The sequence below is a fragment of the Levilinea saccharolytica genome (assembly GCF_001306035.1).
In the GTDB taxonomy this organism is placed as follows: domain Bacteria; phylum Chloroflexota; class Anaerolineae; order Anaerolineales; family Anaerolineaceae; genus Levilinea; species Levilinea saccharolytica.
On the sequence record NZ_LGCM01000046.1, the window covers coordinates 56,736 to 113,442 of the forward strand.

53 protein-coding genes and 1 tRNA gene (2 of these 54 only partly in view) are annotated in these 56,707 nt (G+C 61.8%); 23 read left to right on the top strand and 31 right to left on the bottom strand.

The annotated features are described in order from the left end of the window. Together ADN01_RS13790 and ADN01_RS13795 are read right to left on the bottom strand one after the other, a co-directional pair. Nucleotides 1–94 carry the beginning of a TetR/AcrR family transcriptional regulator gene (locus ADN01_RS13790; RefSeq protein WP_062417424.1) on the bottom strand. It extends 524 nt beyond the left edge of the window, so only the first 94 of its 618 coding nucleotides appear in the window; it begins with the start codon at nt 92–94; its stop codon lies beyond the left edge, outside the window. Nucleotides 95–556: 462 nt separating this feature from the next. After that, complete coding sequence (locus ADN01_RS13795; RefSeq protein WP_062417423.1) at nt 557–1,594, bottom strand: NAD-dependent epimerase/dehydratase family protein; 1,038 nt, start codon at nt 1,592–1,594, stop codon at nt 557–559. 151 nt (nt 1,595–1,745) lie between these two features. Here ADN01_RS13795 and ADN01_RS13800 point away from each other — a divergent pair, with 151 nt between their 5' ends. Further along, nucleotides 1,746–1,958: a helix-turn-helix transcriptional regulator gene (locus tag ADN01_RS13800; protein WP_062417422.1), complete on the top strand. Its 213-nt coding sequence runs from the start codon at nt 1,746–1,748 to the stop codon at nt 1,956–1,958. Further along, entirely contained in the window at nt 1,951–2,415 is a 465-nt protein-coding gene (locus ADN01_RS13805; protein WP_062417421.1) for a hypothetical protein, read from the top strand. Before ADN01_RS13800 ends, ADN01_RS13805 begins: the two co-directional genes overlap by 8 nt. 64 nt (nt 2,416–2,479) lie before the next feature. On the opposite strand, the gene ADN01_RS19690 is transcribed toward ADN01_RS13805, so the two are convergent. The 4 genes from ADN01_RS19690 to ADN01_RS13820 all read right to left on the bottom strand — a co-directional run bounded on the left by ADN01_RS19690 (nt 2,480) and on the right by ADN01_RS13820 (nt 4,995). Beyond that, entirely contained in the window at nt 2,480–2,632 is a 153-nt protein-coding gene (locus tag ADN01_RS19690) for a hypothetical protein (RefSeq protein WP_160318432.1), read from the bottom strand. 87 nt (nt 2,633–2,719) lie between these two features. Beyond that, nucleotides 2,720–3,031, bottom strand: coding sequence for an FmdB family zinc ribbon protein (locus ADN01_RS13810; protein WP_062417420.1), 312 nt, complete (start codon nt 3,029–3,031; stop codon nt 2,720–2,722). A 90-nt stretch (nt 3,032–3,121) separates the two neighbouring features. Next, complete coding sequence (locus tag ADN01_RS13815; protein WP_062417419.1) at nt 3,122–3,784, bottom strand: response regulator; 663 nt, start codon at nt 3,782–3,784, stop codon at nt 3,122–3,124. Continuing rightward, nucleotides 3,781–4,995 (bottom strand): sensor histidine kinase, encoded by a 1,215-nt coding sequence (locus tag ADN01_RS13820; RefSeq protein ID WP_062417418.1) that lies wholly within the window; start codon nt 4,993–4,995, stop codon nt 3,781–3,783. Before ADN01_RS13820 ends, ADN01_RS13815 begins: the two co-directional genes overlap by 4 nt. A 216-nt stretch (nt 4,996–5,211) precedes the next feature. Between ADN01_RS13820 and ADN01_RS13825 the strand changes: the two genes are divergently transcribed. From ADN01_RS13825 to ADN01_RS13840, 4 genes are read left to right on the top strand one after another with little or no spacing between them, the layout of a single operon-like run. Further along, entirely contained in the window at nt 5,212–6,159 is a 948-nt protein-coding gene (locus tag ADN01_RS13825; protein ID WP_062417417.1) for an ABC transporter ATP-binding protein, read from the top strand. Between the two features lie 15 nt (nt 6,160–6,174). Then, the gene (locus ADN01_RS13830; protein ID WP_062417416.1) at nt 6,175–7,428 is read left to right on the top strand and encodes an ABC transporter permease; all 1,254 of its coding nucleotides are present in this window, start codon (nt 6,175–6,177) and stop codon (nt 7,426–7,428) included. A gap of 12 nt (nt 7,429–7,440) precedes the next feature. Continuing rightward, entirely contained in the window at nt 7,441–8,631 is a 1,191-nt protein-coding gene (locus ADN01_RS13835; RefSeq protein ID WP_062417415.1) for an ABC transporter permease, read from the top strand. Nucleotides 8,632–8,678: 47 nt separating this feature from the next. Further along, complete coding sequence (locus ADN01_RS13840; protein ID WP_062417414.1) at nt 8,679–9,479, top strand: PhzF family phenazine biosynthesis protein; 801 nt, start codon at nt 8,679–8,681, stop codon at nt 9,477–9,479. On the opposite strand, the gene ADN01_RS13845 is transcribed toward ADN01_RS13840, so the two are convergent. The 8 genes from ADN01_RS13845 to ADN01_RS13880 all read right to left on the bottom strand — a co-directional run bounded on the left by ADN01_RS13845 (nt 9,393) and on the right by ADN01_RS13880 (nt 16,775). Next, on the bottom strand, nt 9,393–10,316 hold the full coding sequence (locus ADN01_RS13845) for an SDR family oxidoreductase (protein ID WP_075071209.1): 924 nt from the start codon (nt 10,314–10,316) through the stop codon (nt 9,393–9,395). The two genes, ADN01_RS13840 and ADN01_RS13845, sit on opposite strands and share 87 nt — an antisense overlap. A gap of 148 nt (nt 10,317–10,464) precedes the next feature. Further along, nucleotides 10,465–11,532, bottom strand: coding sequence for a hypothetical protein (locus ADN01_RS13850; RefSeq protein ID WP_147238992.1), 1,068 nt, complete (start codon nt 11,530–11,532; stop codon nt 10,465–10,467). A gap of 129 nt (nt 11,533–11,661) precedes the next feature. Further along, complete coding sequence (locus ADN01_RS13855; protein ID WP_062417412.1) at nt 11,662–12,387, bottom strand: CPBP family glutamic-type intramembrane protease; 726 nt, start codon at nt 12,385–12,387, stop codon at nt 11,662–11,664. Nucleotides 12,388–12,390: 3 nt separating this feature from the next. After that, nucleotides 12,391–12,822: a bactofilin family protein gene (locus ADN01_RS13860; RefSeq protein ID WP_062417411.1), complete on the bottom strand. Its 432-nt coding sequence runs from the start codon at nt 12,820–12,822 to the stop codon at nt 12,391–12,393. 28 nt (nt 12,823–12,850) lie between these two features. Then, nucleotides 12,851–13,534, bottom strand: coding sequence for an acetyltransferase (locus tag ADN01_RS13865; protein ID WP_062417410.1), 684 nt, complete (start codon nt 13,532–13,534; stop codon nt 12,851–12,853). After that, entirely contained in the window at nt 13,534–14,136 is a 603-nt protein-coding gene (locus ADN01_RS13870) for a DNA-3-methyladenine glycosylase (protein WP_062417431.1), read from the bottom strand. The genes ADN01_RS13865 and ADN01_RS13870 overlap by 1 nt, the downstream gene beginning before the upstream one ends. Nucleotides 14,137–14,191: 55 nt before the next feature. After that, nucleotides 14,192–15,844, bottom strand: coding sequence for an HD domain-containing phosphohydrolase (locus ADN01_RS13875; protein WP_147238991.1), 1,653 nt, complete (start codon nt 15,842–15,844; stop codon nt 14,192–14,194). Between the two features lies 1 nt (nt 15,845). Then, nucleotides 15,846–16,775 (bottom strand): NAD-dependent epimerase/dehydratase family protein, encoded by a 930-nt coding sequence (locus ADN01_RS13880; protein WP_062417408.1) that lies wholly within the window; start codon nt 16,773–16,775, stop codon nt 15,846–15,848. 279 nt (nt 16,776–17,054) lie between these two features. On the opposite strand from ADN01_RS13880, the gene ADN01_RS13885 reads away from it, so the two are divergent. The 3 genes from ADN01_RS13885 (at nt 17,055) to ADN01_RS13895 (ending at nt 19,183) form a co-directional block, all read left to right on the top strand. Further along, a complete protein-coding gene (locus tag ADN01_RS13885; RefSeq protein WP_062417407.1) occupies nt 17,055–17,552 on the top strand; it encodes a rubrerythrin family protein in 498 nt (165 codons plus the stop codon). A 124-nt stretch (nt 17,553–17,676) separates the two neighbouring features. Further along, on the top strand, nt 17,677–18,276 hold the full coding sequence (locus tag ADN01_RS20120) for a hypothetical protein (protein WP_236691019.1): 600 nt from the start codon (nt 17,677–17,679) through the stop codon (nt 18,274–18,276). Continuing rightward, nucleotides 18,224–19,183: a mechanosensitive ion channel family protein gene (locus ADN01_RS13895; RefSeq protein ID WP_236691023.1), complete on the top strand. Its 960-nt coding sequence runs from the start codon at nt 18,224–18,226 to the stop codon at nt 19,181–19,183. The genes ADN01_RS20120 and ADN01_RS13895 overlap by 53 nt, the downstream gene beginning before the upstream one ends. Before the next feature lie 70 nt (nt 19,184–19,253). Here the strand turns inward: ADN01_RS13895 and ADN01_RS13900 are convergent, their stop codons facing one another. The 10 genes from ADN01_RS13900 to ADN01_RS13945 all read right to left on the bottom strand — a co-directional run bounded on the left by ADN01_RS13900 (nt 19,254) and on the right by ADN01_RS13945 (nt 26,462). After that, nucleotides 19,254–19,472, bottom strand: coding sequence for a DUF3343 domain-containing protein (locus tag ADN01_RS13900; protein ID WP_062417257.1), 219 nt, complete (start codon nt 19,470–19,472; stop codon nt 19,254–19,256). After that, nucleotides 19,469–20,617 (bottom strand): aminotransferase class V-fold PLP-dependent enzyme, encoded by a 1,149-nt coding sequence (locus ADN01_RS13905; protein WP_062417258.1) that lies wholly within the window; start codon nt 20,615–20,617, stop codon nt 19,469–19,471. The genes ADN01_RS13900 and ADN01_RS13905 overlap by 4 nt, the downstream gene beginning before the upstream one ends. Beyond that, nucleotides 20,614–20,835: a sulfurtransferase TusA family protein gene (locus ADN01_RS13910; protein ID WP_062417259.1), complete on the bottom strand. Its 222-nt coding sequence runs from the start codon at nt 20,833–20,835 to the stop codon at nt 20,614–20,616. The genes ADN01_RS13905 and ADN01_RS13910 overlap by 4 nt, the downstream gene beginning before the upstream one ends. An 11-nt stretch (nt 20,836–20,846) precedes the next feature. Next, the gene (yedE, locus tag ADN01_RS13915) at nt 20,847–21,953 is read right to left on the bottom strand and encodes a YedE family putative selenium transporter (RefSeq protein WP_062417260.1); all 1,107 of its coding nucleotides are present in this window, start codon (nt 21,951–21,953) and stop codon (nt 20,847–20,849) included. Nucleotides 21,954–22,445: 492 nt separating this feature from the next. Then, nucleotides 22,446–22,521: transfer RNA gene (locus tag ADN01_RS13920), tRNA-Asn, on the bottom strand. 36 nt (nt 22,522–22,557) lie between these two features. Further along, complete coding sequence (locus tag ADN01_RS13925; protein ID WP_062417261.1) at nt 22,558–23,640, bottom strand: ABC transporter ATP-binding protein; 1,083 nt, start codon at nt 23,638–23,640, stop codon at nt 22,558–22,560. Nucleotides 23,641–23,643: 3 nt separating this feature from the next. Continuing rightward, nucleotides 23,644–24,342: an ABC transporter permease gene (locus ADN01_RS13930; RefSeq protein ID WP_062417262.1), complete on the bottom strand. Its 699-nt coding sequence runs from the start codon at nt 24,340–24,342 to the stop codon at nt 23,644–23,646. A 12-nt stretch (nt 24,343–24,354) separates the two neighbouring features. Then, on the bottom strand, nt 24,355–24,897 hold the full coding sequence (locus ADN01_RS13935) for a nucleoside-triphosphatase (protein WP_082142641.1): 543 nt from the start codon (nt 24,895–24,897) through the stop codon (nt 24,355–24,357). Nucleotides 24,898–24,975: 78 nt separating this feature from the next. Further along, nucleotides 24,976–25,236, bottom strand: a complete 261-nt coding sequence (locus tag ADN01_RS13940) for a hypothetical protein (RefSeq protein ID WP_062417264.1) — start codon at nt 25,234–25,236, stop codon at nt 24,976–24,978. Nucleotides 25,237–25,289: 53 nt separating this feature from the next. Further along, nucleotides 25,290–26,462 (bottom strand): AI-2E family transporter, encoded by a 1,173-nt coding sequence (locus tag ADN01_RS13945; RefSeq protein ID WP_062417265.1) that lies wholly within the window; start codon nt 26,460–26,462, stop codon nt 25,290–25,292. 143 nt (nt 26,463–26,605) lie between these two features. Between ADN01_RS13945 and ADN01_RS13950 the strand changes: the two genes are divergently transcribed. Then, nucleotides 26,606–28,564 (top strand): aldehyde ferredoxin oxidoreductase family protein, encoded by a 1,959-nt coding sequence (locus tag ADN01_RS13950; RefSeq protein ID WP_062417266.1) that lies wholly within the window; start codon nt 26,606–26,608, stop codon nt 28,562–28,564. A gap of 9 nt (nt 28,565–28,573) precedes the next feature. Further along, on the top strand, nt 28,574–28,972 hold the full coding sequence (locus ADN01_RS13955; RefSeq protein WP_062417267.1) for a 4Fe-4S binding protein: 399 nt from the start codon (nt 28,574–28,576) through the stop codon (nt 28,970–28,972). Here the strand turns inward: ADN01_RS13955 and ADN01_RS13960 are convergent. Both ADN01_RS13960 and ADN01_RS13965 read right to left on the bottom strand, forming a co-directional pair. Continuing rightward, nucleotides 28,969–29,337 (bottom strand): nitrous oxide-stimulated promoter family protein, encoded by a 369-nt coding sequence (locus ADN01_RS13960; protein ID WP_062417268.1) that lies wholly within the window; start codon nt 29,335–29,337, stop codon nt 28,969–28,971. The genes ADN01_RS13955 and ADN01_RS13960 overlap by 4 nt on opposite strands. Before the next feature lie 89 nt (nt 29,338–29,426). Beyond that, nucleotides 29,427–30,653: a hypothetical protein gene (locus tag ADN01_RS13965; RefSeq protein ID WP_062417269.1), complete on the bottom strand. Its 1,227-nt coding sequence runs from the start codon at nt 30,651–30,653 to the stop codon at nt 29,427–29,429. Nucleotides 30,654–30,756: 103 nt separating this feature from the next. On the opposite strand from ADN01_RS13965, the gene ADN01_RS13970 reads away from it, so the two are divergent. Continuing rightward, nucleotides 30,757–31,692, top strand: coding sequence for a GNAT family N-acetyltransferase (locus ADN01_RS13970; RefSeq protein ID WP_062417270.1), 936 nt, complete (start codon nt 30,757–30,759; stop codon nt 31,690–31,692). Between the two features lie 11 nt (nt 31,693–31,703). Here ADN01_RS13970 and ADN01_RS13975 read toward each other — a convergent pair whose 3' ends face one another. Further along, a complete protein-coding gene (locus tag ADN01_RS13975; RefSeq protein WP_062417271.1) occupies nt 31,704–36,107 on the bottom strand; it encodes a histidine kinase N-terminal 7TM domain-containing protein in 4,404 nt (1,467 codons plus the stop codon). Between the two features lie 197 nt (nt 36,108–36,304). On the opposite strand from ADN01_RS13975, the gene ADN01_RS13980 reads away from it, so the two are divergent. From ADN01_RS13980 to ADN01_RS14010, 7 genes are all read left to right on the top strand, one after another. Beyond that, nucleotides 36,305–37,273: a MerR family transcriptional regulator gene (locus ADN01_RS13980; protein ID WP_062417272.1), complete on the top strand. Its 969-nt coding sequence runs from the start codon at nt 36,305–36,307 to the stop codon at nt 37,271–37,273. Nucleotides 37,274–37,374: 101 nt separating this feature from the next. After that, nucleotides 37,375–38,316 carry a MerR family transcriptional regulator gene (locus ADN01_RS13985; protein ID WP_062417273.1) on the top strand — a complete coding sequence of 314 codons (942 nt, stop codon included), beginning with the start codon at nt 37,375–37,377 and terminating at the stop codon, nt 38,314–38,316. Nucleotides 38,317–38,321: 5 nt separating this feature from the next. After that, complete coding sequence (locus tag ADN01_RS13990) at nt 38,322–38,771, top strand: SRPBCC family protein (RefSeq protein WP_062417274.1); 450 nt, start codon at nt 38,322–38,324, stop codon at nt 38,769–38,771. A 62-nt stretch (nt 38,772–38,833) separates the two neighbouring features. Next, the gene (locus ADN01_RS13995; protein ID WP_062417275.1) at nt 38,834–39,694 is read left to right on the top strand and encodes a DMT family transporter; all 861 of its coding nucleotides are present in this window, start codon (nt 38,834–38,836) and stop codon (nt 39,692–39,694) included. Nucleotides 39,695–39,815: 121 nt separating this feature from the next. Continuing rightward, the gene (locus tag ADN01_RS14000; protein ID WP_062417276.1) at nt 39,816–41,300 is read left to right on the top strand and encodes a phytoene desaturase; all 1,485 of its coding nucleotides are present in this window, start codon (nt 39,816–39,818) and stop codon (nt 41,298–41,300) included. A 38-nt stretch (nt 41,301–41,338) separates the two neighbouring features. Next, nucleotides 41,339–42,241, top strand: a complete 903-nt coding sequence (locus tag ADN01_RS14005) for a phytoene/squalene synthase family protein (protein WP_062417277.1) — start codon at nt 41,339–41,341, stop codon at nt 42,239–42,241. A gap of 294 nt (nt 42,242–42,535) precedes the next feature. Then, on the top strand, nt 42,536–43,252 hold the full coding sequence (locus ADN01_RS14010) for a PilZ domain-containing protein (RefSeq protein ID WP_062417278.1): 717 nt from the start codon (nt 42,536–42,538) through the stop codon (nt 43,250–43,252). Between the two features lie 664 nt (nt 43,253–43,916). Here the strand turns inward: ADN01_RS14010 and ADN01_RS14015 are convergent. The 4 genes from ADN01_RS14015 to ADN01_RS14030 form a co-directional block, all read right to left on the bottom strand. Continuing rightward, entirely contained in the window at nt 43,917–46,673 is a 2,757-nt protein-coding gene (locus ADN01_RS14015) for a S8 family serine peptidase (protein ID WP_062417279.1), read from the bottom strand. 30 nt (nt 46,674–46,703) lie between these two features. Continuing rightward, complete coding sequence (locus ADN01_RS14020; protein ID WP_062417280.1) at nt 46,704–47,168, bottom strand: hypothetical protein; 465 nt, start codon at nt 47,166–47,168, stop codon at nt 46,704–46,706. After that, on the bottom strand, nt 47,146–48,672 hold the full coding sequence (locus tag ADN01_RS14025) for a hypothetical protein (RefSeq protein WP_062417281.1): 1,527 nt from the start codon (nt 48,670–48,672) through the stop codon (nt 47,146–47,148). Before ADN01_RS14025 ends, ADN01_RS14020 begins: the two co-directional genes overlap by 23 nt. Nucleotides 48,673–48,837: 165 nt before the next feature. Next, nucleotides 48,838–50,121, bottom strand: coding sequence for a Kelch repeat-containing protein (locus tag ADN01_RS14030; protein ID WP_062417282.1), 1,284 nt, complete (start codon nt 50,119–50,121; stop codon nt 48,838–48,840). Between the two features lie 213 nt (nt 50,122–50,334). On the opposite strand from ADN01_RS14030, the gene ADN01_RS19695 reads away from it, so the two are divergent. The 4 genes from ADN01_RS19695 to ADN01_RS14060 form a co-directional block, all read left to right on the top strand. After that, the gene (locus ADN01_RS19695) at nt 50,335–51,753 is read left to right on the top strand and encodes a C1 family peptidase (RefSeq protein ID WP_062417283.1); all 1,419 of its coding nucleotides are present in this window, start codon (nt 50,335–50,337) and stop codon (nt 51,751–51,753) included. A 264-nt stretch (nt 51,754–52,017) separates the two neighbouring features. Continuing rightward, the gene (locus ADN01_RS14045; RefSeq protein WP_062417284.1) at nt 52,018–53,202 is read left to right on the top strand and encodes an ROK family transcriptional regulator; all 1,185 of its coding nucleotides are present in this window, start codon (nt 52,018–52,020) and stop codon (nt 53,200–53,202) included. Nucleotides 53,203–53,381: 179 nt separating this feature from the next. Then, nucleotides 53,382–55,562 (top strand): substrate-binding domain-containing protein, encoded by a 2,181-nt coding sequence (locus ADN01_RS20125; protein WP_236691020.1) that lies wholly within the window; start codon nt 53,382–53,384, stop codon nt 55,560–55,562. 150 nt (nt 55,563–55,712) lie between these two features. After that, nucleotides 55,713–56,707: the 5' portion of a sugar ABC transporter ATP-binding protein gene (locus ADN01_RS14060; RefSeq protein ID WP_062417285.1), read on the top strand. Its footprint extends 532 nt past the window's final position; only the first 995 of its 1,527 coding nucleotides appear in the window; its start codon is at nt 55,713–55,715; its stop codon lies off the right edge, out of view.

The following is a 56,707-nucleotide window of genomic DNA, read 5'->3' on the forward strand; positions in this document are numbered from 1 at the left end:
CGGTGAGGGCGTTGGCCACCCCGCGCTCGGCGAAGAGTTTCAGCGCGGCGGCCAACAATGCGGTTTTTCGTTCGGGGTTGAGTGAGCGAGTCAAGGGGTCTCCTTCTATAATGACTGACTACTCACTCATTGTAATGAGGTTGGGGATATTTGTCAAGGCCCCCATGTGCCAGCGTTAGGGCACGCCTACGCCTGCCCCATCGGGGTGAGGGGGTAGACCGGCGTGCCCCTACGGGTTTTTGGCGGTGTGGGGGATGCCGGCGGTCGGGCACGCCTACGGTTGGCCCATCGGACCCAGGGGGTAGACCGGCGTGCCCCTACGGGTTTTTGGCGGTGTGGGGGGTGCTGGCGGTTGGGCACGCCTACGCCTGTCCCATCAGGGCCGGGGGGTAGACCGGCGGTTGGGCACGCCTACGGTTGCCCCATCAGGGCCGGGGGGTAGACCGGCGTGCCCCTACGGGTTTTTGGCGGTATGGGGGGTGCTGGCGGTCGGGCACGCCTACGCCCGCCCCATCGGGTTCAGGGGGTAGACCGGCGTGCCCCGACGGGTTTTGGCCTAGAAGAACAGCTTGACCACCTTCAGCGCCTTCTGCTTCCAGGGCACGCGGTGGGTCACGCCTTCCCCTTCGGTGAAGGTGTCCTTGTTCTGCAAATACCAGCGGTAATTGCGCAGCATGGCCTGGCTGTTGGAATACAGCGGGCGGTAGCCCAACACCTGCTGGGCCTTTTCAATCGAAACAAACGAGTCCTTTGAAGCCGTCTCGTAAATCCACGGGTACAGCGGCGAAAGCTTGAGCTTTTCCAAAATCCGCAGCGCCGGGATCACCATCCAGGTGGGGAAAGGCACAATACGCTTGCCAAAGCCGGCCTCGTCCAAAACCGCCTGATAATCCTGGCGCATGGTGGTATATTCCGCCGCACCTACATTAAACGTGGTGTTGACCGCCGCGGCGTCCAGCGTGATGCACGCCAGAATCACCTGACACAAATCGTCCACATCCAGCAGCTGGTAGCGGTTGTTGCCCGAGCCGATCATGGGGAAATGCTTGCCCTGGCTGGCCCATTCGTAGAAAATGGCAAACACGCCCAGCCGCTCCGGCCCCACAAACGACTTCGGCCGCAAAATGGGCACGCACATGCCCTTCTCGCGGAAGGATTCGCACACCGCCTCGGCCTCCACTTTGGCCTCGCCGTACGGCCCCACCCCATGCACCGGGTCGGTCTCATACAGCGGGTGGTGATCCGGCACGCCGTACACCGCCGTGGAGGAAATATGAATGAAGCGCTTGACCCCATAGGCATGGGCCTGTTCCATCAAAATGCGCGTGCCCTTCACATCGGTGGAGTAAATATCCTCCGGCGAATACAGCGGCAAGGCCGCCGCGGTGTGAATGACCACATCCGCCCCGGCCATGCTGCGCGCCACGGCTTGTGGGTCGCGGATGTCACCCTGCAAAAATTCGATCCGGTCGCGTTCCGGGTACGTGAAATCCACCAGGTCAATCCCGGCGATGTCCGTATAGCCGCGTTCCAGCAGGTAGCGCACCAGGTTGATGCTCAAAAAACCGCTGATTCCGGTGATATAGATTTTCATGCTGCTTCCTTTTTTTCATAATTTCGGCGGGCAGCCCGCCCCACCCAAATTATACCAGTCGTGAACTCATGCGGGGAAAATGTAAAACACCCTTGACATGTAAAGCAAACTTTACTATAATATGTACAGTTTACTTTACATGGGAGGGCGCATGAAAAATCGCTTGGAAGAATTTCGCAGCCAACGGGGCTGGACACAGCAGGAGCTGGCCGACCAGGTGGAAGTCTCCCGTCAGACGATCATCTCGCTGGAGAATGGGCGCTATAACCCCTCCATCCTGTTGGCCTTTCGGCTGGCGCGTTTGTTCCAGATGCCCATCGAAGATCTCTTTTTATATTCACCGGAGGAAGAAAACCATGAGTAACTATTCACAGTGGGTACAGCAAAAACTGCGCCTGGGCTGGGTTTTTTTGGCCGCGGGGGTCATCGTGGCCGCGGCGGGGGCGTGGATCGGCAGCGAATTTGCCTACCTGCCCTACAACTTCCGCATCATCACCGGCCTGGGTATTCTCTTGGCTGGGGTGGGCTTCAGCCTTCTGGTGCGCTACTGGCACGCCCGCAAAAATGGGGCCGAGGCGCGCCGCGTGAGCGCCGCCGAACGCGACGAGCGCATGCTGCTCATCCGTGCCCGCGCCGGCAACCGCGCCTTTTGGGTCTCGCTGGGCCTCACCTACACCGGCCTGATGTGGGCCTCCTTCGCCGCCAACGGCAGCCTGCCTGAACTAAGCGGCGACACGCTGTGGTTCTTCCTGGCGGGGGCAGTGTTGGTGCCCTTCATCGTCTACATCGCCAGCATCGTCCGCGATCAAAACCGGCTGTAAGCCCACCGCACACAAAAAAAGGCATCCCGCGCGGGATGCCTTTTGAGTTTCCAGAAAACTGCCCCTAAAGAGTCACGATGGAGGACGCGATCCAGGTGATAATGATGATCACCGCCAGCACCGCGAACAGCACCCGCTGACGGCCTAAGCGCCGCTGCTCCTGCGAGGGGCCGGGTTTTCGCGTGGGGGTTTTGGCGCGCTTATTTTTTACTGCCATAAGGTTTATTTCACTTCCTTCTGCTGCTGGCACAAAAAAAGCCCGGCTCAGCACGGGTGTGATCTTTCCGCCCGTGCCCAGCAGGGATTAATCGCTGGTCTTGGTGACAGCCGTGCTGGAGGCGCTGGGTGTGGAGCTGCTCTCCGCCGCCGGTTTGGTCTCAGCCGCTTTCTCTGCGGGTTTCTCTTCGGTGTGCGTTGCTCGGCTCTGCCCAGAGGGGGAGCGGTGATCGGTGGCGTAAAAGCCAGAACCTTTAAAGACGATTCCGACCGGGGTATAGACCTTGCGCAGCGACTTCTTATTGCACTCCGGGCAGCGCGCCAGGGGCGGGTCAGAAAACCGCTGGTTGCGTTCAAACTGCACACCACAACTTTCGCACCGGTAGGTATAAATGGGCATAGCGATTACACTCCTTACAAGACTTTCCACGTATTTCAATCTGGCATTATAGCAAGGAATTATAAGAATTTCAATAACAAATGGAGGGATTTACCCTTTACTTTCCTCCTGTCCCGCCGAAAGCAGCCCGCGCTGAATGGCCGTGCTCACCGCCGCCGCCCGCGAATCGACCCCCAGCTTGTTGTACAGACTGGCCAGATGCGCCTTCACCGTGCGTTCGCTGATCCCCAAATGGTAAGCGATCTCTTTGCTGCGCTGGCCGCGCCCCACCGCCGCCAAAACCTCCAGCTCGCGCTCGCTCAATTCCGGTGCAGCCGAGGGCGGCGCCGCGCGTTGGGTTAACAGCCGCGCCAGCACTTCCGGCTGCAGCAAGGTTTCGCCGCGGGCTGCCGCGCGAATGGTGTTGAACAGGGTCTGGCGGTCGGTGTCCTTCAGCAGATAGGCGCGCGCCCCGGCCTGCAGCCCGCGCACCATCCCATCATCCTCGTTGTAGGTGGTCAAAATCACCACGGCAATCTGCGGGTGTTCAACGCTCAGGTGCTGGATGGCGGTCAGCCCGTCCATGCCCGGCATGCGCAGATCCATCAAAATCACATCCGGCCGGGTTTCCCCCGCCAGGCGCAGCGCCTCGGCCCCATCCGAAGCCTCGCCCACCAGTTCCATGCCCTCAGCCGTCTCCAGAATCAGGCGCAGCCCCTCGCGGATGATTAAATGGTCGTCGGCAATCAAAATGCGGATGGGGTCAGCCGTCATGGGGCGGCCTCCGTGTCAACAGGAATGCACCAGCGCAGCAGCGTCCCCTGCCCCGGCGCAGACTGCACCCGGCACTCTCCGCCCAACAGGCGAGCGCGCTCCTGCAGCCCCAGCAGGCCGTAATGCCCGGCGGCCACCCCGGCGGGGTCAAATCCCCGTCCGTCGTCGCGCACTTCCACGCACAGACGCCCGTCCGCGTTGCTCACCTGCACCCAGGCGTGGGCCGCCCCGGCATGGCGGGCGATGTTGGTCAGCCCCTCGCTCACCACCCGCCGCAGGGCTTCGCCCGCCTCACGGGAGAGATCTTCCGGTACATCCATCTGAACCGCACAAGGGATGCCCAGCGAAGTTTCCAGACGGTGCGCCTCGGCCGTCAGTTCCCGGGCCAAATCTTCGCTGGCGGGCCGCCCGCTGCGCAGGTCGTCAATCACCCGGCGCGCATCCCGCAGGGTTCCGCGCGCGCGTTCCATCGCCTGCTGCACGATGGTTTGGGCGCGGTCGGTGCGCCCCCCCGCCAGGTGGGTATCCACCGCCTCCAGCTGCAAAATCAGCCCGGCCAACCCCTGAGCCAGGGTGTCGTGCAGCTCGCGGGCCATGCGCTGACGCTCGCTGCTCAGGGTCAAATCCTCAATCTGCGCCGCGTAGTCCGAAAGCTGGCGGTTAGCCTGTTCCAGCTCCGCGGCCAGTTTTTGGGCGCGTTCGCGCGCCTCGGCCTGGCGGCTGTAGAGGGTCACATACACGCTCACAAAGACCGCCAGCGGCAGCACCATCAACGCCCAAAAAGGCAGCTGCCCCCAACCCAAAAGAAGGCCAAAGTTAACTCCTGAAAGCAGCAGCAGGTACAGCGTCATGCCCACACCCGCGCGGCTGATGCGCAGAAAGCCCAAGGCTTCTCCGATCAAGCTCATGTACAGCCCAATCGCCAGGGCTTCCGCGGCGCTCATGGATACCAGGGTGAACACCAACCCGCTCTGCACCAGCAGCACAATCACCGCCGTGCGCGTGCTGAGGTTGAGGGTGATCACCGCCCAATGCAGCCCCAGGTGCACCAGCATCAGCGCGGTAAAGAGCACCAGCGTCCCCGGCTGGCGCATGTCAGGCTTATTGACCAGCGTCCAGACGTACAGAAAGACGACCGCCGCGGTCAGCATGTACCAAAACCACACCACCTGCTGGCTGTCTTCATCCGGTGGCTGAGAAGCTTTCAGCATCGTTTTCCAAGGAATGGGCATCGTCTCGCACCTCTTCTGCCCTGATTATACAGCCGCAGCCCCCAGGGCACACCTGTCCATTCGGACATGTCCGTTCGTACCCGACCAAAGTACAGGCCGTCACTAACCGAACGACCGATGGCAAAAACGCCCCCGCCGTCTATACTGACGGTAGTTCCATTCGCTCATTTTTAATCGCAGGAAAGGGTAAACCGCATGACCGATCGTTTTGCTATTGAAATTGTCGACCTTCATAAACAGTTTGGCCGCCAAACCGCTGTGCAGGGCCTCAACCTTCAGGTGCGCGAAGGTGAAATTTTCAGCCTGCTGGGGCCCAACGGCGCCGGAAAAAGCACCACCATCTCCATCCTCTCCGGCCTCATCGCCCCCACCCGCGGCGAAGTGACCCTGATGGGTCACCCCCTGCGCACCCAGGCCAACCAGGCGCGCGCATCCCTGGGCGTGGTGCCGCAAGATATCGCCCTCTACCCCGATCTGAGCGCGCGTGAAAATCTCTATTTTTGGGGGCGCATGTACGGTCTGCGCGGCCAAACGCTGAATCAACGTGTGGCTGATGTGATGGAGCTGATCGGCCTGAGCGAGCGCCAAAAAGACCGCGTGGGCACCTTTTCCGGCGGGATGAAGCGCCGCGTCAATATCGGCGCCGCCCTGCTGCACCACCCCGACATCGTCGTGCTGGATGAACCCACGGTCGGCATTGACCCGCAGAGCCGCCGCCACATCCTCGACAGTGTCAAAGAGCTTAACCGCCTGGGGGCCACCGTGCTGTACACCACTCATTACATGGAAGAAGCCGAAGAGCTTTCGGATCACATCGCCATCATGGATCAAGGCCGCCTGATCGCCCAGGGCACCCACGCCGAGCTGACCCAACTGGTGGGCGAGCAAACCCGCCTGGTGTTAACCCTCAGCCAGCCCCCCGACGGGGTTCTGGAAGTCTGGCGCCAACTGCCCGGTGTGCAGCAGGTGTGGACCGAGGCCGAGAACGTCCACCTGCTGGTGGGCGACAGCACCGCGGTGCTGCCCCACCTGTTCGAGACCGCCGCTCAGGCCCACGTCCACATTGTGACCGTCAGCATCCAGGAACCCAACCTGGAAGCGGTCTTCCTTCACCTCACCGGCCGCGCTCTGCGCGACAGCTAAAGGGGAGCATACCGAATGAACCTGTTTACGATTGCTCTCAAAGACCTCACCCGCTCCCTGCGCAGCCTGTTCGCCGTCGGCATGATGGTGGCGGCCCCCTTGATGATTGTAGGCCTGATCTACTTCGCCTTCGGCGGCATGTCCAGCGGAGAAACCGCCAAAATCGCGGATGTACGCGTGGCCGTGGTCAACCTGGATACCCCGCCCGCTGGTCAAGACGCCCTGGGCGGCCAACTGCTGTCTATGCTCCAGGATGAACGCATGCCCGATTGGCTGCTGGCCAGTCCCTACGACAGCGAAGCCGCCGCGCGCAGCGCCGTGCAGCGCCAGGAGATCGCCGCCGCGGTGATTGTGCCCGCCGATTTCACCGCCCAACTGATGAGCGCGGATGGGCACACCGAGCTGCGCCTGATCCACGATCCCACCCTCAGCATCAGCCCCACCATCCTGCGCTTGCTGCTCACCCAGTACGCCGACACCGTTTCGGCCATGCGCGTGGCCGTGAATGTGCTGCCGGAGCCCAGCCCCCAGGCGGTGCAGCCGCTGGTCAGTTCCTACAGCGCCTGGCTCACCGCTTTTCTGAACAACCTCAACCACAGCCCAGAGCCTTATCTTCAGGTGCTCAGCCCCGCCCAGCAGCAAGACAGCACCAGCGCCACCACCAACCCCATGGCGCGCGTTCTGGGCCTGATCTTTGCCAGCCAATTGGTGTTCTTCTCCTTTTATACGGGGGCTTACAGCGCCACCTCCTTCCTGACCGAACAGGAAGAGGGCACCTTGCAGCGCCTGTTCACCACCCCCATCCCGCGGGCGGTGATTTTGGGCGGCAAATTCCTCTCAGTGTTTGTGCTGTGCGTCCTGCAGGCCGCGGTACTGCTGACCGCCGGACGGCTGGCCTTTGGCCAGGGGCTGACCGTGGCAGCCGTGGTGGCGGCCCAGGTGGCAGCCGCGGGCGGCTTCGGCATCCTGCTGATCTCCTTCATCAAGAGTTCGCGCCAAAGCGGGCCGGTGCTGGGCGGCGGGCTGACCGTGATGGGCATGTTGGGCGGGTTATTCACCGCGGCGGTGCCCAACCCACCCGCCTTTATGAACCTGACCGGCCGCCTGGTGCCCCAGGGCTGGGCCTTCACCGCCTGGAAACAGGCGCTCAACGGCGCCTCCCTGATGGAAGCCCTGCCCGCCGTGGGCGTGCTCTTTGCCATGGGCGCGGTCTGCTTCGCCGTGGGCGCCTGGCTCTTTAACCGCCGCTTCTCTGCCCACACCCTTTAAACAGAGGATCTCATGCGTATCCTGTACCTTACCCTCAAAGATTTGTCGCAAATCCTGCGCGATAAAATGTCCATCCTCTTTCTGGTGTTCATGCCTGTGGTCTTCACCGTGGTCATGAGCATGGCCTACGGCTCCTCTTCCTCCGAAGCGGTGTTAAAGCTGGGTTGGGCCAACGCCGACCCCAACGGTGCGCTCAGCGCCCACCTGCGCACCTTGCTGGAAGCCGACGGCGGGGTAGAACTGGTGGAGCTAGACCCCGCCCAATTTGACTCGGCCTCCGAGCGCGTGCGCCGCGGCGAATGGGCCGGAGCGGTGCGCATTCCGGCGGAATTCAGCCAGCTGGCGCTTTCGGGCAGTCAGCCCAACCTGGAAGTGCTGGCCGATTCTGCCTCAGCCAGCGGACAGGCCGCCGCCCAGATCACCCGCACGGCTTTTGTGCGCGTGATGAGCGCGGCGCAGGCCGCCCTGCAAACCGGCGGGGCCGGCGACAGCCGCGAAGCCCTGCTCCAGCGCCTGCAGCGCGCCGTGGACGGCTGGCGCGATCCGGCGCTGTCGGTGGCGGTGGAAAAAGCCGCCCCCCCGGCCAAGTCAAGCTCCCTGGCCGATCATCCCTACGCCCAAAGCTCCCCCGGCATGATCGTGCAGTTCACCCTTTTTGGGCTGGTCTCCTCCGCCATGATCGTGGTGCTGGAACGGCGCGGCGGCACTTTGCAGCGCCTGATGACCACCTCCATGCCGCGCAGCGCCGTGTTAGCCGGGCACTTTTTGGCCATGTTTGTCACCATCCTCGCTCAGGAAATTTTACTGGTGCTGTTTGGGCAGTTAGCCCTGGGGTTGGACTACTTCTCGCAGCCGCTGGCCGTGGGGCTGATCCTGGTGGCGCTGGCCTTATGGGTGGCCAGTTTGGGTCTGCTCATCGGCGCGGCGGTGAAGGGTCAGGAACAAGTGATCCTGTGGGCGATGGTGGCCATGTTCGTCTTTTCGGCCGTGGGCGGCGCGTGGTTCCCCTTGGAAGGCGCCGGCCCCACCTTTGCCGCTGTGGGGCGGGTGCTGCCCAGCGCCTGGGCCATGACCGGCTTTCAGAATATCCTCCTGCGCGGTCTGGGAGCGCAGGCCGCCCTGCTGCCGGCGGCGGTGTTGGGCGGCTACGCGCTGCTGTTCTTTAGCCTGGCTGCCTGGCGTTTTCTGCGCAGTGAAGCCTGAGAGCGTGCTACAATCTTAACGACCAAATTCCATTGAGGAGGCCGTGCATGTCCCTTCCGTTGTACCAGGTGGATGCTTTCAGCCCCGTTCCGTTTCGGGGCAACCCTGCCGCTGTCTGTCTGCTGGATCATCCCCGCCCGGATGCGTGGATGGCGGCCCTGGCGGCTGAGATGAACCTGTCCGAAACCGCTTTTGTGCTGCCCGAAGGTGATGGGTACCGCCTGCGCTGGATGACCCCCAAGGTCGAAGTGCGCCTGTGCGGGCACGCCACGCTGGCCAGCGCCCACATTCTCTTTGAAACCGGCCAGGCCGGCCCCAACGACACCTTGCATTTCCACACCCTCAGCGGCGAACTGACCGCCCGCCAAGTGGACGGCTGGATTGAGCTGAACTTCCCCGTCAAAAGCGTGGCCGCCAGCGAAGCGCCCGCGGGCCTGATGGAAGCCCTGGGCGTGCAGCCGGTGTGGGTCGGCAAAAACGAACAGACCTATCTGGTGGAGGTGGAGGACGAGGAAACCGTGCGCAGCGCCCAACCCAACCACGCCGCCCTGGCCAGCCTGCCGCTGCGCTACGTGCTGCTCACCAGCCGCGGGCGTTCCGGCGGCGCCTATGACTGCGTTTCGCGCTATTTTGCCCCGGGGGCAGGCGTGGCCGAAGACCCCGTCACTGGCTCAGCCCACTGCTATGTGATTGACTACTGGGGCCAAAAGCTGGGCAAAGATCAGCTGCTGGCCTACCAGGCTTCAGCCCGCGGCGGCGAATTACGGCTGGTTCGCCAGGGGGAGCGCGTGCTCATCCGCGGTCAGGCTGTCACCATCTTCCGCGGGGAACTGCTGGCCGCCGACTGAGGCCGTCAGCGCTTCGCTCAACGCCCACAACTGTTCCGCCGTGTCTTTTTGGTACGAAAGTGCCGAAGACGACACGGCTTTTTTCTTGTCAAAATAGCGCCCGCTGACGCCTTCGACCTCCGGAGAAGAGGCCAAATAGATGGAGGTCTCCGCGCCCTGCTCCGGAGTAATGGCCGCAACCTGGAACAGGCGGAAGAGCGGGTCAAATAAACCGCCGTTGCTGCGGCCGAAACGCGTGGCCACAAAGCCCGGATGCAGCGCGTTCACCGTCACCCCGCTGCCCTCCAGGCGGCGCGCCAATTCATAAGTGAAGAGAACATTGGCCAGCTTGCTCTGGCTGTAGGCCCCCCAGCTGGAATAGCCGCGCGTCAGTTGAATATCCTGAAGGTTGATCCGCCCGCCCACATGCGCCGCCGAAGAAACGTTCACAATCCGCGCGGGTGCGCTGGCTTTGAGCATGTCCAGCAGCAGATGGGTGAGCAGGAAATAGTTCAGGTGGTTCAGCGCCAGGGTCATCTCAATCCCGTCCGCCGACACCTGGCGGCTGGTGAAGAGCGCCCCGGCGTTGTTGACCAGCACGTCCAGCCGCGGGTTAGCCGCGCGGTATTCCGCCGCCAGCCGGCGCACTTCGGCCTGGATGGACAGGTCACCCACCAGGGTCTGCACCGGATGGGGCGACTGCGCGCTGATTTCGGCCGCCGCCGCCTGGGTTTTGGTGGGGTTGCGCCCCACAATCGTCACCCGCGCGCCCATGCGTGCCAGCTCGCGGGCAGTCACCTTGCCGATACCGTCGGTGGCCCCCGTCACGAGAATATATTTGCCAGATAGATTGGTCATGCTGCCTCTCCTCATCGTTAAAGTAATCCCATTCTAGCGGGTGTGCGCGCCGCTGACCAGAGCGCAGCCCCGCAAGGTGATACAAACCTTACTTAAAGCAGCAGGCCGCCCGCTGCGGACGGCCTGCTGTTTCGGTTTTAGGGAAAGCTTAGTAGCTGAAATCCGTGATAATCACGTTGGTGATGCCCTCATCCTCGCCAGGGCCAATTTCCACTTGCAGCTCACGCTCGCCCTTGGTGAAGGTCAAAATGTACAGAGACTCATCGCTCAATTCATCGGTCAGTTCCCAACCCCCGTTGACCAGCTCGGTCTTGTAATACTCGGCCAGCACATCCGCCGAATCGGTGCTGTCAAACACGAAGTAACCTTCGTCGGTCTCGCGGTTGGTGGCGTTGTCGGGAATGGGAATTTCCGACATGCTGGTTTCCTGCTCCTGGCACAGCTCAGGGAAGGCCACCTCAACGCTCTGGTTGATGTCGGTCAGGTTATATTCCCAGTTCATCTTGCCCGTGCCCGGCTCGCCCGCAATTTCCATCTCGCCCTCGGCCTCGCCGCTGAAGCGGATCACCTGCTCGCCGTCCTGGGCCACCCAGATCTCAGCCGTAAATTTTTCCATCGAGCCGTAGTAGGTATCCAGGGCTTCCACGGCGTAGTGATTGGTGCTCACCCCGTTGACTTCCACACCCTCTTCCAACAGCTCACCCTGGGTGATGGTGGGGAACATTTCTTCCAGGGCAAAGACATAGGCAAAGTCCAGGTGATTCTCTTCGGTGAAGAACACCGTGCAGGGCGAATCGGTCTCAAAAGTGTCGAGCACATAGGTCTTATCGCCGAACACGTAAATTTCTTCCGTATCCAGACCGGTTTCCAATTCCACCTGCGCGCCGGTGCGCTTAATATGGTAGGTCAGGTCCGCATTGTTGGCTTCCTGCAGCAGGTCGAGGGTTTCGTTGAGGTCGTTGCCCAGTTCGTTCTTGCCCTCCGCCGACAGTTTAAAGGTCAGGCGGTAGCTGTCGAGCGTATCCAGGGTGCCGCCCATCGGTTCTGGGGGAGCTTCCTCGCCCTCTTCCGCGGGGGGCGCATCCTCCGCCGCGGGGGCAGCCGCCTCAGGGGTCGGTTCTGACGTGGAGGGTTTTCCAAACAGGCTGCAAGCAGACAGCAGCAGCGCAAAAATGCTCAAAAGGGTCACGATCTTCAAAACACGGGATGTTCGCATGGTGATTTCTCTCCTTATCCACTCAAGCAACCAGGGCGGCCCAGGGCAGCCGGATTTGCTCTGATTATATAACCACAAACGGCCGAAAAAGCCCGCCGTCCCACAAGTCTAATCCTGGTTTAATCCCCCCTAAATCCAGCGCAGCCATTCCGACACGGCGCGGTACAGCCAGGGCGCAGCCACATGGCGGCTCTTGCGCATCACCCAACCCAACACCAAACCCTGCACCAGGGTCAGCCCCAAGCGCAGGGGCAGTTCCGCCGGGAGAAGCAGCAGGCGCGGCAGTTGGAAGAGGGCAAACAGCACGGCCGCGGCCGCCCAGCCGTAGCGCGCCCCCAGCCAGCCTTCCAGGCGCAGTTGGATATACCCGCGAAAAATGGTCTCCTCCGCCAGACAGATCAGCAGCAAATACACCAGCGCCGAAACATCCTCGGTGGACAGGCCGTTCAGCAGGCGAAAAACGCTGCCGGTCAAAAAGATGGTCAAAAACACCAGGGCCGCCGCCACGCGGATGCCGCCCGCCAGAAAATCTTTGCCCCAGCCCGCGCTGCGCACCGGCTGACGGCGGGTGAGCAGCGCCGCCGCGAAGGGCAGCACCGCCGCCGCGGCCACAAACAAACGCTGGCCCAAATCCCCAGGGGCCGCCGAAGCCTGCCCGCCGGTCACCGTGCCGCCGAACACCAAGAACGCAAAGATCAAAATCAGAACAAACAGCGCCAGCGAGACGGTGGCCTCGCGGCGCGGGTATTTAAACACCAGGGGGCGCAGCTTGAGGCGCGCGCTCATCCCGGCGATCATCATCACCGCCAGCACGCCCAACCATTCGGCAATTTGCAGTAAAAGGGTGCGCTCCATGCCTTACACCCCTTCCACCGGCTGGGTGGGAGCGGTGTTGGATTCATCCTCCAGGTTCAACTCCACCTGCTCTTCCATGGTCACCTGCCCGCGCAGGAAGGCGCCCTCTTCGGTGGCAAAGGCCACCGTGGTCACATCCCCCCACACGCGGCCCGTGGAGCGAATTTCCAGCTTTTCGGACAAAATATTGCCGCGCACAGCCCCCGCCACGATGACGGTGTTGGCGCGCAGCGTCTCACAATTCACCCGGCCCGTCTCGCCAATCACCACCAGGCCGCGCACGGTGATTTCGCCTTCAAACGCGCCTTCAATGCGCACGCCGCCGCTGCCGCGCAGGTTGCCCTTCCAGTTGATGCCTGGCCCCAGCACAGAGGTCACACGTTCCACCGCCACGGGTTGCGTGGGGGGTTGAGGGGGGGAGGTTTTTCGAAACATAGGCTGCTGTTCTATCTCCTTCAGAGGGTTATTCCGCCGCGGGCCTGGGCGGCCAAATGGTGCCCGCGTACACCCGGCCTTGCGCCGGAACATCGGCCTTGACGGTGGCGCCGTTGCCCACGCGCGCCCCGCTGCCGATGGTGAGGTTCAAATTGACCGTGGCGCCCATGCCGATCTGCGCGTGATCTTCCACGCGCACCCCGCCCGCCAGCAGCGCCCCCGGCGAGAGGTTGACACAGCGCCCAATGTGACAATCATGCGACACCACCACGCCCGCGTTGATGACCGTGCCAAAACCCACGCGTGCTTCGCTGCTGATGTAGCTTTGCGCCAGCACCTGCACACCGCCTTCCAGCACCGCGCTGGGCTCCACACAGGCGCTGGGATGCACCAGGTTGGGACATTCCAGATGGGCCTGTTCCAGCAAATCGAACACATGCAGCCGCACGCGCACATTGCCGATGCCGCCTACGGCGTTAGCCGCCAGCCGCAAACCGCGGGCTGCCAAAGCGGGCAGCAGCGCTCCCCCGCCCAACACCGGCGCGCCGTTCACCCGGCTGCCCACCGGCAGACTGTCGTCCAGCACACCCACCACGGTGTACACCCCCCCGGCGCGCACCAGGTCAATCACCGTTTTGCCGTGGCCGCCGCCGCCAAACACCAGCAGCGCGGGCGGCTCAAACTGCAATTGCTCCCAGATGGGTGCATCCATCAGGGCTGCCCTCCGTCTAAATCTGCCGTCCAGCGAAAGCGCCAGGGCAGGCTGAGCCAGGGCTCAGGCGTTTTGCCCAGCCCCACCCGCGGCCCGGTGACCACCTGCGCCTCCGGGGCCGTCAGCGCGGGTTCAATCCACAATCCCGCCGCCGGACTGCACAGATCCGCGCCGTTCAGCGCGCCGTCCACGCCCAGGGCCTGGGTCAGCTTGGCGGGGCCGTCTGTCCAGCGCGCAAAAGGCTGTCCTTTGCGCCGTTCGGCCATCACCGCGCGCCCCTCGGCGGGCCAAACCGCGCGCAGCAGCACAGCCGCGGGGAAGCCCTCGGGGCCGGTGACGCAGTTCAGCATCCAGTGCATTCCATAGGTGAAATAGACATAGGCGCGCCCCGCAGGGCCGTACATCACCGCCGTGCGCGGAGTGCGTCCGCGGCGGGCATGGCAGGCCTGGTCTTCTTCGCCGCGGTAGGCCTCACATTCCACAATCCAGCCCGAAAGCCGCCGCCCCTCTTCCATGCGCACCAGGCGCGCGCCCAAAAGGCCGCGGGCCACGTCTAAAACCGGGCGGTCGTAAAAATCGCGAGGGAGCGGGCTGGCGGACATGCCTGTATTGTACATGAAAAGCGCCCCAAAATTGGAAACACCCCCCAATGGGCGTTTACGGAAAGAGCGGACGAGAAGGCATGAGTGTGCTGGCTGAAACGCGTCCGCGGCGTTCTTTTTGAGTCTGGATGCGTCCGTTGGCATGGGCACGCACCAAGGCCTCCACACAGCGCGCGTCCAGGCGCACATCAGCCTGCTGGCGCAGCTCAGCCAAGGCGTCTTTCAGCTTCATGGCCGTGCGGTAAGGGCGGTCGGAGGTGATGGCGTCAAACACATCCGCCACCGCCACAATCCGCCCCGCCAGGCAGACCTGCTCACCCTTCAGCCCGCGGGGATAGCCGCTGCCGTCCAGGCGTTCGTGGTGCTCCCACACCGCCCGCAGCGCCGGGCGCAGCTTGGGGATGTGGCCCAAAATGCGCATGCCCATCTCTGGATGGCGGCGAATCTGCGCGTCTTCCTGCAGGGTCAGCAGGCCGGGCTTGGTCAGGATCGCATCGGGCATGCCGATCTTGCCGATGTCGTGCAGCAGGCTGCCGATGCGCAGTTGGTGGATCTCTTCTGCGTTCAGGCTCATTTCGCGCCCAATTTCCACGGCGAATTCACTCACCCGTTGGGAATGGCCCACCGTGTAGGGGTCTTTGGCGTCAATCGCCGCCGCCAGGGCGCTGATGGCGTTCAGGAACAGCTCATTGGCTTCGTTGTAAATGCCAGCGATCTCCAAAATGGTCGCCGCCTGGTTGGCCAGGGCCTGCAGCAGGCGCGCATCTTCCTGGGTGAATTTGCTGCCGATCTTATTGATGGCTTCCAGGCCGCCGATGATGCGCTCGCGCACCCCGCCGCGTTTGCTGCCCAAATCCAGGGCGCGGGTCTTCAGCGGCACGGCCAGGATCGAACGCGTGGTCACGCCGCCCATGTGGTCGGCCTGGGCGTAATGGCGGTGATCCAGGCTGACATCGTCCACAATCACCGTCTGGCCCGATTTGACCACGTGGCCGATGATACCTTGACCAGAGGGGACGGTGATCTTGTTGTCCTTACCCTCCGGCATATTACTGCCCAAATACAGCTGGATATCGCCGTTCTTTTCCACCAGGAATAAGGAGCTGAATTCGGTGTTCAGCAGGTCATTGGCGTACGAAATGATCCTGCGTAAAATCGTATCGCGGTCCAGGGTGGAGCTGATCTGCTCGATGATATTCACCAGGGCTTCCATGCGCGCGGTTTGCTGCTTCACCGAGGCAATCAAATCCAGCTTTTCCAATTCGCTGCCCAAACGCTTCACCAGCAGGTCGCTGACCACCAGTTGGGGCTGTGCAGCGTCAAAAAGCGCCACCGCCCCGCGCTGGGGGTTGTTTTGCGCCAGCGGCAGCAGGCACACCAGCCGCGCGCCCAACCCAGGCAGGTGCAGGCAGCGCGGGCTGTCTGCGGTGATCTCGGCGCACAGGGCCTGCACCCCTTGCGGCGGCAGTTCCACCCCCTGCGAATAACTCACCAACATCTCACCCGGCTTGGCCCTGGGCTCCAGCAGCACAAAAGCCGCCGCCTGGTTGAAGTCCATCAGCAGGCTGGCCATGCCGCGCAGCAGCGTATCCCGATCGGTTGTGCTGGCAATCTGGTTGGCTTTTTGTAAAACCACCAATAAGTCCTGAGAGGGCAGCGCATCTGTGCTGCCCATCCAATTCCCAGGTTGGGTTGTGTGAGGTTCCACCTTATTTCCTTTGTAAACGCGAATCTTGTTCCAGGGTCAGCCGCAGACCCGTTTCCAGGGGGGTTTTGGGCTGGAAATTTAATACCTTCGCCGCCAGACCGAGATCCGCGCACATGCGCGAAGGGCCGTTGTCGCTGCGCGGGTTATACACTACCTCCGGCTGGCCGCCAGTCACCGTCATAGCCAAGCGCACCAGATCGCGCACCGAGGTTTCGACCCCAGAGCCCACATTGATGACGGCCTGATCCACAGCCTCGGCGGTGGCCGCCGCGCGCATCGCGTCCACCACGTCATCCACATAGATGTAATCGCGGGTCTGCAAGCCGGAGCCGTGCACCACCAGGGTGCCGTTGCTGCTGGCCTGACGCAGAAAGTTGGGAATGACGGGCGCATGCACAGGCGGCAGATGCTGCCCCGGGCCGTAGGCATTAAACACACGCAGGCACACCGACTCCATGCCCCACAGGGCGGCAATCGTGCGCACATAGTATTCGGCCGCCAGCTTGGAGACGGCATAGGGGGAACGCGGTGCGGGGGTCGCCGTCTCAGAGATGGGCTGGTCCAGGCGTTCGCCGTAAATGGCGCCGGAGGAGATGAAAATCACGCGGCGCACGCCCACATCGCGCATGGCCTCCATCAGCGTCACCGTGCCGCCCACATTCACCTGGTTGTATTCGCGCGGGTACAGCAGCGATTCGGGGACCAACACCCGCGCCGCCAGATGGTACACACAGTCCACGCCTTGCAGCAGGGTCCACAGTTTGGGGCGGTCGTTCACGTCGCCGCGGGTGAAATGCACCTCAGAAGACAGCGCCGCCGGGTCACCCGTGGACAAATCGTCTAGGCCGCGTACGGTGTGATTTTCGTTAACGAGCCGGTTGGCTAAAGCCGATCCCAAAAAACCGGCCGCGCCTGTAATCAAGAAATGCATAAGACGCTCAACTCAACAGATCCACTAAGAATGGGTGTTTCCCTAGGAATTGTTTTGATTATAGCATACCCTTTTCGGGTACGCACAACGCCAAAACCCGCGCCAGTTTGCCAGCCGTCCAGCCCAAAAGGGTGAGGCTCAGGGAGGACAAATGTCCCCGCACGCGTGAAGTTTGACCCGTTGACAGATGCACGCTTCGACGTTAACCTAAAGATACTTGTGAAATCTCACACATCCTACTCTACGGGTGTGTCATTCCCTCAAAAAGGAGCAAAACCCATGTCTAAAACCACTGAGAACTTAAAAGCCGCCTTCGCGGGCGAATCGCAGGCCAACCGCCGCTATCTGGCTTATGCCAAACAGGCCGAGGAAGAGGGTTACCCCCAGGTAGCTCGCCTGTTCCGCGCCGTGGCCGCCGCCGAAACCATCCACGCCCACAGCCACCTGCGCGTTCTGGGTGAAATCAAGAGCACCCTGGAAAACCTGCGCGAAGCCGCAGGGGGCGAGAATTACGAAGTGCATGATATGTACCCGCCCTTCATCGAGGATGCCAAAGCCGAAGACAACGCCAAAGCCGTGCGCAGCTTTACCCACGCGATGGAAGTGGAAAAAGGCCACGAGAAACTGTATTTGGCCGCGCTGGACACCCTGGGCAAAGAGGAAGAAGAGTACGATTACTACGTGTGCCCCATCTGCGGCCACACCCACCCGCGCAATGCCCCCGAAAAATGCCCCGTGTGCGGTGCGCCCGCCAGCCGTTTCGAGCGCATTCACTAATTCTCCCTGTTTTCTGCTGGTTCCGCCATCCCACAGTCATGTGGGGTGGCGTTTTTATTGGGCAGACTCTCCATTCGGTATATAATACAGAAAATGGGGATGATATTCATTTTGGAGTGACGCCATGCCAGAAGCAAGAGCGCATCTACCTGAAGAATGGGCCCAACAGGCGCGCTGCCCGGTGTGCAGCCAGCGCCCGTTGAATGTGGTGCAAAGCGCGGATCAGCCCGACCGGTTGGCCTGCCCGCGCTGCGGAACGCAGTTTGAAATGGATTTGGGCGGCCAGCAGGTGCGGCTGGTGCAGGTCCCGCCCATCCTGCCCGCGGAATGGGCCGGCACCTGGGTGAAAGCCGCCGATATTCAGGCGCGTGTGCGCCAGGTGGCCCTGGCCGCGCGGGAACGCCGGGCCGCTCCCCCACCCGCCGCAGCGCCACAGCCCATTCCTACCCCCCCGCCCGCCGCCGCACCTCAGCCTGCGCCCGCAGCCGCCGCGCCTCAGCCCGTCCCCACGCCCGCGCCGCGCCCGGCCCAGCCCGAAAGCCGCCGCGCGCACCGCCACGAAATCGGACGACATCCTGGTGCGCCATTTGCGCCCCTTCCGCACCGCCTGGCTGGCGCCGCTGCTGGTGGTGTACGCCTTTGCGCCCTTCTTCCCCAGCCTGCAAACCGGCATGCAAAAAACCGCCCTGATCCTGATCATCTGGCTGTCGGCGGTGACGTTTAACGCCCTGTTAAACGCGGCGAACGATATTTATGAGAACAGCAAGAATTACAACGGGGTCAGTATTCAAGGCTATCTGGATCTGGTCAAGATACTGGCGGTGGTGGTGGCGATCATTTTCAGCATCACCCTGCTGACCGGGCAGTCACCCTGGGTGCTGCTGACCAGCCTGGGGGCGCTGACGGCGGTGGTGCTGCTCATCTTTCAGGGCACGCTGCTGTCTCTGGTGGCCAGCATCCAGATCGTGGCCAACGATTTGATCAAAGAAGGCGATTGGATTGAAGTGCCCAGTTACAGTGCAGACGGGGACGTGGTCAACATCAACCTGCACACCATCAAGATCCGCAACTTTGACATGACTTACTCGGTGATCCCCACCTACAAGATCGTGGAGGTGGCCTACCGCAACTGGCGCGGGATGAAGGAAAGCGGCGGGCGGCGTATTCAGCGCTCGATCTCGGTGGACATGAACACGATCAAGTTTTGCGATGCTGAGCTGCTGCAAAGGCTGCGGCGGATTGACCGCCTGCAAACTTATGTGGACCGCAAAATTGAAGATTTGGAGGCCTACCGCCAGGAGCACGCCGATCACTTTGACTCGCCCCTGGACGGACCGCAGATCACCAATGTGGAGGTCTTCCGGCGCTATATCGTCAAGTATTTAAAGAGCCGCGAGGATATTTATCAGGAAAACATGCCCTTTTTGGTGCGGGCGCTGGCCCCCAGCCCCAACGGCCTGGATATTGAAGTATACGTGTTCGCCAAGACCACGGAATGGACGGCCTATGAGCTGATCCAATCCGAGATTTTTGATCATTTGCTGGCGGCGGCGCCCAACTTCGACCTGCGCGTGTTCCAGCAGCCCAGTGGGTTGGATTTTTCCGATTTTGCGCGCTCGGTGCGGGTTTGAGGACGATTCCCACGCAGAACGGATTGCCAACCCCTTGACCCCGCGGATGGGTTTGCGGAACGATGGGGGTTCAGGGAAGGAAATGAATTTCAAATTCCAGGCCTGCCTCGTTTAAAGCCGCCTGGAGTTGGTTTAGGGGCAGATCGTGAAATTCGATCACAAAGCCGCAATCGCTGGACAGTTCGCGCGGGGTGGGGATGAGCTTAACCAGGAATCCCGCCTTCTTCAGCGCTTTTTCTCCGCGCAGCGCAGAGGTGGTGGTGTGAAACAGGACAATGCCGCGGCTCATGGGTTAATGATCCGTTCGACAGCCCTGAGCGTGCTGGCGATGTCCTGCGGGCTGGTGGTGGGGCCAATGGCCAGGCGCACGGTTCCGTTTGGAAAAGTCCCCAGCGAGCGGTGGGCGGCGGGGGCGCAGTGCAACCCTACGCGGCACAGAATGTCAAATTCTTCATCCAGGCGTCGGCCGATTTCTGATACATGTTTTCCCTGGATGGTGAACGAGACAATGGCAACGGATTGGTCAGGATGGGTAGGGCCATAGACCTGCACCCCGGCCAGGCGGGTTAACCCCTGCTGAAGGGTTTGTTTCAGCTCGTCTTCTTGGGCTCGAATGGCCTGTAGGCCGTGCTGTTGGACCCAATCTAACCCGGCTTTGAGGCCGGCAATGCCCACGCCGTTGGGTGTTCCGCTCTCGTAGCGGTCTGGCAGATCCTCCGGCTGGGTTTCGAATTCTGAGCGGCTGCCGGTTCCGCCGCGCACCAGGGGGGATAATTGGGCGGTGTCAAATGTGTCAGCGAGGACCAGCCCCCCTGTTCCAGGCGGCCCTTGCAGCCCCTTATGGCCGGTAAAAGCCAGTAAGTCGGCGCCCATTGTGGGGAGGTGAATGGGCAGGCTGCCGGCCGTTTGGGCTGCATCTACCAACACCCAGGCCCCGGCTGCGTGGGCCAGCCTGGCAATTTCTTCTGCCGGAGCGATGGTTCCACTCACATTGCTGGCGTGGTTCAGGATCACCAGGCGCGCGGGGGTTTGCAGCGCTGCCGCGAATTTTTGGGGCGAAAGGCTGCCGTCTGACTCTGCGGGAATCACCTCCACCTGCACGCCGCGCTGTTGCAGGGCGCGCAAAGGGCGCATGACGGCGTTGTGTTCCATACCGCCGGTGATGACGCGCTGACCCGGTTGGAGGAGACCCTGGATGGCCAGGTTGAGGGCGTGGGTGGCGTTCAGGGTGAAGATCACCCGAGTGGGGTCTTGTACGCCAAAAAAGTCGGCCAGGGCATCGCGGGTATCAAAAATCACCCGTGCGGCCTCGATGGATAGTTTATGACCGGAACGGCCGGGGTTTCCCCCGGCGCGTTCCAGGAAATCATGCATCGCCGCCGATACTTCGGGCGGTTTTGGCCAGGAGGTGGCAGCGTGATCCAGGTAAATCATTTGGTCAGGGTGATCCGGTAGGAATGATCGTCCTCATCGGCGACCTCGGCCTTCCAGCCGGCCAATTTGCCGGTGCGTTCGATATTGTGGCAGGAGGTGGCGGAATCGGATAAAACGATGAGGGTACCCTTTCCAAGAGAAAGGAGCGCCTCACGGGTCAACATGGCGGGTTCCGGGCAGGAAAGGCCGCGAACATCCAGGATTTTAGCTGAAGTCATGAGGGATCTCCTTAAGCAGAGGCTTTTTCACGCATGGTCAGGCCGAGGATCGTCAGGATCACCAGACCGGCGATGACGGCAGCGGCGCTGTTGGCGCCGGGACCGGCGGGGGAGGCGGCCAGGCTGAAGGTGTGGGCCACGCCCGCGCCGGCGATCATCCCAAAGACAAACAGGGTCGCATCTGCATCCCCTTCACCGCTTAAAAAGACCTGACGGCCAGGGCAGCCGCCCGCCAGGGTGAAGGCCAGACCAGCCAGCACCATACCGCCAAAATTCCACAAGGCGTTGGTGTGGGCGACGGGTTGGGCTTCAAACCCGGGGTTGAACTGTCCCAAAGCCAGGTTGGTGACAAAAGCGGTCAGCACCAGGGCAAGCACACCGTAAAACAAATGCCCATCTCGTAAGAGCACCACATCGCGCAGGGCACCCACCGTGCAGAAACGAGAACGCTGTGCCAGGAAACCCACCACCAGCCCAACGCCCAACGCCAGGAGCAGGGAAGCGTGCTGGCTGCCGGGGCCTTTTTCGGAGAAGAAGATGGGGCCAACAGGGTTTCCTTCCGCATCCCGACCCAGAAGGGGCGCAGTCACGAGCAGGATGAGCAAAAGCAGCGCAAACGCAGGCATGACCCAGCCCGCCGCGGGTGAGGCGGCCCGGCTGCGGCCCAGGCTAAAGCCGCGTTTGAGGAAGAGGATGCCCAAGCCAATGCCAGCAAACAGGCCAAGAATCCCTGGAATGGCGTTCCAATCCCCACCCGAAAGGCGCAGGTAAGCCCGCCAGGGGCAGCCCAGGAAAACCAACGCGCCGATGATGGCAAACATGCCTAATAAAAAGCGAATTAGGGGGGAAGATCCTCCGCGCGGTTTAAACTCGCGGAAAAGGAGGGCTGCAGCCAGAGACCCGAACACGAAGCCGATGATTTCGGGGCGGATATACTGCACAGTGGCGGCCCGGTGGAAACCTAAAGCGCCGGCAATATCACGGCTGAAGCAGGCCACGCAGATGCCCATATTGCCTGGGTTGCCGAATTTGACCAGGAGGGGAGCCAGAATGCCGATGACAATGCCGGTTAAGATGGGCCCCCAACGGGAGGTGAGGAATTTTGAAACCGATTGCATGAACAGAATCCTTTCGATGGGTTAAAAAAGCTCCTCTGCGCACCGGCAGAGGACGCCCAAATGACCCGGGATACTGTCCAATCCTTCTTCAGAGAGAAGTCTTCTTTCTGCCGTGCGCACCGACTGGATGTAACACGTACATCCGCTCACAGGGATTTCAATTCCAGCGAATTGGATTGGCCACGGCTTCACCTCCTTTTGATTGAAAATTTTCGACCTTGAACCGCAAAACGTGGGTTAGCCCCTGCAGCGGACCGCTTATTTGCGAGTTCGCCGTTGTTTTGAATGACCTTCAACACCCCCCCTATTCTCTCGAAAAAGGTGAAGGTATATATAAAGTATAGGAAAACCCGGCGGCTTGGGAAGTGATAATACTCATAAAATGAATATTATCTTGTGCAGAGATCTGTTTGAGCTGCCAATAGGGGTTGGCACGGAATTGGGCTCAGGCAGGCAGTTAAACAAAAAAAGCCCCTTTGCAGAGGCTTTTTGTGGCTCCCCGAGTAGGACTCGAACCTACAACCTAGCGGTTAACAGCCGCCCGCTCTGCCGATTGAGCTATCAGGGAATACGTCAATTATTATAAGATCGGTTTGCGCTGGTGTCAAGGCCGGGGAATGAGATGCGCGGCGCTGGCTTTGAACGCGGCCTGAACCGGCAGCCCAGGGGCCAGGCCCATCTCTTCGGCGGAAGAACGCGTGATCAGGGCCACCAGGGGAAAGCCGCAGTCCAGGGTCACGCGCACCAGGGGGCCTTGCGGCAGGGTGCGCGTCACCGTGCCGGACAGGCGGTTGCGCGCGCTGGAGGCCGGCACCCCGGCGCTGGTGTAGAGGGTGATGTCTTCAGGGCGCAGGCACACGTACACGCGCCGGCCGGGCGGCTGCTGGCCGAGGGCTTCGATCTGAAAGCCGTCGGCAGCCACCAGATTCAGCCCGTCTTGCTGGGAGATCACCTGGGCGGGCAGGTAGGTTTCAACGCCCACAAACGCGGCGATTTCGGGGTCAGCGGGGGCCGAGAACACCTGCTGGGGGGCGGCCACCTGGCGCAGTTCACCGGCGATGAGGACGGCCACGCGCGTGCCCAGCAGCAGGGCTTCGTTAAGATCGTGGGTGACAAACACGGCGGTTTGACGGGTTTCGCTGAGCAGGGTTTGCAGATCGTCCAGCAGGCGGGCGCGGGTGGGGGCATCCAGGGCACTGAAGGGTTCATCCAGGAAAAGAATCTCAGGTTCCACCGCCAGGGCGCGCGCCAGGGAAACGCGCTGGGCTTCGCCGCCCGAAAGGGTGCGGGCGCGGCGCTGGGCCAACCCAGCCACCCCCAGGCGCTCCAACCAATGTTGGGCGCGGCGTTGGGTTTCGGCGCGCGGCAGCCCGCGGAAGCGCAGCCCGCTGGCGGCGTTATCATACACGCTGGTATCCATGAGCAGCGGTTCTTGCAGCACCAGAGACGTGCGGCGGCGGTAAGCCAGCGCCCCTCGCGAGGGGATGGGCTGGCCGCGGAAGCGCAGCTCGCCGCGGCTGGGGGTGAGCAGCGCACACAGGGTGAGCATCAGGGTGCTTTTTCCGGCGCCGTTGGGCCCAATGACGGCCAGTACTTCGCCTTCTTCAACGCTCAATTGGGGCACGCGCAGCACGGAGCGCCCGTCACGCAGGATTTCGAGATCGCGGACTTCCAGGACGGCGCTCACGGCTTACTCCCTCAGGCGGCGCTGCTGCACCCAGGTGAGCAGCAGGTTGATCAGATAGGCCAGCAGCATGAGGATGACGCTGAGGGCGATGGCGACGGCAAATTCGCCTTTGCTGTTTTCCAGGACGATGGCGGTAGTGAGCACACGCGTCTGCCCGCGCAGATTGCCGCCGACCATCATCGAAGCGCCCACCTCCGAAATGACGCTGCCAAAACCGGCCATGACGGCGGCCAGCAGCGGCAAGCGCGCCTCGCGCCACAACGCCCACACAATTTGCAGGCGCGAAGCCCCCAAACCCTTGAGCTGCAATTCCAGGCGGGGGTTCAGCTGCTGCAAGGCGGCCAGGGTGAGGCCGGTGACCACCGGGGCGGCGATGACCGTTTGGGCGATGATGATGGCGGTGGGGGTGTACATCAGGCGCAGATCGCCCAAGGGGCCAGAGCGCCACAGGAAAATGGAAACGGCCAGCCCCACCACCACGGGCGGCAGGGCCATGCCGGTGTTGACCAGGCTGATCCAAAAGCGGCGGGTGGGGAAATGACCCAGCGCCAGCAGTGTGCCCAGGGGCAGCCCCACCAGCAGGCTGACGAGGGTGGCGATGCCGGAAACGCGCAGCGACAACCCGGTGATGGACAGGACTTCAGGGTCGGCGCTGAACAGCAGCTGCACCGCGTGTACCAGACCTTCCCAAATAAGTGACATGGAAGCAGTTTCCTACGCGGCAGCGGCCAGCCAGGCGGCGGCCAGCCCAGGGGCCTGGGCGGCTGACCACAGGGTGATGATTTCGCCGTGGGGCCAGCGCTGGCGGGCGATGGGGATCAGTTCGGGGCGCACCACCGCCAGAGCCAGGCGGTATTGGGCGCTGTCGAGGGCGCGCAGGGCCGAAAGCCAGCCCTGGCCGTGTTCCAGCTCGTAAGGGCCGAGTTCATCCACCACCAAGAGGTCGGCGGGGACGGCGCTGCGGAAGGCGGCGTCGCCCCAGGCCAGGGCTTCGGGATCCAAAATCCATTCCGGATCGGCGGGCGGGGGGGCATAGGCGGCCAGCGGGCGCTGCTGCTGTGTGGATAGATCCAGGGCGTCTTTGCCCTGCTTGCGCCCGTTTTCAAAGCGGGTGGGGCTGCACACCCCGCGCACCGTCCATCCGGCGTCGCGGGCCAGGTCGGCGGCCACGCGGCACAGGCTGGTTTTCCCAATGCCGCGCCAGCCGGTGATGATCATTAAGCTGCCAGGGTGAAGAGGAGGGCTTTGCATTTGCATGGGTCTATTATACCCATAGAAACAACAGCGGGCGGCCTTTCACAGACCGCCCGCGCTTGAGAATCCAGTGAGCCGGGCTTAGCGCCGCGGCAAATTGCGGCTGAGCCGCCAGCGGTTAATGAGACTGCCCAATTCGGTCACGCTGCGGGCCAGGTTGAGCTGCTCGCCGCCCGCGGCCACCAGGGCGGCGGCCTGGGTGCGGATTTCTTTGGCCATGTCCTCGTTCATGCCGCTTTGTTCCAGGGTTTCGACCCAGCCTTTTTGGGTTTCGGCGTCAAAGGGCAGTTTTTGCACCCACGCCAGGATCTTTTTTTCTTCAGGGGATAATTTTGCAGCCATAGGTACCTCCAGGATGTATTGTACCGTGAATCGGGCAGAACGTCAGGTGGGCTTTAGCGGCGGCGCGCGTTGGGCGGTGGGCTGGAGGTGCGGCGCGGACGTTCGCGCCACCAGCGCGGGTTGGGAGGCGGCAGGGTGGGGGTAAGGGGCTCATCCGGAAAAGGCTCGGCGTCCACCAGGCGGGCGTAGATGTAACGGCCCAGGATGCGCAGCGAGGCGATGGAAGGGGCTGCCAGCACCACGCCCAACACCCCTGCCAGGGCGGCGCCGCTGAGGATGCCCAGGATGACCACCACGGGTGGCAGGCGCACACTGCGGCCGATGATGCGCGGGATGAGGTAGTTCAGGTCAAATTGGGTGAAGGTGATGTGCAGGGCCAACACCACCAGAGCAAAGGTCCAGTTGGGCAGGGGCAGCCAGGTGGAGCCGCCAAACAAGGCCAGCAGTGAGGCCAGCACCAGCCAGATGCCGTGGCCGACGGAGGGCAGAAATTCCAAAATGCCCCCCAAAACGCCCATCGCCACGGCGAAGGGCAGGCCGATGATCAGACCTTCAGCGGTCAGGATCAGGCTGACGATGACCGCCAGCAGCAGCTGCCCGCGGAAGAAGGCGCTCCAGATGGTGTTGATCTCGTCGCGCAGGCGGATGAAGTCGCTTTCATAGCCAGGAGGGGCCAGCGAGGTGAGCCAATCGTTGAGGGCGGCCGAGTCTTTGATGAGATAGATGGAAATGACCACGATGAAGACCACCCACACAATGGACCCCACCAGGGCGGCCACGATGTCAATCGTCTGGGTGAAGAGCGGGCGCAGCAAGTCTTGCAGGCTAGCCGAAAGCTGGGCCAGGAGGGCCTCACCCGAGAAGGTGAAGGGACCAATTTGCAGCGGTTGATCCACCCACTGTTGGGCCTGGTTGAGCAGCAGGGTGATGTCGCGGGCCAGTTCGCGCACCTGCTGGATGAGCAGGGGGATGATGATCCACAGCGCGCCGCTGATGAACAGGGCGAGCAGCAGGTAGATGACGGCGATGGCTGCGCCGCGCGAACCCTTCAGCGGCGGCTGCAGCCGGTTCACCAGAGGGGTCAAGACGTAAGCCAGGATCACCGCCAGCACCACCGGCGCAATGACGGCGGAAAACTTGTAGAGCAGGAAGATGAACCCGGCCAGGATCACCAGGGAGACGGCGATTTTGACCTGGGGCGACCAAAGGGGGCGGGAAGGCTTCATGCATGTATTTTATCGGAAATATCCACGGGGAACAACGCCCCTGCGCGGGGTATAATGGACCCAACGGGGAAAAGTTGGCAGCACACAGGCCCCCAGGCTGGGCGGGGGGAGGGCCTGAAAACGATGATCAGCAGGAGCGTGACATGTTCGCGGTGATGGGCAAAATATTATGGGTGGACCTGAGCGAGGGGCGGTGCTGGGAAGAGGCCGTGCCGGAATGGGTGTACCAGACTTATCTATCGGGCATGGGTTTGGCGGCCTACACGCTGTACCGCGCCGTCCCGGCCGGGGCCGACCCGCTGGGGCCGGAGAACGTGTTGGGGTTTGTTTCCGGCCTGCTGACGGGCACGGGCAGCATGATGACCGGCCGCTGGATGGTGACGGGTAAATCGCCGCTGACGGGCACCTGGGGCGACGCCAACTGCGGCGGCACGCTGGCCCCGGCCATCAAACACGCGGGCTACGACGGCATTTTTGTGCGCGGCATCAGCCCTCGGCCGGTGTATCTGTATGTGGATCACGGGCGGGCGGAGCTGCGCGCGGCGGACGAGCTTTGGGGGCTGGATACGCGCCAGACGGAAGACCGCCTGCAGGCGCTGTTTACCGGCCGGCCGGTGAGCGTGGCCTGCATTGGCCCGGCAGGGGAGAAATGTTCGCGCATCGCGGGTATTTCCAACGACCAGGGGCGCATGGCGGCGCGCTCGGGGCTGGGGGCGGTGATGGGGGCCAAGCGGCTGAAGGCGCTGGTGGTGAGCGGGGCCTTCCCCATCCCCACGGCACAGCCCGAAGAGATGCAGCGGCTGACGAAACGCTTTTTACGTTGGGCCAATTTCCAGCCGCCCTTTGTCAACGGCCAGGGCGCGCGCCTTTTGGGGACGGTGATGCGCTGGATGCCGCTGAGCCTGCGCCAGGACGGCATGCTGTACAAGTTCTTTTTGACTAAATACGGCACGGTGGGACTGAATCAATTCAGTATTGAGACGGGCGACGCGCCGGTGGGCAACTGGGCCGGGACCAACGAGGATTTCCCCCCCAACCGCTCAGAAACCGTCAACCCCGACCGCATCCGCGAGCGAGAGCAGGCCAAATATCACTGCTATTCCTGCCCGGTGGGCTGCGGGGGTATGACCCATTTTGCGGGCGGGCAGCGCGAAACCCATAAACCCGAATACGAAACCGTTCTGGCCCTGGGCGGGCTGCTCTTGAACCAGGATCTGGAAAGCATTTTTGAAGCCAACGAAATGCTGAACCGGGCGGGGATGGACAGCATCTCCGCGGGGGGCACGCTGGCTTTTGCGCTGGAGGCCTACGAACGCGGCTGGATCACCCGTGAGGACACGGGCGGGCTGGAACTGCGCTGGGGCGACAGCACGGTCATTTTGGAGCTGCTGCGGCGCATGATCGCCCGCGAGGGGATTGGCGATTGGTTGGCGGACGGCAGCCGGGCGGCAGCGGAGCGCATGGGGCGCGGCTCCATCGAGGCAGCTGTGCAGGCGGGGGGGCAGGAACTGGCCATGCACGACGGGCGCAATGATCCCGGCTTTGCCCTGCACGCCGCGCTCGACCCCACCCCCGGGCGGCACACCGTGGGGGCTTACCTGTATTATGAAATGTTTCAGCTGTGGCGCAAGATTCCGCGCCTGCCGGCGGCGCGCGGGCCGCTGTACCCCAAGGGGCACAAATACGGTGCGGACCGCGAAAAGGCGGTTCAGGCGGCGGCCAACAGCCAGTTTATCCAACTGCTCAACGGCGCGGGGGGGTGTCTGTTTGGGGCCTTTATTGGGATGCAGCGTATGCCCTTGTTTGAATGGCTGAACGCGGCCACGGGTTGGGATCTGGATGCGGAAGCCTATCTGCGCATTGGGCGCAACATTCAAACCGCACGCCAGGCGTTTAACGCCCGCGAGAATTTGCCCCTCAAAGCGCCCATTTCTCCGCGCGCCCTGGGCTTGCCGCCGCAGACGCGCGGCGCGAACCGCGGGCGCAGTGTGCCGTTGGAAGAGCTGGCCAGTCTGTATTGGGCTGAGATGGGCTGGGATGAGAGCAGCGGACGCCCTCCGCGGGCCGAACTGGCGGCGCTGGGTCTGGAAGCTGAGGAATAGGGGGACCGTATGGCGCATTGGATCAGCGAGGTATGCAGCGGCTGCGGGGCCTGCGCGCATATTTGCCCGGTGGGGGCGGTGCTGGGACAGCGCCGCGAACCGCACCACATTGACCCGATGCGCTGCATCGACTGCGGGGCTTGCGGGCGGGTGTGCGCGGCGGGGGCGGTGCACACGGCACAGGATGAGGTGGTGGCACGGCTGGCGCGGGCTGCGTGGCCTCGCCCTAATTTTGACCTGCGGGACTGCACCGCCTGTAAAATTTGTGTGTTTGCCTGCCCGGTGGGGGTGATTCAGTTAGACGCGCAGGGGTTGCCCAGCCTGACTCGGCCTTCGGCCTGCATTGGCTGCGGGCTGTGCGCCCGCTGCTGCCCGGCGGGGGTGATTGACATGGCGGTGAAGGTTTAGGTTTTGGGCGCGCGGCGGGCAGCGGGTTCGGGGGCGGGCCGCAAACCGTCCAGCAGGTGCAGCACGGCCAGAATGGGGTGGCGGCGCAGCATGCGCGGCCCGGCGTAGCGCATCATCACGCGCACGCGTTCCCGCAGGGCGGGCTGGTAACAGTGAACGCGGCATTTCGCGCAGGTGGATTTATCTTCCTGAAAAGGGCAGCGCTGCAGGCGCTGAAGGGCATACTCCTGCAATTCCTGACAGTCTGCGCACAGGGTTCCGGCGGGTGGGTGGTGCAGATCGCGGCAGTACAGGGCGGTCATCACCTGGATGGTTTTGGCTTCGCGGCGCAAACGGGGGTGAGTGAAGGTGGGGGGCGGGTTCACGCGGTTCTCCGGTAGAAATAAGCTTCAGGATACGAATAGATTACGGCTTTTGCCGCTCGGTTTCTTTGCGCTGGCGCAAACCCGCGGAATCATCCTGGTGCGGTGCGCAGGCGGCGTACGCTGCTGAGGGCCTGCACCGCCCACCGCTCATCCTGAGGGTCTTTCCAGGCGGCGGCCACCATGGCGATGGTATCGGCATCCACCACCGCGCCGGTGAGGATCCAATGGCTGGCGGGGGAGTTGTTGGGGGGGTGAATCTGAAAAAACGTGCGGCAGGCGTCCTGGCGAGGAAGGGTTTGCCAGCCCGCGAAAAAGGCATCCAGGCCGGCGCTGTCATCTTGCAGCACTTCCTGGCGGGGCATGGGCACCAGGCGGAAGGTGCGGTCGAGGTCCCAATAAATGGGGCCTTTGTCGGTTTCAGCGAACAAGAAGCGCCCCGGCAGGCGCGCCACCCAGTCGTGGGGGAAAGGGATGAGCAGATCACCGCGGCGGTAGCCGATGGGTTCGCTGAGGGGCAGGTCGGGGGGCACACAGGCGCTGGGGGTCGGCATCTCCATCAAAGCCGCCAGTTCACTCCAGGCGGCCAGGGGCAGAGGCAGCAGCGGGTCGAGGCGGCGGGCGGCGTCCAGATGGGCCAGGGCGGCTTCACCGAGATTGCGTTCCAGAGGGGTGCGGGGGGAAGTCCAGGTGCAGTCGTTCCACAGCAGCCACAGGGCGGCGTTGCGGTGGTAGAGGGCGTCGCGTTCCACATTGGGCCAGACAAAGAACTGTTGGGCCAGGGGGGTGAGAGACGGAGCGGCCAGCAGGCTGGGAACCTCCGCAGCGGCGAGCACGCCCAGGGGGGTGCAGATGCCTTCGCGGCGAGCGGGATACCAGGCGTCGGTGGGGAAGTTGACGTGGATGCCCGATGCGCCGGGCTGCACCTGGGTGAGGGTGTAGAGCATGTCGTGCAGCCAGGTGTAAAAATGCTGGCGCAGGGTGCCAAAATCGCGCAGCTCCCAAAAACCGGTCTCGTCCTGCACGCGCAGCTCCACCCAGGCCTGACGGCTGTAGGTCAGCAGGAAATCGGCGGCGGCTTTATGAAAGCCCGGCCCGGCTGCACTGCTTTGGGCCGAGCCGCGCAGTCCGCCCGCGGTTTGGGCCACGTACAGGGTGCCGCCGGGGCAGAATTCCACCCCCGCTTCGCCCGGTCCCCATTCCACCCAACGCAGGCCCAGACGGCGGGCAAGCAGCTGCATTTCGCGCAGCAGGTTGGGCTGTAACATGCGGGCGGTGCTGGGGATGGGGGCGGTTTCGAACAGAATTTGCAGACTCATCGTGGTTAGGCCCAGAGGTTGGCTGGGGTGAGGTAAGTATAACAAACCATGCCAAATTTGGCCAAAACTCGCACATCTGGGTCAGAACAGGTAGAATTCGGGCATGACGCAGACGGAGATGGATGAAACTCAGACCAGGGTGACAGTTCTGGCCCAAATTGTGAGCCGGGAAGTGCTGGGCGGGATGGGGCTGCGTCCGCCGGGGCTGCCTTACCGTCTGGCGCAGGTGTTGGCGCGGCCGGGGGTGATGCGCATGGCGCGGCTGTTGGCCCAGGCGGACGCTGAAGCCGGGCGGCGCGGGCTGCACGCGGCGGGCGAGGTGCTTTTGGAACGGCTGGCGACGAGCTGCACAGCCCAGGGAGCCGAGGGTGTCCCCGCGGAAGGACCGGTGCTGATCACGGCCAACCATCCAGGCGGGCTGGAGCTTTTAGCCCTTTTGGCGCAGGTGCGGCGGCCGGATGTGCGCGTGCTGAGCAACCCGCAGCCCTTTCTGCAGGCCATGCCCCACGTTTCACCGGCCATGCTGTACCTGAGTGCGGACTCAGCGGGTTATTTCACGGCCATTCGCCAGGTGGTGAGCCAATTGCAGGCGGGACGGGCGGTGATCGTCTTTCCGGCGGGGCAGATGGAGCCTGACCCGGGGGTGACGCCTGGGGCGGTGGAATTCCTGGAACGTTGGTCGGCCAGCTCGGGGGTGTATCTGCACAAGGTTCCCGAAACGCGCCTGGTTCCGGCGGCCCTGACGGGGATCGTCAGCCCGCGGGCGGTGCAGTCGCTTTTTGTGCGGGGGTGCAGGCCGCCCAAGGCGCGCCAGCGCACGGCAGCTTTTCTGCAATTACTGGTGCAGCTTTTGGCGCGGGACCGCTGGCCCATTCACATCCGCCTGGTGTTTGGCGCGCCGGTGGGGGCGCGGGAACTTTCGCCGGAGCTGGATCCACAGACGTTGACGGCAGGGACGCGCGCGCTGACGGCGCGGCTGCTGGAGAGACTGGGGGCTTTGCCTTCGGTGGGTGTGCCCTTCACGGGCGAGGGGGCGTGAACGGCGCGTCCCTACTCGTTTGCGCTCGGGTTCAACCCCAATTGATCGCGCAGGTGGGCCATTTGGGTCAGCAGGTCGGGCAGGCTGGCCTGTAACTGCTGGAGCTGTTGATGGAAGACGGCCGGATCCGCCTGGGGTTCCTGGTGTTCCAACTGGCTGGCCAGGGCTTCCATTTGGGCCAGGGCCTCGGCGGCGGCGGGCGCACCCAGGTTGCGGCAAGAGGATTTGAGGGTGTGGGTCAGGCGGCGGGCGGTTTTCCAATCCCCCGTTTCGGCAGCCTGACGGATGGCCTCGGTTTGGCGGGGGGTGTCTTCGAGGAAGAGGTTGACAATATCGCCCAGGCGCGAAACCGACCCGCTCCCCAGGGTGGTCAGCCAGGACTGCAAGGCGGCGGGATCTACCAACGGGGCGCTACTGCTGAGTTCAGCATCCATTTGCTCGGCGCGGCGCTGAGCGTTTTCTAACACGGCGTTCAGTTCCTCCATGCGAATGGGCTTGGCCAGATAGGCGTCCATGCCCACGGCGAGGCTGCGTTCCTGTTCACCGGAGAGGGTGTGGGCGGTCATGGCGGAGAGGACGGGTTGGTGAGCGAGGGGCAGATCGGTGCGGATGCGCTGGGCGGTTTCCCATCCGTCCATGACGGGCATTTCAATATCCAACAGCACCAGATGATAGGGCAGACCCGCGGCGGAACGCAGGCTGAGGGCCTGGAGGGCTTCCTGACCGTTGCTGACGGCGTCGGCGCGGTGGCCGAACTGCTGCAGGAGCAGCAGGGCGATCTTTTGGTTGATGGTGTGATCTTCGACCAGCAGAATGCGCAGCGGGTGGGTGGGGGCCGGAGCAGGGGCGGCGGACGCGGGCGCAGCGGTTGACGGGGGACCTTGCAGCGCCTGGCGCAGGGCTGCGATCATCTGCGTGCGCCGCAGGGGTTTTTGCATCAATACCCCGCCCAATGCACCCGTTTTGCGGGCGTCCCAGCCCAGCGGGGCCAGCCACAGCAAGGCCGGGGCGGGGCCGTTCCAGGTGGGCGGCAGGATTTTGGTGAAACCCTGGCAGAGAGCGGCATCCACCAGGATAAAATCGGGCTGAAATCCGTCTGGGTTCAGCATTTCCGTGTGAAGCTGGGGGATGGATTCAACCAGGCTGACGCGCAGCCCCAGCCCGCCCAGTTCACGCGCCAGGGCGGCGCGCTGCGAGGCGTTGGGCACCACCCCGGCGATGACGCGGCCCACCAGGTCTTGGGGTGGGACCGCGGAAAGCTCTTGTGAAGCGGCGGGGCGAACCTGCACATAAAAACGGAAGGTGGAGCCAACTGAAGCGGTTTCATCCACCCAGATGCGCCCGCCCATGCGTTCGCAGATGCCGCGGCAGATGGATAGCCCCAGGCCGGTGCCGCCGTAGCGGCGGCTGGTGGATGAATCTCCCTGAACGAAGGGGTCAAACAGATTGGGGATCTTATCGGCGGGCAGGCCGATGCCGGTGTCGCGCACAGAAAAGTGCAGGGTGGGCGCGCCGTCTGGCTGAGTCTCGGCCCAGGCGCGCACACATACTTCGCCCTGGTCGGTGAATTTGACGGCGTTCGAGATCAAGTTGAGCAGCACCTGTTTGAGGCGGGTTTCATCACCAGAGACGACCTCGGGCAGCGAAGGATCCAGGTCGCCGATCAGCTCCAGGCCTTTATCGTAGGCGTTCAGCGTGGCCAGGCCGAGGGCGTCTTGAATGACGGCGCGGGGTTGGAAATCACGGTATTCCAGCTGCATGTGCCCGGCGTTGATGCGGGAGAAATCGAGCACGTCGTTGAGGATGGCCAGCAGCGATTCGGAGCTGAGGCGGATGTACTGCAAATACTCCTGCTGCACCACATCCAGGGGGGTGTGGGAGAGGACTTCCACCATGCCGAGAATGCCGTTCATGGGGGTGCGCAGCTCGTGGCTCATCATCGCCAGAAAGGAGGTCTTGGCGCGGTCGGCTTTTTCGGCCTGGTCGCGAGCGGCTTCCATCTCGGTGTACAGGCGGGCTTTTTCCAGGGCGATGGCTACCTGGTTGGCAAAGGCCTGGGCCAGGCGGGCGTGGTCGGGGGTGTAACTGGCGGGGTTGGTGCTGTCGAGGGTGAGGGCGCCGATCATCTTGTCCTGGATCATCAGGGGCACACCCAACCAGGATTCGATGTGGTTATGGGGCGACTGGTGGAAGATTTCGGGGTAGACGCGCTTGATTTCGTTAAAGATGGAGGGTTGGCGGGTTTTAAACACCTGCTGCATGGGGTTGTCGCCCAGAACTGGAAAGCGCAGCCCGATGACATCCTCTGGGTTCGAAAACCCGCGCTGACCGACGATTTCGGTGTAATCGTCTTTGAGCAGCTGTACCGAGGCGGTGTCGTAGGGCACCACATGGGTCAATTGATCCAGAATCTGCTGGATGGCAGCTTCCATCTCCAATGCGGCCACGCCCTCACCAGCCTTGCGCAAGGTTTCGGCCTCGGCGGCGCGCTGTTGGGCGGCTTCGTAGAGGCGGGCGTTTTCCAGGGCCAGACCGGCCTGGTTGGAAAAGACGGCCAGGGCTTCGGCGTCTTTTTGAGTGTAGGCGTTGGGTTGAGTGCTGGCCAGCGAGAAGAAGGCCAAGATCTTGCCGCGGGAGAGGATGGGACAGCCGGCCCAGGAATTGAACAGGCGCGAGGCTTCGGTGTGCACCCAGCCGGGGAAGGCGTTGATATCGGGGATGATGAGCGGTTTGCCGGTTTCAACCATGGTGCGGAAGTTGTCGGTTTTGCTGATTTCAAAACCTTTGGTTTCCACATCGGCGCGGACGGCGGGGGGGAATTCACAGTGAAAACGCGTGCGCACGGGGTAGGCATGGCCGTCGAGGGAGAGGAACACATTGCCGATGTGGTACTCCAAAACGGCGGAGATCTGATCCAGAATGTGATCCAGCACCTGTTCAAAATTGAGGGTGGCGTTGAGGACTTCACCCGCGGAGCGCAGAGCCTCGGCCACCCGACGGGCATGTTGGGCGGCTTCTTCGGCCTGCTTTTGGGCGGTCACATCCATCATGTACCAGTCGTAGAGCAGCACGCGCCCATCTGCGGTCCGCACCACGTGGGTGTAGTCGTGAACCCAGCGCTGCTCGCCGTCAGCGGTGAGGATGGGGTAATCCTGCTCGTAAAAATTGGCGCCGGAAAGGATCAATTCCTGGGCGTTCTTGCGAATGCGTTCACGGTCGCTGATGGGAATGAGGCTGAAATATTCGCGCTTGCCGCTGATGAACTCATCGGCGCTGTAACCGAACTGTGAGATGTTGGCCGAGACGTACATTTGGCCGGCGGCGGCGTTGCCAATTTGCCGCCAGACCACCACGGGGCCGCCCAGGAACAGTTCGCGCTCCTGCTGGAAGAGCATATCCAGGTTGTGCCGGTCGTTGATATCGTGGAAAATCAGCAGCGTGCCTGCCCGCGAATCGGGTGACCAGAACAAGGGGGTATAGCGCAGCTCATACTGGCGCTGGTTGAGCTCAATTTCGGTCCAGGTGGCATCCGTGAGGTTTTGCGCCAGGTCCACAGGTAAAATCTTATGCGCATCCAGGCCGATGGCGCGGTGCATGGGCAGGTTAAACATAACGTGGGCGGCGGGGTTGATATCGGCGATGCGCCCTTGCAGATCCAAAACGATAACGCCGTCCTCCATGTGTTCCAGCACCAGGCCGCGCACCATGGGCATCAGATCCAACAGGCCGCGGCGGAAAACCGCCCAGGCGAAGGCCAGGCCGGTGATGGTGAAGGCGAAAATGGACAGGCTGGGCACCAGCGGACTGGCGGCGAAGATGAACTGGCTGAGCTGGGCGATCCAGGGGACGAGCGTGCCCACCACCAGGGCCACCACCTGCCCGTGGTACTGCTGGGGGGTTTGGAACAGGCTGAGAAGCAGCAGGAAGCCGCCGGTGAGGAAGAAGGTGGTGGAGTAGAGGTAATGCAGCCACCAGACTGGGCCGCGGTCGTAAAGCAGCAGGGAGAGACCGTGGTGTTCCACCAGGCGCGGGGCCATGCTGAGGGATTGTTCGGCCCAGCCCATCAAAATGACGGCGGCGATGAGGGCGGGTTCCAGGGCGAACAGGAACCAGTTGCGGTTGTGAATGGACATCCACCGGCCGGTGTAATTGAGCGTGAAGGCCAGGAAGGTGGGCGGGATGAAGCTGGAAACCACGAACTGCGCATACAGCCAGGGCAGGCGCGAATCCAGATTGCCCTGGGCCATTTCCAGCGCGTTCAAGGCGGCCCACAAGGCCACGCTGAAAAGCATAAAGGTGAAGGGGCGAACCGCGCGCGAGGCGCGCCGCCGCATCCAGGTGAACAAACCAATCCCCAGGCAAAGTGCGCCCGATAAAAGGTAGAGGGTCACGGGCCAGGTGCCAAAGTTTTCCATGCTTCCATTATAGCCAGAAGCGGCCGATTCCCATGCGGTGGGCGGTTTACATTTTTGTCATGCAAGATGAGAATTGGATTAGGGTTTTGAAAAAGGCTTGTACAAGCTGTGTAGAATTAGTATAATGTTTGTGTATAGCGTAAACCAACCCGTAATCCACAGCCCTTCGCGGCCAGAGCAACCCAGGAGAACCGACCATGATACCGATCTCAGAGATTCCGGATGTTCCGAAATACAATATCAAGAGCGTGTGCAACCAAACGGGTATCCGAGCGGTGACACTGCGAGCCTGGGAACGGCGGCACGAGGTGCTGACCCCTCACCGCGCCGAAAACCGCTACCGCCTGTACAGCGACCGGGACGTGGCTTTACTGCGCTGGATTAAGAACCGCGTGGATGAGGGGGTTTCCATCAGCAGCGCGGTGAGCGAACTGCGCAGTATGCTGCGAAATGGGGTCTGGCCCGAAACCTCGCCGGTGAGCGTGGATGCGCCGGTGCGCAAGAGCGACGCGCCCCCCAGCGATTATGCCCACGGCTTGTATCGGGCGTTGATTCAGCACGATGAAGCCCGCGCGGGCGAACTGCTGCGCGAGGCCAACGCGGCCTTTGACATCCGCACCCTGTGCCAGGACGTGATTGCCCCCTGTCTGGTGGAGATTGGTGAAGCCTGGTACACCGGGCAGATCCGCATCACCACCGAACATTTTGCCAGCGCCTACCTGCGCGGCAAGCTGCTTTCGATTATGCAGACCTACCCCACACGGCGCAGCGCACAGCATGTGCTGGTGGGGGGAGCGCCGATGGAACAGCATGAGATCGGCAGCCTGATGATGGCCCTGCTGCTGCGCAGTGAGGGCTACCGTGTGGAATTTTTGGGGCCGGATTTGCCCCTGGAAGATTTGGTGGACTACGCCTCCTACGAGAAACCGCACATGATCATCCTTTCGGCCACCCTGACCGAATCGGCTGAGGCGCTCCGCAATTTTAACGCCAAGCTGAGCCGGCTGCGCCCAGCGCCGATCTTTGGCTACGGCGGGGCGGCATTCCGCGTGAAGCCAGAGCTGCGCAAGCAGGTTCCGGGCTTTTACCTGGGCGATACCCTGGTGGAGGGTTTGGAAAAAAGCGCGGCCCTGTTAGAAGAGAAAGCGGCACAGCGCCGGAAATAGGCCAGGGCAGCGGCCAAAGCGGATGACCTGACTGAGATTATACAAAGGCTCGACAACCGTTGGAGAGCATGCTATATTAACCGTAGATGGGAGGTCACGTCATGGATGAACAACGGTTATTTGATACGCACCGTCCGGTGTATAACATCAAAGCGGTTTCGCGCCTGATTGGCCTGCTGCCCGTGACCCTGCGAGCCTGGGAACGGCGCTACGGCCTGCCCAGCCCCAGCCGGGGGGAGCAGGGATATCGGCTTTATTCGGAACACGATGTGCGCACCCTGCGCTGGCTGAAAGCCCAGTTAGAAGCGGGCCTTTCTATCAGCCGTGCGGTGGAATACTTAAATGAACTGCGCACCACTGGGCGCGATCCGGCGGAAGTCAGCCCTCTGCCTTATGTGGCCCAGCCTGCGTCCTTAAATCACTTGTCCCAAGAATTGCTGCACAGCTTGGTGCAGTTTAACGAAGGCCAGGCCAACGAGATTTTGCGGCGGGCTTTTTCGCTGTTTGCCATGGATCAGGTGCTGACGGAGATCGTTCAGCCGGCCCTGGTGGAAATTGGTGAACGCTGGCACCGCGGTGAGCTGCCGATTGCGGCGGAACATTTCGCCACCCAGTTTTGCATGCAGACCATGTTTTCGATGATCGCCTCCTCCAACCCGCCCACGCACCCGGGGGTGCTGGTGGCGGCCTGCGCGCCAGGCGAAACCCACCAAATTGGGCTGCTGATGATTGTGGTCATGCTGCGCTGGCGCGGTTGGGATGTGAAATACCTGGGGCCGGATTTGAACCTGGAACGGCTTTCGGAAGCGCTTGAGCCCATTCGCCCCCGCATGCTCTTGTTTACCGCCACACGCGAAGAAAGCGCCGTGCGCCTGGAGGCCCTCAGCCAGGTTCTGGCGCAGTTCCCTGCGCCCCAGCCGCTGGTGGTGTTGGGCGGACAGGCCTTTCAAGAACGGCGCCTGCCCGAAAGCGTACCCGCGGTTTACATTCAATCCACGCCTTCGCTGAGTGTGGCCATGATCGAAGAGCTGCTGCAAAGTTAACCGCCATGCCGCGCTTTGAACACTGCTTTGAGGTAAACGCGCCGCTGGAGGCTGTGGCGGAGTTTCACCGCGATGCGCGCGCGCTGCGCCGCTTGACCCCGCCGCCCATGTGGGCGCAGTTTCACCGCGTGGAACCTTTGGGTGAAGGTTCCGAGGCCGAATTTACCCTGTGGTTGGGGCCGCTGCCGCTGCGCTGGTTGGCCCGCCACCAGGGAGTATCCCCGCTGAACGGCTTTACCGATGTGCAGGAACGCGGCCCGCTGCTGCGCTGGGCGCACACCCACCGCTATGAAGCGGCGGGTGAAGGGCGCACGCGTGTGGTGGACCAGGTGGATTTTGTTCACCTTCCCGGTTGGCGGGGGTGGGGAACGCGCCTGCTGTTCAGCCGGGCGGGTCTGGCCTTTTTGTTTGCTTACCGTGCCTGGGTCACGCGCCGCGCGCTGCGCGGGGCTTGAAAAAGGGTGGGGAAAATCACTTATCCTGGGTGAAGGCAATATTATAATCAAACAAAGATGACATGCAGACCTTCACCCTTTCCATTGGGCTGGGATTAATTTCGGCGGTGTTTGGCGCGTTTGCCAATTTATCGGCACGCCAGATCATGCGGCTGACCTCTCCACGGGATTATTTAGCGTTAAACTTCGGCTTGTTATTTTTATGGCTGCTGCCGGCAGCTCCGTTTTTGGGGCGGGTGCAGCTTTCGGCGGCGGCGCTGGGGGCGCTGCTGGCGGCGGCGCTGGTGGATGCGGCGGCCAATTACCTGTACTTTAAGGCCTTTGAACAAAACGATGCAGCCAGCGCATCCATGCTGCTGTCGCTTTCGCCGCTTTTTACCCTGGCGCTGGCGCCGTTTTTTGCGGCGCAGGCGGGAGCGGTGAGTTGGGCCCAGGCGCTGGGGGTGGCGGCGGTGGTGGCTGGGCTGGTGCTGGCGGCGCGGGGCGTTAACCCCCAGCCGGGCGGCGGGGCCAGAAGCTGGGCGGCGCCTCTGGGCGCGGCGGCTCTGTTTGGGGCCAACTTTTACCTGTTGAAATGGATTTTCGCGCAGGGGTATGCCAACCCTGTGGGGTATTACTTTTTGCGGGCGGGGCTGATTGCCATTTTGGCCTGGGGGATGCTGCGACCGCGCTGGGCCTGGGTGAACGGCGCGGCGCTGCGCCTGAGCGCGGGACGGGCGCTGTTGGTGGCGGTGCAGTGGCTGCTGCTGCTCTATGCCTTACAGGTGGGCAGCCCGGCGGTGGTGAAGGCGGCCAGCGATGCATCGCCGCTGTTTGTGATGGCATTTTTAGCCCTGTTTTGGAAGGCCCGCTTGCTGCCGCGTCAATGGGCGGCGGCGGGGTGCATTTTGGCGGGGCTGGGGCTGGTGACTTTGGGCGGATGAGATTGTACAATCCTTATATTAACCTTATATATTGATTCGTTAAGTATATACACATGTGATATAAATAACGGTGAAACCATTCAACCACCTTGCAGAATCATCCAGGAAGGGGATCGAGCACATGAAAAAGAAGATCATCGTCATTGGCGGGGGTTTTGGCGGGCTGGGGGCGGCCTGCCGTTTGGCGGCGCGCGGACATGATGTGGAAATTTTTGAACAGCGCGACCGCTTGGGGGGGCGCGGCTATCTGTATGAGATCAACGGCTTTAAGTTTGACGGCGGGCCCACGGTGATCACCGCTCCGTTCATGTTTGACGACATCTTTAAGGCGGCGGGCAAAAACCGCGAAGACTATGTGCAGTTTGTTCCCTGCGATCCGTTTTACCGCATTTTTGACCACAACGGGCGGGCCTTCAATTACAACGGTGACCACGAGTTCACCCTGTCGCAGATTGATCAGTGGAATCCGGCGGACAAAGAGGGTTACACGCGCTTTATTGAGACTACCAAGCCGATCTTTGATAAAGGCTTTTTGGAGCTGGCGGATCAACCCTTCACGCATGTGAGCGACATGCTCAAGGTGGCCCCCGACCTGGTGCGGCTGCAGTCTTACCGCAGCGTGTACAACTACGTGAGCCAGTTTGTGAAGGATGATTTCCTGCGGCGGGTGTTCTCCTTCCACCCGCTGCTGGTGGGCGGCAATCCCTTTGACACCACCAGCATCTACGCCATGATTCACTACCTGGAACGTGAGTGGGGCGTGTGGTATGCCCTGGGCGGCACGGGCGCCATTGTGGACGCGCTAGCCAAACTGTTCGGCGAGCTGAACGGCAAGGTGTCTTTGAACAGCGAGGTGGCGGAGATTTTAACCGAGGGGCGCAAGGTGACGGGGGTGCGGCTGGCTGACGGCAGCATTCACCGCGCCGATGCGGTGGTGGCGAATTCAGAAGTGGCCAACACCTACATGAAGCTCATCCCGGCTGCGGCGCGCCGCCGCAACAGCGATGCGCGCTACCGCAACACGCGCTACAGCATGTCGCTGTTTGTGATCTATTTTGGTACCAAGCGCCAGTACCGCCACGAGGGCAAGCTGGCCCATCACAACATCATCTTATCCGAGCGCTACAAAGGGCTGTTGGAGGATATTTTCAACCGCAAGGTGCTGGCCGATGACTTTTCGCTGTACCTGCACATGCCCTCGCTCACCGATCCCAGCATGGCCCCGGAGGGCTGTGAGACCTTCTATGTGCTTTCGCCGGTGCCGCATTTGGACGCAGATATTGACTGGAACCAGATGGCGCGCCCTTACCGCGATAAGATCATGCAGTTCTTAGAAGAGAACTACCTGCCGGATCTGCGCGCCAATGTGGTGGCCGAGCATTACATTGACCCGCTGCATTTCCAGAACACACTGAGCAGCTACAAGGGCGCGGCCTTCTCCGTGCAGCCGGTGCTGACCCAGTCGGCCTGGTTCCGGCCTCACAACCAGTCGGAAGATTTTGACAATCTGTACCTGGTGGGGGCGGGCACCCATCCCGGCGCGGGTCTGCCGGGGGTGCTGTCGTCCTCCATCATTGTTGAGAATTTGATTGAGGCCAAAGGGTAACGGCGCGTAGGCCGGATTGGAAAGAAAGGATTAACGGTATGAGCCTTCTGACTCAAGCTTCTCCCATCAGCGCGGCGGCATGGAAGAACGCCCAGCAGGCGACTGAGGCGGTGATCCGCCAGCATTCGCGCACCTTTCATTTTGCCACGGGGCTGCTGCCCAGCGCTGCGCGGGGCGCGATTCGCGCGCTGTATGCCTTTTGCCGCATGACGGATGACTTGGTGGACCGTGACGGGGCGACCCAGGAAGACCTGGACGCCTGGCGCGCCCAGGTGAATTTGCCCGCGGCGGAGCAAAAAATGCCTGTGCTGCTGTATTGGAGCGGGGTACGGGAGCGCTTTGGCGTGGACCGGCGCTATGAGCAGGAATTGATTGACGGCGTGAACATGGATTTGCGCTGCCGCCGCTACGCCACCTGGGATGAGTTGGAAGATTATTGCTACCATGTGGCCTCCACGGTGGGCCTGCTTTCGATGCCGATCATCGGTATGGCCCCTGGCTTTCAGTTTGAACAGGCAAAACCCTATGCCGTGCGCCTGGGGGTGGCTTTGCAGCTCACCAATATCCTGCGGGATGTGGGTGAGGACGCGGGGCGGGGCAGAGTGTACTTTCCGGAAGATGACCTGGCGCGGTTTGGTCTGACGCGCCAGGATATCCTGACGGGGGTGCAGGATGAGCGCTTCCGGGATTTGATGCGTTTTGAAATTGCCCGCGCGCGGCAGTTATATGAAGAATCCCTGCCCGGCATCGCCATGCTCAGCCGTGCGGCGCGCCCGGCGGTGGGGGCGGCAGCTTTGCTGTACCGGGCTATCTTGGATGAAATTGAAGCCATCGATTACCAGGTGTACACGCGCCGCGCACACACCACCGGTTGGCAAAAGCTGAAAATGCTGCCGGGGATTGTGCTGGCCGTGCTGCGTGTGCGTCCGCCCGCGGCATGATTCTTGCGGAGGGCAGGGGGCAAAACGGCTGTAGAAATGCGTCCATTCCTGTGCTATACTACTTGTATGAACAACCTCAAGCCAGGGCTGTGCGTTTGTGCCCCGTGAGGGCGAAGACGCTGACGAACCCGGCATGGGTTGGGAAAACTCGGTTGACGCTAAATCCAATGAATCCCTCGTTGATCCCATAACCTTCACCTTTTCGGCGCACGGCGCTGCAGAGGGCGGGAAGGTAGGTTAGCTCTCTATCAGTACGCTTGAAGGGGGCGGGCGGTCCATTTGCGGAGGTGCGGCATGGTCGCTGAAGACGAGAAAATGCAGGATGTGTTAGCGGTGGTGATCCAATTGGGGGAGAGCGGCGCCGTCTTTCAGCTGTGTTTTGGCTATCAGGGGTTGATCTTAACGCGCACGGCCAGTTTGGTTGAGACGCATAACCGTATGGCGGTGTTTCGCAGCCAGCAAGATCTGCCGATGTTGGAGGCAAACCGCGGGATGTGTTTGCACCACGCTGAGCTGCCGCAGAATATCAGCGCGCGGGTGGAGTCCTTTTGGGCGCAGCGGCGGCTGGTGCGGCTTTCGGGGCTGACCTGGACGGGCAGCCCGTGGCGGGAGCGCGAGCTGGAACGGGTACGGCCTGCGCAGCCTTTGGCTGCCCGCCTGAATTTGAACGCACCTCTGGACGGAACGGTACAGGATGTTTCACCGCACGGGCTGGGGCTGTTGGTATCCTGCCTGGACCGGCGGCGGCCGTTGGAGTGGATGGGGCAAAGCGCTCACGTGCAGCTGCGTTTGCCGGGGATGCCGTTGATGCGCCTGCGGGGGGAGGTGATGAGCGTGCACGCCTACAGTGCGCATTTGATCCGTGTGGGGCTGCGCCTGTACCCGGGGCGCGAGCAGGAGCGCCGCCTGGGTGGTTTTGTGGAGGGGCGGCGCCGGGCGATTCTGCATGAGCTGTCGTCCATCCATCCGTTGTTCCAGCCCCCTGGGGAGTCGTACCGGCTGTTTTTCTGAGCGCCCGTATGGGGCCGCAATAGGGTACGGGCACGGGCGAGGGTGCGAGCAAAAGGCGCGGTGAAAGACGCCCGTGCCCTCGCAATTCGAGGGCGTGCCCTCGCAATTCGAGGGCGTGCCTTAGGGTACGGGCACGGGCGAGGGTGCGGGCAAAAGGCGCGGTGAAAGACGCCCATGCCCTCGCACTTCGAGGGCGTGCCCTCGCAATTCGAGGGCGTGCCTTAGGGTACGGGCACGGGCGAGGGTGCGGGCAAAAGGCGCGGTGAAAGACGCCCGTGCCCCGACACAAACCCATCTGCGCGGTCATGGGATGCAAAGATCGTCCTCGAACATAGGGCACGGGCGAGGGTGCGAGCAAAAGGCGCGGTATAAGACGCCCGTGCCCCTACATATACCTATCTGCGAATCATGGCTTTTACATTAGGCGCATAGATCGTTCTCGCACCGAGAGGGCGCGCCTTAGGGCGCGGGTACGGGCACGGGCGAGGGTGCGAGCAAAAGGCGCGGTGAAAGATGCCCGTGCCCTCGCAAATCGAGGGCGTGCCCTCGCAATTCGAGGGCGTGCCCCTACATATACCCATCTGCGGATTTTGCCTTCCGCAAATGAAAAGGGAGGGCCTTTTCAGACCCTCCCTGATGTTCCAGTTCTTACCGCCGTCCGGCACTAATACGGGTCCACCCCGCCCAGGCCGATGTCGCAGGTGTTGTTCACGGACACATTGGCCCCGTTCACCTGCAACACCTTCCACCAATCTTTGTTCTCATTGCACCCATTGATTCCCACCGGCGCATCTTGCAGCCGCACACTGGTTACCACCTTGCCGCTGGCCCACATGCGCACTACCGCCGCGGTGAAATTAGGGCTGGTTGTGGTGGCGCTCAAATAGCCAACCGTCTTCGGGCTTTGGCTGCTCCCGCCAATGGCGTCGGGGCGGTGATAATCGGTGACCACCAGGCGGTATTCCCCGCTGTACCACGGCAGCATATACGGCGCTGCCGACTGCTTGACCTTCGGCAGAACGCTGATAAATTCCACCGGGCTGAGCGGCTGGCCGTAATTGTCCTGGCCGTAGTAATACCCGCCGTCAAAACCGTGCTGCGCGTAGGGTGAGAAGGGATAACCCAGGGCCTCCCCATTCAGGAGACTGCCCACGCCCACAAACACATCCTGCTTGCCGGGGATGTAGGTCAGCAGCTTGGGCGAAGCTCCCCAACCCAACTCTGTGCCGATGATCCCGCCCTGATCGCCGTTGACGCCGTCGCGAGGCAGCAGCAGGTACATATCCAGATCCGCATCCGGATCCACCCGCCCCTGCGCGGGGTTAATCGCCGGGTCCACCCAGTCCAACACAAAATTGATATTGTTTTTCGAAGCCAGGCTGACGCGGTTATAAGCGTCATTCAGCGCCATGCCGCGCAGGTCCCCGCTCAAATTAACTTCGTTGAAGGGCTGGTAACCGGTGGTGTAACCCGCCATCGAAACCGACAGGCGGTATCGAATGCCCGTTTCGCTGGCCGGCAGGTTGGTCAAAACCACCACAGACCCGCCCTTTTCGGTTTTGGTCTTGTCGCGCAGCACCGGATTGGCGCCGCTGATATCATGGGCAGCCACATAGGCGCCCACAATCGGCGATCCGTTGGTGGCGTCTTTCACTTCCACCGCCAATGCCGCCCGCTGCATGGCGCGCGCCACATTCAGGTACACCGCCGCCAGCTTAATCTTGCCCGCGCCGTAAGTAAAGCCGTCCATGCGTTCATCATCGCCGTAGTTGTCGTTCGAGGCCGGCCAGCAGTACGGAGCTTTCACAATCATGGTTGTGGCGGGGTCATCATCATGATCATAAGGCTTACCAAACCAAATCGTCTCGCCGTGCGGGTCAAAACTGTTGGTCGGGCTGCCGTAGCCCACATCAGCCATCACTCCGGGGGTGTTATCTGAGGCAAATTGCAGCGGCTCGCTCAAGGCCACCAGAGTATCTTTGACCTTCTTGGGCGGGTTCAATTCGGCTTTAGGCACCAGGCTCCACACCCGTGCCGCCGAACCGGTGACCAGGGCAGCCGCCTGCGACGTGCCGCTCATATAATCATAGCCAGAGCTGAGCTGAGGCTGGTAGGAATTGAGATAGAAGGGGTTGCTCACCGGCGTAGTCGAATACACATCCTCGCCGGGGGCCACCATCGTCACCCAGCGCCCATAGTTGCTGCCCGTGGCGATGCCGTTCTCGTTGTAATTGCCAGATGCGCACTGCTCCGGCAGGAACACCTCGCTCCCGTCCGGGTTCACCACACCGTCGCCGTCTTTATCCACCCACAGGGGGTAGGGGGAGAAGGGCGAACGCGCCGCCGCCACGGAGATCACCTGTGAGGCGATGTTGTTGAACGATTCCGGCGCGGTCACTTCGGGATCCGCGTAGGCCGCCGGGTAAAAACGGCCCGAAACGCTTTCGTTGCCCGCCGAGGCCACCAGCAAGCGCCCCATCAGCGCGGTTTCCAAGGCCTGGTACTGCACCTTATCGGCCAAATACGACCCCAGGCTCATGTTAATGATCTTCACGCTCTTGTTCGTCCCACAGTACTTGATGCCTGCGGTGACGCTGAAGGTGGTGCCGATGCCCTGCGCGTTGAGCACTTTCACCGCCAGCACCTTGCCGTTGGAAACGCCCACCGTTGAGCTGGCATTGGTGTTAGCCCGCCCGGCGATGATGCCCGCCACGTGCGTGCCGTGGCCGTTATCGTCATCCGGCTTCTTATCGTTGTTGTAAAAGTCTGGGCCCGAAACTACCACACCGCTCAGGTCGGGGTGCTTCACATCTACGCCCGTATCCAGCAGACACACCAGCGGGGCAATCGTCTTTTCGCCCCAAATCAGGTCGGCCTGAATACGGTCCCAGGCCCACAAATTGCCGCTGAGCAGCTCTTTGGGGAAAGAAGGAATGGCCGCCGAACGCGTGCCTTTCTTGACGATGGTGCGCAGACTGGCCACTTGCTCCCAACTCAGGCGCACATCCAGGCCGTTGGGTGAATCGATCACATAGGCGCTTTGCGTACCGCCCTGGGCCGCGCCGCCTTTGCTTTCTGGCAGGCTGTAAATGTAGTTCGGCTGGGCATAGACCACCCCCGGCAGGGAGCTGACCTGGGCCGCCAAAGCGGCTACATCCGCCTGCGGATCCGCGCTCAGCAGGGCCATATCGCCGTAGCTGGCCGCTACCGCCGCCCCCACCGACCCCGCTAAAGCCCGCGCCTGACCGGCTGGCCCAGACGCCCCGGTTTTTCCGTCCAAAACCACCACCAATTCCCCCGGCACATAAGTGCCTTCGGGCAGCGGCGTGCCGCTCTGCGCCGCCGCGGGTTTGGCTGCGGGGAACATGCCCAGGAGGAAAACAACCATCAGTAAAACCATCCAGCCGCGTGAACCTTTCATCTCGACCTCCGTTCTTTCATCCAAAAATTGTCATGGGGCCAACTGCACGCGGCCCAAATCCACGGTTTCGCCCGTTTTCACCGTGAAAACGCGCGTCTCCCCCCCCTCGTCCACCACCGTCAGCGCCTGTTCCGCGGTCGGCCCCACCACCAACACGTAGCGCCCCGCCGGAACTGCGCTGAGAACAAAATCACCTTGCTCTCCCAATTCGGCCGAAGGGTGAATGGCCGGCTCTAACATATAAAAGCCCGCACCCTGATCGTCACCCGAAAAAGGCGCCGCAAAGATCCGCAGCGGTTCTTCTTCCCATCGCCCGGCCGTGTCCATCACCTGCCCGCGCAGAACCCCGCCCGGGGCTGAGGCGTCCGCCTCCTGTGCAGGCGCGGGCGGTGGGGTCGGCGTTTGCACCGCGCAGGCCGCCAGCAGCAGGGCCAGCCCCGCGTAAACCGCGCTTAGCAGCGCGAAGCGCAGCTTAGTATTCCAGAATTTCGGCATACGGAATCCCATTATATTCATCGCCCAGCGTGCTGTAGCTGCCCGTGCCCACCGTGCGCTGTACCCGCGCCACCACCACCACCGGCTGGTCACTTTCTACGATCACTGCGCCGGCAAAATGGTTGGTATCCGGGTTCAAGGCCCGTGCTGCGCCCGGATTCGAGGTGCGCCGCGCGTAGGGGGCCAGCGGCCCCGGCTGCGCATCGCTGCGCGCCACCCAATGGCTGCTCTCCAGCACCCCGCCGGAGCCGTAATACAGCACACGCACATCCGTGGCGGGTTGGTTGGAAACGTTCATAATCGTCAGGTAGGTGCGCAGACCCGTGCTTTTGGGCGACCATTCCACATAGGGCAGCACCGTGCGGTACGGCTGTCCTGGCAGAGCCGCCCCTGGCATACGCAGCCCCGTGTAGGCGGTCATCAGCCCGTCGTCGCTGCGCACCTTTCCCAAGGCGGCAATCGGCTCACCGTCCGAATGGATCACCGCCGAAAGGCCCTGGCCGCGCGTCTGCGCGTACACTGCCTCATCGCAGGCGTCAAAGCGGTGGTTATACCCCGGCGTAATCACCGCCGTCGGTGAGGTCGCCACCAGATCGCCCGCGGCGGAATAATACTCCACCCACACCGTGGCGTCCCCGGCCCCCACGTTCTGCACCATCATTTCTGCGCTCATTTTGTTGTCGCCCATCTCGCACATGGCGTTGGGCATGAACAACCACGAATCCCCCCCGTTCACCCCCTCAAAGGCATACGCCCGCCGGCCGCCGCCCTGGATCTCCTGGGCCACCACCACCAACCGCGCTGGGTCATCGTTGCCTGCCCGGAAGGCCTGCACCACCAGGCTGCCGCGGAAAGGCAGGCTGGGCTGCTGCATTGCGCCGTTATAGGCTTCTTTTAGAGCATCCGAGGCGTTGATCACCAGGGTGCGCTGGTTGTAGAGCGGCTTGCGCGCCGTCACAAACTCACCCTGTTCCTCAGAGTAAAACCGCAGCACCACTTCGATTTGTAAGCTTTCCACATTCTGAACGCCAATGCGCGTGTCATAGGCCTGATTGGCCTGCACGTTGGGCAGGTAAAACGTGCCCAGACCCGCATCGCTGAGGGCAAAAGAAGTGTACAGAATGGGGCTGTAGGGTTCTTTGGTCTCTGTGGACACCTGTTTGTACACCGCCAGCACCGGCACCGTGGCGCTGATCACCGCACCGCCGGTGAAGTTCGGGTCGCGCAGCACGTTGCCCACCAACAGGGTGCCGGATTGATAGGGCTTGATCTCGATATCGTTCAGCAGTTCCCGCCGCGAGGTGGAACCCTGCTGCAGGAAAAGCACGTTCAGCACCGGCTCGGTGTAATCCGGCGGCAGCGGGTCCGGTTCGGGGTTCGGGTTAAAGTAGGCCACCACCGAAGTCCAGGTCGTCTTGCCGGCCGCGTTCGCGGGCGCTGGCCCAGGCGTCACCAAGACCCCCAACAACATCAACAGCACCACCATGCGCAGGGCACGTTTCATATACCATCTCCTTCCCAAACCGTCCGTGAAATACCAACCAGCCATGCGCCACCCCCCGCCCAGCACCTTTTAACCTTAGCCGCACCCCCAAAAAATGGCAATAACCCAATTGGATTATTGCCCCAGGTCTTACATTTCTGTAAAGTGCCCCGTGCGCAAATATTCCTAGGGCAGCACCGGCGCCAGAGAGGTGAACACCGCCCGGTAGGCCTGCAGGCTGGGCAGCCACTCCCCCTGGGCTGTGCGTCCGCCAATCACGTACACGCGCGATTCATACCCCACCACGGCTGCCCCTTCGCCCACCTCCAATGGGGCCTGGCCCAACGCCTGCCAGGCTTCGCCCCGCCAGGAGGTCTGCCACAGGGGTAATCCCGGCGGACTGCCGCCCCCCACATACACCTGCCCCGCCAGCCCCACCGCGCCCATGCCGCCGCGCCCGGCGGGCAGCGCGCCGCGCTCTTCCCAGGCCTGCCGCTGGGGGGCATACAGCCACTGGCGCGGCGAAAGCCCCTGCTCACCCCAGCCGCCCATCACCATCAGCCGTCCCTCCAGCGGCAAAGCCGCCGCCCCCCGCACCGCCTGGGGCAGCCGGCCGCCCTCCGTCCACCGGTCCTGGGAGGGGTCATACACCCACACCGTGCCGCGCGCGCGCTGACCGTCCCAGCCCCCAAAGAGGTACAGCCGCCCATCCAGAGCCGCCGCCGCGGCAGCGCTGCGCCCCGCGGGCATGGCGGCTGCCTGCGTCCACACATCCGCGCGCGGGTCATACACCCGCAGGGCCGCGCTCACCTTGCCGTCCGCGCGCACTCCGCCCGCCAGGTACAGGCGCTCACCCAGCACTACCGCCTGCACATCCCGCACTGCTTCGGGCAGCGGGGCGCGCTTTTCCCAGGTGTTTAAGGTCAAATCGAACATCAGCGTGTCTGCGCTCAACCCGGCCGCGGTCTGCCCCCCCATCACGTACATGCGCCCTTCAACCACCGCCGCGGCCATGCCCGCCCGCCCCTCCGGCAAATCGGCCAGGCGCTCCCAACGCAGCGCGTCCACATCATCCCGGCTCACCGCCGCTGGTGGGGTGGGGGGAGCCAAAGCCGCGCGCAGTGCGGGCAGCGCCCAAATCAGGATCGCCGCCAGCACCACCAGCGCCGCAGCCGCCGCCCACCGCCGCCCACCCACGCGCCGCCGTTTGGGTGTGGGGATCGCCGCAGGCTGCGCAGACGGCTGCGCCTCCTCTTCCCGCGCCGTCATCACCAGCCCCATCTCCAGGGCCTGGCGCGTGGCGGCTGCGCGCGTCTCCACCCCCAGCTTGGCGAAGATCCGCCGCACATGCACCTTGACCGTGTTGGGACTGATGCCTAAGGCCTGGGCAATTTCTTTATTTCCCACCCCCGTGGCCACCAGACGCAGAATCTCACGCTCTCGTTCGCTTAACTGCGAAGCTCCATCCATAAGAGAATTCTAGCGGTTTCTCCCCATTCGGGCAAGCCGCCCCCGTTTTTCCGCTTTAATGATTGTCTGATTCAACCACTTGCGATACACTCCAATATCGATTCAACCCACCCCCATGCCTGCCGTCCGGCTGAGGCTGCGCCGCAATCGCGGCTTTCGGGGGGGGAGCGCTGGTTTTTGCCTGCGCCCATTCTTCCATCAACGAGGTTTCCCATGACACCCCCATCTTCTCAGGCGTCCCACAGCGCCATCGCCGGATCGGGCTATAAATACGCCCAGGCCAACCCCAACGCCAAGAAATACAAAGCCTCCGCGGCCGTCCAAAGCGTTACCCTGCCGCCCAAAGTGGACCTGCGTCCCTATCTGACCCCCGTTGAAGATCAAGGCAATACCAATTCCTGCACCGCCAACGCCATCGCCGGGGCCTATGAATACCTGCTCAAAAAGCACCTGGGTAAACCCCTGGATGTGAGCCGCCTTTTCATCTATTACAACGCCCGCTGGCGCGCCGGGGATCAAAACGAAGATTCCGGCTCTGTCATCCAATACGGCATGGAAGGCGTCCAGGCCTTGGGCTCCTGCACCGAACCCACCTGGCCTTTCCAGGTGAAACGCGTCACCCAGAAGCCCTCTGCCACCTCATACACCGAAGCAGCCCGCTTCCGCGGCCTCATCATCCAAAAACTGCCCGTGGATCTGAAAGCCTGGAAGCGCTGTTTGGCCGAGGGCTATCCCATCGTGTTCGGCTGCGCCCTGTTCGAATCGTTTGACAGCTGCTCCCAAAACGGCGGCGTGGTGCCCATGCCCAATCCCAAAGACGTGTCCCGCGGCTCGCACGGCTCCCACGCCATGCTGTGCGTCGGCTATTCGGAGGTGGAAAAGGTCTTCATCGTACGCAACTCCTGGGGGGCCGCCTGGGGCGACCGCGGCTACTGCTACATGCCCTACAACTACCTCATGTCGAAGAAATTTAACCTGGGCGACTGCTGGATGATGCGCTCTGAAGATGACCTGCCCGATCCGCAGGATACCTGGGTCGAAAACCGCAAGCCGGTCATCAAGCATATGCCCGATTTTGAAATCAACGCTTACCCCGTCACCGCCTACGACTCGATTCCGGTCCAATTGATCTCGGAAGAAGAGATTGTGGAATATCAGGACGAAGCCCCAGAGGACTTCGTGGAATACATCGAAGAAGTGGAGCCGGAAGCCTACGTTGAGGATGACGAGGACTACCTCTTCTGCGACGACGAAGAATACGACGAGGACGAGGAAGACGAAGAGGACGAAGAGTACGAGGAAGACGAAGAGGACGAGGAAGACGAAGAAGACGAAGAAGACGAAGAAGACGAAGAGTACGAAGAGTACGAAGAGGACGAAGAAGACGAGGAAGACGAAGAGTACGAAGAGGACGAAGAGTACGAGGAAGACGAAGAGGACGAGGAAGACGAAGAGTACGAAGAAGACGAGGAAGACGAAGAGTACGAAGAAGACGAAGAAGACGAAGAAGACGAAGAGTACGAAGAGTACGAAGAGGACGAAGAAGACGAGGAATCTTACGAGGATGACGGCGGCGAAGCCGAAGAAGACGGAGGGGATGACGGGGGAGATGACGACGGCGGCGAAGAATAACCCGCGCCCGCATAGGGCATAACCCAACGGGAGAGGCCAACGGTCTCTCCCGTTTCGCTTTCACCCACCTCTTGACGGCCCGCGCAGTGGATTTACAGAGCGTTTTTGGGTTTCGTCACTGAAAAGTGGCAAAGATAGGTTATTGACATTTTTCCTGTTTCTCTTATAATTAGATTAGTTTGATTTACTTACAAACAAATCCCCCGGTCGAAAAAAGCAAACATGAATCAACGCAAGACGGCAGACCAATCGTTAATGCGGGAAATGAACACCTCCATCATCCTGCATGCCATCCGCTTAAGCGCCCCTCTTTCGCGTGCGGAGTTGGCAACCCGAACCGGTTTAACGCGCAGCACGGTCTCGTTGATCATTGATGATCTCATTGACCGCGAATTTGTTCAGGAAACCACCATCAGCCAGGTCTCAAAGGTCGGCCGCCCTGGCATGCTTCTACAATTTAATCCTGAGGGTGGCTGTGTGATCGGCGTCGAAATCGGCGTCGATTTTATTTCTGTCATCCTGACCAACTTCATCGGCCAGGTGCTCTGGCGGCACAAACGGATGACCTCAGAGCAAGAGACCCAGCTTGACCTGCTCCAAATCGCCGAAAATATCATCGATGAAGCCCTGCACTACGGCAAGAAGCTCGATTTGCGCCCGCTGGGGATTGGGGTGGGCGTGCCTGGCTTGGTCGATTCACACCAGGGCAAACTGGTGTTTGCCCCCAACCTGCATTGGGTGGATGTTCCCCTGCGCCAGATCTGGACCAAGCGTTTTGATCTGCCCGTCTTTGTCGAAAACGAAGCCAACTGCGCCTGTTTGGGTGAGTATTTCTACGGTATAGCCCACACCGTGAAAGATTTCCTCTTTCTCAAAACCGGCGTCGGCCTGGGCGGCGGGGTGATGATTGACGGCAAGCTCTTCCGCGGGTCCAGCGGTTTTGCGGGCGAAATCGGACATATCACCATTTACGAAAGTGACGTGGTCTGCGCCTGCGGGCGAAAGGGTTGTCTGGAAACCTTTGTGCGCCCTTCCAGCCTGTTGACTCATGTCGCCGCCCGGTTGAAAAATGGAGAAGCGAGCCTTCTGTACGAAATTGTGGGGCCCGACCTTTCACGGCTCAGCATTGAGCACATCGCCGAAGCCGCCCGGCAAAATGACGCCCTCGCCATCAGCGCGATTGAAGCCCTCGGCGTCCATTTTGGGATCGGCATCACCAACCTGGTCAATATTTTCAACCCAGAGCTGGTGGTGTTTGGCGGCACTTTAGTTCCCCTTCATCCCTGGATGATCCCGGTCATTGCGGCAACGCTGCAAAAGAATGTTTTACCTCCCCTGCGAAAGATTACCCGCATCGAGCCCTCTTCTCATGGAGAGGATGCCTGCTTGCTGGGGGCGGTGGCGCTCGTCATGGATGATATCCTGCGCGAGCCGCTGAACATTTCATAGACCGCTTTCATACATGCTCAAAACTGGGAATAAACTCAGCTCTACATCTGGGAGTACCAGTCACAGCGAAGACCATCAGATTGGAAAAAATGGAGGTGCAGCGAAAAGAAAATGTATTGGGTTTTACAGAATCAATTGAAAGATGTCTACCAAAGTAAATTTTCAGGAGGACAAGAACCATGAGTAAAAAATTCTCACAAATCGTTATGATGGCCATTGGCGTCATTGCGATTGTCAGCATGATGGCCGGGTGCGCCGCTCCCGCCGCTCCCGCCGCCCCCGAAGCCACTGCCGCCCCCGCCGCCTCTGGCGAAAAAATCAAAGTGGGTCTCTCGTTCTCAGATTTCGCGACCGAACGCTGGAAGAACGAAGAAGTCCTGCTGCGCAAGCTGTTGGAAGACAAAGGCTACGAAGTTCTGAGCCAGGAAGCCAACCATGACGTCAAGGCGCAGAATGACCAGATCGACAACATGGTCAGCCAGGGCGTTAAGGGTCTCATCGTGGTGGCCGAAGACGGCGACGCCGTGGTGACCTCGGTGGACAAAGCCGCGGACGCTGGCGTGAAAGTGCTTGCCTACGACCGCCTGATCAAGACCCCCAAAATCGCTGCTTACCTGTCCTTCAACAACGTCGAAGTGGGCCGCCAACAGGCCGACGGCGTGATGAAGGCCATCGGCGCCGACAGCTGGGACGTGGCTGCCAACGGCAAGATCCGCCTGGTCAAACTTGGCGGTTCCCCCACCGATAACAACGCCATCCTCTTCCGCAAGGGCCAGGATGAAATCCTTGCCAAGTATGCCGACAAGATCGAAGTCGTCGCTGACCAGTGGGTGGACAACTGGGATGCTGCCAATGCCCTCAAGATGATGGAAAACATCCTCACCGCTGCTGGCAATGACATCGACGCGGTTGTGGCTTCCAACGACGGCACCGCGCTGGGCGCTCTGCAGGCCATGAAGGCCCAGGGTCTGGCTGGCAAGGTCCCGATCTCCGGCCAGGACGCCACCGCTGACGGCAGCAACAGCATCGTCAAGGGTGAACTGACTGTCTCCATCCTCAAAGATATCCGCAACCTCTCCCCGCTGGCTGTCGATACCCTCGACACCATCCTCAAGGGCGGCACCGTTACCGGCCTGAAGAACTACACCATGGCCGAACTGACCAACGACGACACCAAGACCGGCGAAGTCCCCTGCCTGTTCCTGGAAGTTCAGCAGGTCAACAAAGACAACGTGTTCGACCTGGTGGTCAAGAGCGGGTTCCAGAGCTACGATGATGTCTATCGCGACATCCCCGATGCTCAGAAACCGCCCAAGCCGGGTGAATCGGCTGCTCCTGCCGCTCCTGCCGAAAAAATCAAAGTGGGTCTCTCGTTCTCCGATTTCGCGACTGAACGCTGGAAGAACGAAGAAGTCCTGCTGCGCAAGCTGCTGGAAGACAAAGGCTACGAAGTTCTGAGCCAGGAAGCCAACCATGACGTCAAGGCGCAGAATGACCAGATCGACAACATGGTCAGCCAGGGCATCAAGGGCCTCATCGTGGTGGCCGAAGACGGCGACGCCGTGGTGACCTCGGTGGACAAAGCCGCGGACGCTGGCGTGAAAGTGCTTGCCTACGACCGCCTGATCAAGACCCCCAAAATCGCTGCTTACCTGTCCTTCAACAACGTCGAAGTGGGCCGCCAACAGGCCGACGGCGTGATGAAGGCCATCGGCGCCGACAGCTGGGACGTGGCTGCCAACGGCAAGATCCGCCTGGTCAAACTTGGCGGTTCCCCCACCGATAACAACGCCATCCTCTTCCGCAAGGGCCAGGATGAAATCCTTGCCAAGTATGCCGACAAGATCGAAGTCGTCGCTGACCAGTGGGTGGACAACTGGGATGCTGCCAATGCCCTCAAGATGATGGAAAACATCCTCACCGCTGCTGGCAATGACATCGACGCGGTTGTGGCTTCCAACGACGGCACCGCGCTGGGCGCTCTGCAGGCCATGAAGGCCCAGGGTCTGGCTGGCAAGGTCCCGATCTCCGGCCAGGACGCCACCGCTGACGGCAGCAACAGCATCGTCAAGGGTGAACTGACTGTCTCCATCCTCAAAGATATCCGCAACCTCTCCCCGCTGGCTGTCGATACCCTCGACACCATCCTCAAGGGCGGCACCGTTACCGGCCTGAAGAACTACACCATGGCCGAACTGACCAACGACGACACCAAGACCGGCGAAGTCCCCTGCCTGTTCCTGGAAGTTCAGCAGGTCAACAAAGACAACGTGTTCGACCTGGTGGTCAAGAGCGGGTTCCAGAGCTACGATGATGTCTATCGCGACATCCCCGATGCTCAGAAACCGCCCAAGCCGTAAGATACGCTGAAGAATTTGCCCCGGTCTTCAGGGTTTTCCTTGGGGGCCGGGGCATCATGCTGATATATAATAGTAGATATTCAGCCACTACCCAACAACCATCCTTCCAGCGCTGGAGATCTACACGCAGGAGCGAGAAAAGGAGCATCCGTGAGCGACGATATCATCCTGGATATTCGTAACGTCACAAAGCAATTCCCCGGCGTCACCGCGCTCAGCGATGTGTCACTGCAGATCAAGCGGGGCGAGATTCACGGTCTTTGCGGGGAAAATGGGGCAGGTAAATCTACCCTGATGAAAATCCTCTCGGGTGTCTATCCTTTCGGCACCTATGAGGGTACCATTCTCTACGAGGGTCAAGAGCTGAGACTGGGGGAAGGCTCGATCCAGGAAGCCATTAAGAAAGGTATTGCCATCGTGTACCAGGAGTTAACCCTGGTGCCGAATATGAACGTGGGCGAAAATGTGTACCTCGGCAAAGAGCCGACCGAAAACGGCTCCATCAATTGGAATAAGCTCTACTCCGATACACGCGATATTTTGCAAAGATATAATCTGGATGTTGACCCGCAGACCCCGGTGAAAGATCTGGGCGTAGGCAAGCAGCAGATGGTTGAAATTGCCAAGGCCCTCTCCGAAAACGCCAAGATTCTGATTTTGGATGAACCCACCAGCGCCCTTTCTGAAGCCGAAATTGCCAGCTTGATGGACATTTTGCGCAGTTTGAAGAGCCACGGGGTCACCTGCATTTACATCACCCATAAGCTCGATGAATTTTTCCGCATCACCGACACGGTAACCGTCCTGCGGGACGGCAAGACCGTGGTGACCAAACCCACCAGCGAACTGAACCAACAGCAATTGGTCAGCTACATGGTCGGCCGCGAGATGAAAGAGCGTTTCCCCAAGGGAAACCGCAAACCCGGGGATGTGATTTTCGAAGTCGAAGACCTGCATGCGGAAGACCCCTCCGATTCGACCCGCATGTTGCTGCGCGGGGTAAGTCTCAACGTCCGCCAGGGAGAAATCCTGGGAATTGCCGGGCTGATGGGTTCAGGCCGTACGGAACTGGTCACCACCATTTTTGGTGAGTACGGCAAGGTGGTGAAAGGTACCATCAAGTTACAGAACCGTGAATTAAAAAT

Coding starts and splice junctions, on each gene's coding strand:
- ADN01_RS13805 (WP_062417421.1), top strand. CDS start 1,951: ATGAGTAACTATTCACAGTGGGTACAGCAAAAACTGCGCCTGGGCTGG.
- ADN01_RS14025 (WP_062417281.1), bottom strand. CDS start 48,672: ATGAAACGTGCCCTGCGCATGGTGGTGCTGTTGATGTTGTTGGGGGTC.
- ADN01_RS13855 (WP_062417412.1), bottom strand. CDS start 12,387: ATGGAGCGCACCCTTTTACTGCAAATTGCCGAATGGTTGGGCGTGCTG.
- ADN01_RS13870 (WP_062417431.1), bottom strand. CDS start 14,136: ATGTCCGCCAGCCCGCTCCCTCGCGATTTTTACGACCGCCCGGTTTTA.
- ADN01_RS13860 (WP_062417411.1), bottom strand. CDS start 12,822: ATGTTTCGAAAAACCTCCCCCCCTCAACCCCCCACGCAACCCGTGGCG.
- ADN01_RS13830 (WP_062417416.1), top strand. CDS start 6,175: ATGAACCTGTTTACGATTGCTCTCAAAGACCTCACCCGCTCCCTGCGC.
- ADN01_RS14005 (WP_062417277.1), top strand. CDS start 41,339: ATGAGCCTTCTGACTCAAGCTTCTCCCATCAGCGCGGCGGCATGGAAG.
- ADN01_RS13795 (WP_062417423.1), bottom strand. CDS start 1,594: ATGAAAATCTATATCACCGGAATCAGCGGTTTTTTGAGCATCAACCTG.
- ADN01_RS13900 (WP_062417257.1), bottom strand. CDS start 19,472: ATGAGCCGCGGCATTGTCCTGTTTCACACCACCACCTCTGCGCTGCGC.
- ADN01_RS13865 (WP_062417410.1), bottom strand. CDS start 13,534: ATGGATGCACCCATCTGGGAGCAATTGCAGTTTGAGCCGCCCGCGCTG.
- ADN01_RS13800 (WP_062417422.1), top strand. CDS start 1,746: ATGAAAAATCGCTTGGAAGAATTTCGCAGCCAACGGGGCTGGACACAG.
- ADN01_RS13845 (WP_075071209.1), bottom strand. CDS start 10,316: ATGACCAATCTATCTGGCAAATATATTCTCGTGACGGGGGCCACCGAC.
- ADN01_RS13980 (WP_062417272.1), top strand. CDS start 36,305: ATGATACCGATCTCAGAGATTCCGGATGTTCCGAAATACAATATCAAG.
- ADN01_RS20120 (WP_236691019.1), top strand. CDS start 17,677: ATGCCAGAAGCAAGAGCGCATCTACCTGAAGAATGGGCCCAACAGGCG.
- ADN01_RS13975 (WP_062417271.1), bottom strand. CDS start 36,107: ATGGAAAACTTTGGCACCTGGCCCGTGACCCTCTACCTTTTATCGGGC.
- ADN01_RS14020 (WP_062417280.1), bottom strand. CDS start 47,168: ATGCCGAAATTCTGGAATACTAAGCTGCGCTTCGCGCTGCTAAGCGCG.
- ADN01_RS19690 (WP_160318432.1), bottom strand. CDS start 2,632: ATGGCAGTAAAAAATAAGCGCGCCAAAACCCCCACGCGAAAACCCGGC.
- ADN01_RS13935 (WP_082142641.1), bottom strand. CDS start 24,897: ATGCAAATGCAAAGCCCTCCTCTTCACCCTGGCAGCTTAATGATCATC.
- ADN01_RS14000 (WP_062417276.1), top strand. CDS start 39,816: ATGAAAAAGAAGATCATCGTCATTGGCGGGGGTTTTGGCGGGCTGGGG.
- ADN01_RS13885 (WP_062417407.1), top strand. CDS start 17,055: ATGTCTAAAACCACTGAGAACTTAAAAGCCGCCTTCGCGGGCGAATCG.
- ADN01_RS13930 (WP_062417262.1), bottom strand. CDS start 24,342: ATGTCACTTATTTGGGAAGGTCTGGTACACGCGGTGCAGCTGCTGTTC.
- ADN01_RS13820 (WP_062417418.1), bottom strand. CDS start 4,995: ATGCTGAAAGCTTCTCAGCCACCGGATGAAGACAGCCAGCAGGTGGTG.
- ADN01_RS13995 (WP_062417275.1), top strand. CDS start 38,834: ATGCAGACCTTCACCCTTTCCATTGGGCTGGGATTAATTTCGGCGGTG.
- ADN01_RS13955 (WP_062417267.1), top strand. CDS start 28,574: ATGGCGCATTGGATCAGCGAGGTATGCAGCGGCTGCGGGGCCTGCGCG.
- ADN01_RS14030 (WP_062417282.1), bottom strand. CDS start 50,121: ATGGATGGAGCTTCGCAGTTAAGCGAACGAGAGCGTGAGATTCTGCGT.
- ADN01_RS13970 (WP_062417270.1), top strand. CDS start 30,757: ATGACGCAGACGGAGATGGATGAAACTCAGACCAGGGTGACAGTTCTG.
- ADN01_RS13810 (WP_062417420.1), bottom strand. CDS start 3,031: ATGCCCATTTATACCTACCGGTGCGAAAGTTGTGGTGTGCAGTTTGAA.
- yedE (WP_062417260.1), bottom strand. CDS start 21,953: ATGCAATCGGTTTCAAAATTCCTCACCTCCCGTTGGGGGCCCATCTTA.
- ADN01_RS13905 (WP_062417258.1), bottom strand. CDS start 20,617: ATGATTTACCTGGATCACGCTGCCACCTCCTGGCCAAAACCGCCCGAA.
- ADN01_RS13835 (WP_062417415.1), top strand. CDS start 7,441: ATGCGTATCCTGTACCTTACCCTCAAAGATTTGTCGCAAATCCTGCGC.
- ADN01_RS13825 (WP_062417417.1), top strand. CDS start 5,212: ATGACCGATCGTTTTGCTATTGAAATTGTCGACCTTCATAAACAGTTT.
- ADN01_RS13910 (WP_062417259.1), bottom strand. CDS start 20,835: ATGACTTCAGCTAAAATCCTGGATGTTCGCGGCCTTTCCTGCCCGGAA.
- ADN01_RS14010 (WP_062417278.1), top strand. CDS start 42,536: ATGGTCGCTGAAGACGAGAAAATGCAGGATGTGTTAGCGGTGGTGATC.
- ADN01_RS13940 (WP_062417264.1), bottom strand. CDS start 25,236: ATGGCTGCAAAATTATCCCCTGAAGAAAAAAAGATCCTGGCGTGGGTG.
- ADN01_RS13850 (WP_147238992.1), bottom strand. CDS start 11,532: ATGCGAACATCCCGTGTTTTGAAGATCGTGACCCTTTTGAGCATTTTT.
- ADN01_RS19695 (WP_062417283.1), top strand. CDS start 50,335: ATGACACCCCCATCTTCTCAGGCGTCCCACAGCGCCATCGCCGGATCG.
- ADN01_RS20125 (WP_236691020.1), top strand. CDS start 53,382: ATGAGTAAAAAATTCTCACAAATCGTTATGATGGCCATTGGCGTCATT.
- ADN01_RS13950 (WP_062417266.1), top strand. CDS start 26,606: ATGTTCGCGGTGATGGGCAAAATATTATGGGTGGACCTGAGCGAGGGG.
- ADN01_RS13815 (WP_062417419.1), bottom strand. CDS start 3,784: ATGACGGCTGACCCCATCCGCATTTTGATTGCCGACGACCATTTAATC.
- ADN01_RS13990 (WP_062417274.1), top strand. CDS start 38,322: ATGCCGCGCTTTGAACACTGCTTTGAGGTAAACGCGCCGCTGGAGGCT.
- ADN01_RS13985 (WP_062417273.1), top strand. CDS start 37,375: ATGGATGAACAACGGTTATTTGATACGCACCGTCCGGTGTATAACATC.
- ADN01_RS13945 (WP_062417265.1), bottom strand. CDS start 26,462: ATGAAGCCTTCCCGCCCCCTTTGGTCGCCCCAGGTCAAAATCGCCGTC.
- ADN01_RS13895 (WP_236691023.1), top strand. CDS start 18,224: ATGCAAAAAACCGCCCTGATCCTGATCATCTGGCTGTCGGCGGTGACG.
- ADN01_RS14045 (WP_062417284.1), top strand. CDS start 52,018: ATGAACACCTCCATCATCCTGCATGCCATCCGCTTAAGCGCCCCTCTT.
- ADN01_RS13965 (WP_062417269.1), bottom strand. CDS start 30,653: ATGAGTCTGCAAATTCTGTTCGAAACCGCCCCCATCCCCAGCACCGCC.
- ADN01_RS13880 (WP_062417408.1), bottom strand. CDS start 16,775: ATGCATTTCTTGATTACAGGCGCGGCCGGTTTTTTGGGATCGGCTTTA.
- ADN01_RS13840 (WP_062417414.1), top strand. CDS start 8,679: ATGTCCCTTCCGTTGTACCAGGTGGATGCTTTCAGCCCCGTTCCGTTT.
- ADN01_RS14015 (WP_062417279.1), bottom strand. CDS start 46,673: ATGAAAGGTTCACGCGGCTGGATGGTTTTACTGATGGTTGTTTTCCTC.